This is a genomic window from Echinicola shivajiensis (assembly GCF_018642165.1).
Taxonomy (GTDB): domain Bacteria; phylum Bacteroidota; class Bacteroidia; order Cytophagales; family Cyclobacteriaceae; genus Echinicola; species Echinicola shivajiensis.
Genome location: NZ_JAHHZM010000021.1, coordinates 1 through 57671, shown reverse-complemented (window position 1 = coordinate 57671; position 57671 = coordinate 1). Strand labels below are relative to the sequence as shown.

The 57671-nt window shown below is 39.0% G+C and carries 47 protein-coding genes and 1 riboswitch; of the genes, 21 read left to right on the top strand and 26 right to left on the bottom strand.

Annotation, left to right across the window (positions count from 1 at the left end; genetic code table 11):
* Positions 1 to 82: 82 nt before the first annotated feature.
* On the top strand, positions 83 to 538 hold the full coding sequence (locus tag KMW37_RS21295; RefSeq protein WP_215226667.1) for a lipocalin family protein: 456 nt from the start codon (positions 83 to 85) through the stop codon (positions 536 to 538).
* A 30-nt stretch (positions 539 to 568) separates the two neighbouring features.
* Here the strand turns inward: KMW37_RS21295 and KMW37_RS21290 are convergent, their stop codons facing one another.
* The 4 genes from KMW37_RS21290 to KMW37_RS21275 form a co-directional block, all read right to left on the bottom strand.
* Positions 569 to 916: a hypothetical protein gene (locus tag KMW37_RS21290; protein WP_215226666.1), complete on the bottom strand. Its 348-nt coding sequence runs from the start codon at positions 914 to 916 to the stop codon at positions 569 to 571.
* A gap of 71 nt (positions 917 to 987) precedes the next feature.
* Positions 988 to 1698, bottom strand: coding sequence for a gluconate 2-dehydrogenase subunit 3 family protein (locus KMW37_RS21285; protein ID WP_215226665.1), 711 nt, complete (start codon positions 1696 to 1698; stop codon positions 988 to 990).
* An 11-nt stretch (positions 1699 to 1709) separates the two neighbouring features.
* A complete protein-coding gene (locus KMW37_RS21280; RefSeq protein ID WP_215226664.1) occupies positions 1710 to 3452 on the bottom strand; it encodes a GMC oxidoreductase in 1743 nt (580 codons plus the stop codon).
* Positions 3453 to 3837: 385 nt separating this feature from the next.
* Positions 3838 to 4530, bottom strand: a complete 693-nt coding sequence (locus tag KMW37_RS21275; protein ID WP_215226663.1) for an arylesterase — start codon at positions 4528 to 4530, stop codon at positions 3838 to 3840.
* A 281-nt stretch (positions 4531 to 4811) separates the two neighbouring features.
* Here KMW37_RS21275 and KMW37_RS21270 point away from each other — a divergent pair, with 281 nt between their 5' ends.
* The 4 genes from KMW37_RS21270 (at position 4812) to KMW37_RS21255 (ending at position 9495) form a co-directional block, all read left to right on the top strand.
* Entirely contained in the window at positions 4812 to 5489 is a 678-nt protein-coding gene (locus KMW37_RS21270) for an ABC transporter ATP-binding protein (RefSeq protein ID WP_215226662.1), read from the top strand.
* Positions 5482 to 8001, top strand: a complete 2520-nt coding sequence (locus KMW37_RS21265; RefSeq protein WP_215226661.1) for an ABC transporter permease — start codon at positions 5482 to 5484, stop codon at positions 7999 to 8001. The genes KMW37_RS21270 and KMW37_RS21265 overlap by 8 nt, the downstream gene beginning before the upstream one ends.
* 431 nt (positions 8002 to 8432) lie before the next feature.
* Positions 8433 to 8882 (top strand): MarR family winged helix-turn-helix transcriptional regulator, encoded by a 450-nt coding sequence (locus KMW37_RS21260; RefSeq protein ID WP_215226660.1) that lies wholly within the window; start codon positions 8433 to 8435, stop codon positions 8880 to 8882.
* Positions 8883 to 8967: 85 nt separating this feature from the next.
* The gene (locus tag KMW37_RS21255) at positions 8968 to 9495 is read left to right on the top strand and encodes a YceI family protein (protein WP_215226659.1); all 528 of its coding nucleotides are present in this window, start codon (positions 8968 to 8970) and stop codon (positions 9493 to 9495) included.
* A 53-nt stretch (positions 9496 to 9548) separates the two neighbouring features.
* On the opposite strand, the gene KMW37_RS21250 is transcribed toward KMW37_RS21255, so the two are convergent.
* Positions 9549 to 9743: a hypothetical protein gene (locus KMW37_RS21250; protein ID WP_215226658.1), complete on the bottom strand. Its 195-nt coding sequence runs from the start codon at positions 9741 to 9743 to the stop codon at positions 9549 to 9551.
* 139 nt (positions 9744 to 9882) lie between these two features.
* On the opposite strand from KMW37_RS21250, the gene KMW37_RS21245 reads away from it, so the two are divergent.
* On the top strand, positions 9883 to 11103 hold the full coding sequence (locus KMW37_RS21245; protein ID WP_215226657.1) for an NAD(P)-dependent oxidoreductase: 1221 nt from the start codon (positions 9883 to 9885) through the stop codon (positions 11101 to 11103).
* A complete protein-coding gene (gene deoC, locus KMW37_RS21240; protein ID WP_215226656.1) occupies positions 11096 to 11767 on the top strand; it encodes a deoxyribose-phosphate aldolase in 672 nt (223 codons plus the stop codon). The genes KMW37_RS21245 and deoC overlap by 8 nt, the downstream gene beginning before the upstream one ends.
* Here the strand turns inward: deoC and KMW37_RS21235 are convergent.
* On the bottom strand, positions 11756 to 12946 hold the full coding sequence (locus KMW37_RS21235) for a Na/Pi symporter (protein ID WP_215226655.1): 1191 nt from the start codon (positions 12944 to 12946) through the stop codon (positions 11756 to 11758). The genes deoC and KMW37_RS21235 overlap by 12 nt on opposite strands.
* 328 nt (positions 12947 to 13274) lie before the next feature.
* Here KMW37_RS21235 and KMW37_RS21230 point away from each other — a divergent pair, with 328 nt between their 5' ends.
* The 4 genes from KMW37_RS21230 (at position 13275) to KMW37_RS21215 (ending at position 18598) form a co-directional block, all read left to right on the top strand.
* A complete protein-coding gene (locus tag KMW37_RS21230) occupies positions 13275 to 14405 on the top strand; it encodes a hypothetical protein (RefSeq protein ID WP_215226654.1) in 1131 nt (376 codons plus the stop codon).
* 125 nt (positions 14406 to 14530) lie between these two features.
* Complete coding sequence (locus KMW37_RS21225) at positions 14531 to 14974, top strand: nucleoside deaminase (protein ID WP_215226701.1); 444 nt, start codon at positions 14531 to 14533, stop codon at positions 14972 to 14974.
* 108 nt (positions 14975 to 15082) lie between these two features.
* The gene (locus tag KMW37_RS21220) at positions 15083 to 15688 is read left to right on the top strand and encodes a superoxide dismutase (protein ID WP_215226653.1); all 606 of its coding nucleotides are present in this window, start codon (positions 15083 to 15085) and stop codon (positions 15686 to 15688) included.
* Positions 15689 to 16162: 474 nt separating this feature from the next.
* On the top strand, positions 16163 to 18598 hold the full coding sequence (locus tag KMW37_RS21215) for a TonB-dependent receptor domain-containing protein (RefSeq protein WP_215226652.1): 2436 nt from the start codon (positions 16163 to 16165) through the stop codon (positions 18596 to 18598).
* A 178-nt stretch (positions 18599 to 18776) separates the two neighbouring features.
* Here the strand turns inward: KMW37_RS21215 and KMW37_RS21210 are convergent, their stop codons facing one another.
* Positions 18777 to 19241 (bottom strand): MaoC family dehydratase, encoded by a 465-nt coding sequence (locus tag KMW37_RS21210; RefSeq protein ID WP_215226651.1) that lies wholly within the window; start codon positions 19239 to 19241, stop codon positions 18777 to 18779.
* A 201-nt stretch (positions 19242 to 19442) separates the two neighbouring features.
* On the opposite strand from KMW37_RS21210, the gene KMW37_RS21205 reads away from it, so the two are divergent.
* Together KMW37_RS21205 and KMW37_RS21200 are read left to right on the top strand one after the other, a co-directional pair.
* Positions 19443 to 21293, top strand: coding sequence for a DUF3857 domain-containing transglutaminase family protein (locus tag KMW37_RS21205; RefSeq protein ID WP_215226650.1), 1851 nt, complete (start codon positions 19443 to 19445; stop codon positions 21291 to 21293).
* On the top strand, positions 21290 to 23236 hold the full coding sequence (locus KMW37_RS21200; protein WP_246581595.1) for a DUF3857 domain-containing protein: 1947 nt from the start codon (positions 21290 to 21292) through the stop codon (positions 23234 to 23236). Before KMW37_RS21205 ends, KMW37_RS21200 begins: the two co-directional genes overlap by 4 nt.
* Before the next feature lie 75 nt (positions 23237 to 23311).
* On the opposite strand, the gene KMW37_RS21195 is transcribed toward KMW37_RS21200, so the two are convergent.
* A complete protein-coding gene (locus KMW37_RS21195; protein ID WP_215226649.1) occupies positions 23312 to 24628 on the bottom strand; it encodes a DEAD/DEAH box helicase in 1317 nt (438 codons plus the stop codon).
* Between the two features lie 52 nt (positions 24629 to 24680).
* On the opposite strand from KMW37_RS21195, the gene KMW37_RS21190 reads away from it, so the two are divergent.
* Entirely contained in the window at positions 24681 to 24902 is a 222-nt protein-coding gene (locus KMW37_RS21190; protein WP_215226648.1) for a VF530 family protein, read from the top strand.
* A gap of 34 nt (positions 24903 to 24936) precedes the next feature.
* On the opposite strand, the gene KMW37_RS21185 is transcribed toward KMW37_RS21190, so the two are convergent.
* Positions 24937 to 25548: a MarC family protein gene (locus KMW37_RS21185; RefSeq protein ID WP_215226647.1), complete on the bottom strand. Its 612-nt coding sequence runs from the start codon at positions 25546 to 25548 to the stop codon at positions 24937 to 24939.
* A gap of 237 nt (positions 25549 to 25785) precedes the next feature.
* On the opposite strand from KMW37_RS21185, the gene KMW37_RS21180 reads away from it, so the two are divergent.
* The gene (locus KMW37_RS21180) at positions 25786 to 27111 is read left to right on the top strand and encodes an adenylate/guanylate cyclase domain-containing protein (protein WP_215226646.1); all 1326 of its coding nucleotides are present in this window, start codon (positions 25786 to 25788) and stop codon (positions 27109 to 27111) included.
* Positions 27112 to 27145: 34 nt separating this feature from the next.
* On the opposite strand, the gene KMW37_RS21175 is transcribed toward KMW37_RS21180, so the two are convergent.
* The 9 genes from KMW37_RS21175 to KMW37_RS21135 all read right to left on the bottom strand — a co-directional run bounded on the left by KMW37_RS21175 (position 27146) and on the right by KMW37_RS21135 (position 41055).
* Positions 27146 to 30706: an HlyD family secretion protein gene (locus KMW37_RS21175; RefSeq protein WP_215226645.1), complete on the bottom strand. Its 3561-nt coding sequence runs from the start codon at positions 30704 to 30706 to the stop codon at positions 27146 to 27148.
* Positions 30707 to 30907: 201 nt separating this feature from the next.
* Positions 30908 to 31423 carry a heme-binding domain-containing protein gene (locus KMW37_RS21170; RefSeq protein ID WP_215226644.1) on the bottom strand — a complete coding sequence of 172 codons (516 nt, stop codon included), beginning with the start codon at positions 31421 to 31423 and terminating at the stop codon, positions 30908 to 30910.
* 145 nt (positions 31424 to 31568) lie between these two features.
* Entirely contained in the window at positions 31569 to 32672 is a 1104-nt protein-coding gene (locus KMW37_RS21165) for an acyltransferase family protein (RefSeq protein WP_215226643.1), read from the bottom strand.
* A 219-nt stretch (positions 32673 to 32891) separates the two neighbouring features.
* Positions 32892 to 34610: a tetratricopeptide repeat protein gene (locus tag KMW37_RS21160; RefSeq protein WP_246581594.1), complete on the bottom strand. Its 1719-nt coding sequence runs from the start codon at positions 34608 to 34610 to the stop codon at positions 32892 to 32894.
* Positions 34611 to 34756: 146 nt separating this feature from the next.
* A complete protein-coding gene (locus tag KMW37_RS21155; RefSeq protein WP_215226642.1) occupies positions 34757 to 35926 on the bottom strand; it encodes a serine hydrolase domain-containing protein in 1170 nt (389 codons plus the stop codon).
* Positions 35927 to 36061: 135 nt separating this feature from the next.
* Complete coding sequence (locus tag KMW37_RS21150) at positions 36062 to 36523, bottom strand: PH domain-containing protein (protein WP_215226641.1); 462 nt, start codon at positions 36521 to 36523, stop codon at positions 36062 to 36064.
* 213 nt (positions 36524 to 36736) lie between these two features.
* On the bottom strand, positions 36737 to 37978 hold the full coding sequence (locus KMW37_RS21145) for a hypothetical protein (RefSeq protein ID WP_215226640.1): 1242 nt from the start codon (positions 37976 to 37978) through the stop codon (positions 36737 to 36739).
* Positions 37979 to 38425: 447 nt separating this feature from the next.
* Entirely contained in the window at positions 38426 to 39952 is a 1527-nt protein-coding gene (locus KMW37_RS21140; protein ID WP_215226639.1) for a P-loop NTPase family protein, read from the bottom strand.
* 2 nt (positions 39953 to 39954) lie between these two features.
* Entirely contained in the window at positions 39955 to 41055 is a 1101-nt protein-coding gene (locus KMW37_RS21135) for a vWA domain-containing protein (protein ID WP_215226638.1), read from the bottom strand.
* 181 nt (positions 41056 to 41236) lie between these two features.
* Here KMW37_RS21135 and KMW37_RS21130 point away from each other — a divergent pair, with 181 nt between their 5' ends.
* The gene (locus tag KMW37_RS21130; protein ID WP_215226637.1) at positions 41237 to 41509 is read left to right on the top strand and encodes an acylphosphatase; all 273 of its coding nucleotides are present in this window, start codon (positions 41237 to 41239) and stop codon (positions 41507 to 41509) included.
* Between the two features lie 82 nt (positions 41510 to 41591).
* Here KMW37_RS21130 and KMW37_RS21125 read toward each other — a convergent pair whose 3' ends face one another.
* Positions 41592 to 42095 carry a hypothetical protein gene (locus tag KMW37_RS21125; RefSeq protein WP_215226636.1) on the bottom strand — a complete coding sequence of 168 codons (504 nt, stop codon included), beginning with the start codon at positions 42093 to 42095 and terminating at the stop codon, positions 41592 to 41594.
* A 279-nt stretch (positions 42096 to 42374) separates the two neighbouring features.
* On the bottom strand, positions 42375 to 44939 hold the full coding sequence (locus tag KMW37_RS21120) for a M14 metallopeptidase family protein (RefSeq protein WP_215226635.1): 2565 nt from the start codon (positions 44937 to 44939) through the stop codon (positions 42375 to 42377).
* Positions 44940 to 45074: 135 nt separating this feature from the next.
* Here KMW37_RS21120 and KMW37_RS21115 point away from each other — a divergent pair, with 135 nt between their 5' ends.
* Positions 45075 to 45251 carry a PLDc N-terminal domain-containing protein gene (locus KMW37_RS21115; RefSeq protein ID WP_215226634.1) on the top strand — a complete coding sequence of 59 codons (177 nt, stop codon included), beginning with the start codon at positions 45075 to 45077 and terminating at the stop codon, positions 45249 to 45251.
* A gap of 11 nt (positions 45252 to 45262) precedes the next feature.
* Here KMW37_RS21115 and KMW37_RS21110 read toward each other — a convergent pair whose 3' ends face one another.
* The gene (locus tag KMW37_RS21110) at positions 45263 to 46156 is read right to left on the bottom strand and encodes a TIGR01777 family oxidoreductase (RefSeq protein WP_215226633.1); all 894 of its coding nucleotides are present in this window, start codon (positions 46154 to 46156) and stop codon (positions 45263 to 45265) included.
* A gap of 57 nt (positions 46157 to 46213) precedes the next feature.
* A riboswitch (Fluoride riboswitch) is annotated at positions 46214 to 46283 on the top strand.
* 33 nt (positions 46284 to 46316) lie between these two features.
* Here KMW37_RS21110 and KMW37_RS21105 point away from each other — a divergent pair.
* Positions 46317 to 47618: a voltage-gated chloride channel family protein gene (locus tag KMW37_RS21105; protein WP_215226632.1), complete on the top strand. Its 1302-nt coding sequence runs from the start codon at positions 46317 to 46319 to the stop codon at positions 47616 to 47618.
* Positions 47619 to 47747: 129 nt separating this feature from the next.
* Complete coding sequence (locus KMW37_RS21100; RefSeq protein WP_215226631.1) at positions 47748 to 48878, top strand: 6-bladed beta-propeller; 1131 nt, start codon at positions 47748 to 47750, stop codon at positions 48876 to 48878.
* Between the two features lie 4 nt (positions 48879 to 48882).
* On the opposite strand, the gene KMW37_RS21095 is transcribed toward KMW37_RS21100, so the two are convergent.
* The 5 genes from KMW37_RS21095 to KMW37_RS21075 all read right to left on the bottom strand — a co-directional run bounded on the left by KMW37_RS21095 (position 48883) and on the right by KMW37_RS21075 (position 53881).
* Positions 48883 to 49944: a GntR family transcriptional regulator gene (locus KMW37_RS21095; RefSeq protein ID WP_215226630.1), complete on the bottom strand. Its 1062-nt coding sequence runs from the start codon at positions 49942 to 49944 to the stop codon at positions 48883 to 48885.
* Between the two features lie 144 nt (positions 49945 to 50088).
* Positions 50089 to 50997: an alpha/beta hydrolase gene (locus tag KMW37_RS21090; protein WP_215226629.1), complete on the bottom strand. Its 909-nt coding sequence runs from the start codon at positions 50995 to 50997 to the stop codon at positions 50089 to 50091.
* A gap of 94 nt (positions 50998 to 51091) precedes the next feature.
* The gene (locus tag KMW37_RS21085; RefSeq protein WP_215226628.1) at positions 51092 to 51274 is read right to left on the bottom strand and encodes a hypothetical protein; all 183 of its coding nucleotides are present in this window, start codon (positions 51272 to 51274) and stop codon (positions 51092 to 51094) included.
* A gap of 12 nt (positions 51275 to 51286) precedes the next feature.
* Entirely contained in the window at positions 51287 to 52735 is a 1449-nt protein-coding gene (locus KMW37_RS21080; RefSeq protein ID WP_246581593.1) for a purine-cytosine permease family protein, read from the bottom strand.
* A gap of 96 nt (positions 52736 to 52831) precedes the next feature.
* Positions 52832 to 53881, bottom strand: coding sequence for a GntR family transcriptional regulator (locus KMW37_RS21075; RefSeq protein WP_215226627.1), 1050 nt, complete (start codon positions 53879 to 53881; stop codon positions 52832 to 52834).
* Between the two features lie 610 nt (positions 53882 to 54491).
* Here KMW37_RS21075 and KMW37_RS21070 point away from each other — a divergent pair.
* The gene (locus tag KMW37_RS21070; protein WP_215226626.1) at positions 54492 to 54872 is read left to right on the top strand and encodes a group I truncated hemoglobin; all 381 of its coding nucleotides are present in this window, start codon (positions 54492 to 54494) and stop codon (positions 54870 to 54872) included.
* A gap of 503 nt (positions 54873 to 55375) precedes the next feature.
* Entirely contained in the window at positions 55376 to 57538 is a 2163-nt protein-coding gene (locus tag KMW37_RS21065; protein WP_215226625.1) for an alpha-L-fucosidase, read from the top strand.
* The last annotated feature ends 133 nt before the right edge of the window (positions 57539 to 57671 follow it).

Genomic DNA, 57671 nt, shown 5'->3' with positions numbered 1-57671 from the left:
TTAAGACTGGTAACAGACTGGCTTGTGTTTTGATTTAGTATATTCACAGCTGACAAAAAACAACTCATGACAACTACTGGTTATGCATAGGATTTTCTTGATTACGCTTCTCCTTATTTGCTCACTTGGACTTGGACTTTCACATGCCCAAGAACTTCAATCGGAACTTCTTGTTGGAGAATGGAAATTGGTAAAAAACGAAGCAGTGGATCAGATTAGGGATTCAAAGGCTTACTTATCTGCCAATCCAGAAAAAAGAATGGCCATGGAGGAAAGGATTAAAATCCTAATGTCCAATACTTACTATAAATTCAAAGACGAAAAGCAACTCGACTTCACCGATTTGGAAAGAGGTGATATCGTGCAAAGGCAAGCAGAATATAACTTGGAGGGCAATGTGCTTATAATAAATGAAATCAACCGAGATCGAAGCAAAAAGGCCAAAATCATTCAGCTGGATGGAAAAAGCCTCATCCTGGCCCCTATCATCAATGGTACAGAGCAGGAAGCAAAAATGGTATTCGAGAGATGGAAGTAATTATTTCCGAAGGCTTTTTATAGAATGGGGTTAGCCCGTTTTTTTTATAGACTTTCTAAAAACACCTCTTATATACAGTATCAAGGCCAAGATTAAAACATTTCCCGCCAGCCAAACAATATGCAATGGTACCCATATATGGATATATTCATTGATCAATAAGATCAGACAGGTAACACTAAAGTAGCTTAAGAGAAATTTAAAAAGGGATTCCAATTTCATTTTTGATAAAAACACCCCCGCCAAGATCAACAATAGGGGAGCGGAAAGAATAAGAGTAATGGTTTTTATTTCCTGAATATAATGCCCCAAAAGTATCACAAAAAACAGTGTCAGCGAAAATACTGCTAAGACAATTTTCAAGGAATATTTACCCATTGCATTAAATTTTTTAGAAAAAAAAAGCCATCCGCCATAGCGGAAGGCCTTTTTACATCCAAAACAAACAATTAACCAATTAAATTTCCTTCATCATCCCATTGTGCCAGTGTAGACCTGGTGTCTGGGTTCATATATAAAGGAATATATTTTTCTTCTAATTTGAATCCGTGTTTCGCCATTACCTCATCAGGAACACCATCCCAAACATTCGGACGGTTACCTTTATAATCAAGGTCTTTGAAGCCCTCTTGAGAAGTAAAGAAACCAGTAGATGTCAGGTTTCTTAGGGTGTTGAAAAACTTAACACCACGGCTCATTTCTGGCTTGGCCTTATCAGGATAAGCGATATCGTCAATAATCTCAATTCGCTGATCTTCGCTCGCCTCCATAAATGGCTTGCCAAACCTGTCCTCTGCCTCAGTATCCAGCCACATCAATCCACCTCTCATAGGAGTTTTGTAATATGGCATATCCTTGACGATAAACTCTATAAAATCAGGAACTCCAGCTTCAGTGGCACTTCCAGAGACATCGTCTTTTGGAATGATCACATCTACCAAGTAGTTCAACTTTTTCATTTCATCCTCTCTAAAGAAAACTTCCGCTTCCAATTCAGCATTGCGGATCATTTCTTCAGGAGTCCTGCCCCATTTGGTTCCCTCTCCGATAGTTGGAGCATGGGCAATTTCCTTAGGGGCTTCAGGACCACAACCAGTCATAAATAGACCAGAAGCCAAAGATCCAGTAAATAGCAGTTTTAAATTCTCTCTTCTATTCATCGTCCTGTCCTTTAGATATTTTTCTTTTTCAATTCGCTAACAATATAGTCTGATGTTCTCCAAGCCAATGCCAAGATGGTCCAAGTAGGGTTCTTATCAGCTTGAGAAACAAATGAACCACCATCAACCACAAATAGGTTTTTACACTCATGTGCCTGGCAGTTGCTGTTCAACACAGATGTTTTTGGATCATCCCCCATTCTGGTTGTACCTACTTCGTGGATAATTCTACCTGGGGCATGAAGACCGTATTTGGAATCTGGCCCGGCTTTTTCACCAAATAACACTGCACCCGCATTGGTCAACACCTCTTCAAAGGTGTCCTGCATGTGCTTAGCCTGATTGATTTCCTGGTCTGTCCAGTTATAGTTGAATTTCAATACTGGGATTCCGTATTTATCCACCGTGTTATTGTCGATCTCACAGTAGTTTTCATAACGAGGGATACTTTCCCCTCTTCCTGACATACCTACCATGGTTCCGAAATAACGACGAATATCTTTTTTCAATCCAGCACCATAACCACCAGCAGTTCCTGGATTTCCGAATTCATCCTTGATATGCTTTCTGATGGTATCCATTCCAAAACCAAAACCATAGCTTGGCATGGACATACCGCCCCAGTATTCAATATGATAACCTCTGGCAAAGTCCAACTTACTGTTGTCCAACCACCAAGGAGTATAGACGTGCATACCGCCTACACCATCTTCATTGTATTTTTGTCTGTCGACCAAATCAGGAATGAAGCCCATTCTATCAGAACCTGTAGAGTCATGTAGGTATCTACCGATCATACCACTGCTGTTACTCAAGCCATCAGGGTGAGCCTTGGACTTAGAGTTCAACATGATTCTGGCAGACTCACAAGCTGAAGCACCCAACACCACTACTCTCGACTTAAGCTTGTATTCCTTCATATCTACCTTGCTGATATAAGATACTCCAGTAGCCAAACCTTTATCATCAGTAGTAACCTTACGAACCATGGCATAAGTATAAAGGTCTACCTTGCCTTTTTTCATAGCTGGTTTCACCAAACAAGTACCCGCAGAGAAATCGGCATAGGCTTGACAAGCCCTGTTACACTGGTTACAGAAGAAACATGCTCCCCTTTCGTTGTTGATAGGCTTAGTAAGAATGGAAAGTCGAGAAGGCATTACTGGGATATTGACCTTATCTGCTCCCCTTTTGATGAACAATTCATGCAAACGTGGCTTGGGAGGTGGAAGGAAAAATCCATCTGGCTCATTATAGATTCCTTCTTTGGAGCCAAATACCCCAATCAGTTTATCTACTTTATCATAATATGGCTTTACGTCTTCGTAGCCGATAGGCCAGTTGTCACCTAAACCATCAATGTTTTTTCTTTTAAAATCATTAGGCCCAAAACGCAGGGAAATTCTTCCCCAGTGGTTGGTACGGCCACCCACCATCCTAGACCTGAACCAATCAAATTCAGTCCCGTCGGCTTTGGTATAAGGTTCACCATCAATATCCCATCCACCAATGGCCGCATCAAAATCACCAAAAGGTCTGTTTTGTGTGCTGGCGCCTCTACGTGGAGATTCCCATGGAAATCTAAGTTGGGTTCTGTCTTCCTCTTTGGCAGGGTCAAAATCTCCCCCCGCTTCAACAACGGCTACTGAAAATCCTGCCTCAGACAAGATTTTTGAGGCCATACCCCCTCCAGCACCTGAACCGACGATAATCACATCGTATGCTTCTCCGGGAGATTTTATTTGAAAACTCATACTGATTTATTTTAAAATTGTCTTTTAAGTTAGATTTTATTTGGCTATACCCAAAGAACATTACTGGAATTATGAATCATTTTTGTTCAAAACTAACAGAATATGTTTCTTAATTCTACTGAAATTGAAATATTTGATTAGGTTATTCTTTAGAACGGAAAGATATAAAAAAAATATTAGCTAAAAGGTTTTAGTGTTTTATACAAAAAAGATTGCCCGAGGGCATATTTTAATTTATTTTCAATAAAAAATCATATCCATTAATAACGTTGCTTTAAAAAAATCGATTCATTGCAAATAATGTAAAATTATAGTTTTGCTTGTTATAATTTAAAAATTATAAGCGGTGAAATTTTAGTTTGTATGAACAAGAAAAAAGCCAGTATTACAATACCGGCTCCAAGAATTCCCATACATTTTTGGCGACCACTTGATGCCCCTCAGCGGTAGGGTGGATTCCATCGGGCTGGTTTAGCGCCGCATTCCCGCCAACTCCTTCCAATAAAAATGGAATAAGCACCAAATCATTCTCCTTAGCAATTTCAGGGTACATTTTTCGAAACTCAGTGGTATATTCCTGTCCCATATTTGGGGGAATTTGCATGCCTGCTAGGATGATCTTGGTTTCAGGGTATTTCTGCTCGATCTTGTCTATAATTCCTTGCAGATTTTTCCTTGTTTCATCCAGTTGGATTCCCCTCAATCCATCATTGCCTCCCAGTTCCAAAATAAAAATATCCGGCTTGTCTTCTAAAAACCAATCAATCCTGGATAGCCCACTGGCAGAAGTCTCCCCACTAAGCCCTCCATTGATCACCTTATAATCCAGGGCTAAACTATCAATTGTATTTTGTATCAAAGCAGGAAAAGCTTGGGACTGATCCACCCCGTAGCCCGCTGTCATGCTGTCACCAAAAAAAAGAATGGTCTTTTTCTTTTCTTCAGCTGCTGGGCTAACCGCCGTTTCTGTCTCTTCCTTTTTCTCAGTACTTTGCTTTTGTTCAGAGCTACAGGAACCTAAAAAAACACCTACAATTGAAAGGCTTAATATTGACTTAAGTATACTTGTTTTGGTCATGTTGTGAAACTTATTGCTCCTAAATTACGATTTAATAACTTATTGACGTTAGAATAGCCTGCCCGGTTTTCTTTAACATACTTGTATTATACTTAACAATCCAAGGCCATTATGACCTAAATAATTACAAATTGGCCTAAAGAGCACTATCGGGTATGATAATCACGAAATTGATTAATTTTCCATTTGGGCCAAATTCTTTTACAGTTTCCAGGCCAAAGAACATATAAAACCAAAAGGGAGGCCAAAATTGTTTCCTGTTTCAATTAGAATTTAAATTTATGAGCATACTTTCTGTTAAAAATGTAAGTAAGATTTACCAAAGTGGTTCACGAAAATTGACCGTGTTGGACAATGTAAACATGAGTGTTGCTGCTGGTGACAGTGTGGCCATTGTTGGACCTTCTGGAAGTGGAAAAACCACCCTTTTGGGATTGTGTGCAGGCCTGGATAGCGCCAGTGAAGGAAGTATAAGCTTAAATGGACATCGGCTGGATGGGATGACAGAAGATGAAAGAGCTGCGGTGAGAAGCCAGGAAATAGGATTTATTTTTCAGAATTTCCAATTACTCCCCACCTTGACAGCATTAGAAAACGTGATGGTACCATTGGAATTGAAAAAGAGAAAGGATGCCAAGGACAAGGCTTTGGAATTATTGGAAAAAGTAGGACTTAAGGACAGAGCCACCCATTATCCAAGCCAATTATCAGGTGGAGAACAGCAACGGGTATCCATCGCCCGGGCCTTTGCCAATGAACCAAAAATTTTATTCGCTGATGAGCCAACGGGAAACCTTGACACCGAAACAGGTGAAATGATTGAAAATTTGATTTTTGACTTAAACAAGGCCTCAGGCACCACCTTGATCATGGTCACCCATGATACCGAGCTTGCGGCCAAGACCCATAAGATCATTCATATCAAAGGAGGAAAAATTCAAGAAAGTCAACATGCATAGATTGGAATGGATTCTTAAAATGGCCTTTAGGGATTTCCGACAAAACAAAGGCAAACTCCTACTTTTTATTTCCTCAATAGTGATCGGAATCGCTGCTTTGGTAGCCATCAGTTCATTTGGCGACAACCTTTCGAAGGACATAGACAATCAGGCAAGGGAATTACTTGGTGCCGACCTTGTCTTGGAAAACAATCAACCAATTGGAGATCAGGAATTGGATACCATGGCCATCGATCTGGCCGAGGAAATCAATTTTGCCAGTATGGTGTCCTTCACCAAATCCAATGAAAGCAGGCTGGTTCAGATCAGGGCATTGGAGGGAAATTTCCCATTCTATGGTGCCTTGGAAACCGCGCCTGTCTCTGCAGCTAGGGATTTCAGAGATGGACAACCAAAAGCTTTGGTGGAAAAGATCCTCATGGAACAGTTCAATGCATCCGTAGGTGATAGTATAAAAGTAGGCAATGTCCAATTTGTCATTGCAGGAGCTTTATTGGGTGCACCAGGACAAACAGGAATTACCGCTACCGTTGCTCCCATAGTATATATCCCCATGGAATATGCCGATGAGACTGGTTTGATCCAATATGGTAGCAGGGTAAACTACCAGAGGTATTATAGTTTTGATCAAGGAACAAATGTTGATGAATTGATCAAGCCCTATGATGAGATCTGGGAAGAAGATCATGTGGATGCAGACACTGTAGAAGACAAAAAGAGGTCCACCGGAAGGTCATTTGCCAATCTATCCGACTTCTTGAGCTTTGTAGCCTTTGTAGCCCTGCTTTTAGGATGTGTAGGCGTGGCCAGTGCGGTCAATGTTTTTGTAAAGGAAAAACTCGCTTCAGTGGCTGTCTTGCGTTGCCTGGGGGTTTCCTCCATGGACACCTTTTTGATTTACCTGACCCAAATCAAATTGATGGGCTTGGTAGGTTCCTTACTCGGAGCACTCTTGGGAAGCTTGATTCAGTTTATCTTGCCGCAGGTTTTCAGTGACTTTTTACCAGTAGATGTCACTGTGTCTGTCTCATGGAGAGCTGTTGCATTTGGGATCATAACAGGGCTGTTTATCTCGGTGTTGTTTGCCTTTCTCCCATTACTAAAAATAAGAAAGGTCCCTCCAATGATGACTTTGCGTACCGATGAGGATGCGGTGAAGTTCAGCAAGGACCCATGGAGATGGTTAGTAATGGTGGCCATTGGCGTATTTATATTTTCCTTCAGCCTATACCTTTTGGATGGTTGGGAGGAAGCCTTAGGTTTTACTGGATTTGTGGTCTTGGCCTTTGCCACTTTATGGTTTGTAGGCACTGGGATCATGTGGTTGATCAGAAGGTTTTTACCGCTTTCATTGAGCTACCCTATCCGACAATCCTTGGCCAATCTCTACAGGCCAAACAATCAAACCATTTCCTTGATTGCTACCATAGGTTTGGGCACGGCCATGATTTCCACTCTGTTCTTTGTACAAAACCAATTGCTGGACCAGGTAAAATTTGCCGACAAGGAAGACCAGCCCAATATGCTCTTTTTTGACATTCAAACCTCCCAGGTGGAAAAAGTAAAACAGTCTGTATTGAATGAAGGCTTACCTGTAATGCAGGAAGTACCCATAGTCACCATGAGACTGGAGACGATAAACGGGGTGGACAAAAGTGAAAATGCAGAACTACCAGATGAGGAAAAAAGATCCAGGGGTCTTTATAATAGAGAATTCAGGGTTACTTACAGAGATAGCCTAATAAAATCAGAAAGCTTAGCAGAGGGCAAATTGCATCGGGTGGAATCCCCGAAGGATAGTATTTATATCTCCTTTGACAAAGGATACGCAGGAAGAACTGGCATAAAAATGGGCGATGAAATTGTATTCAATGTACAAGGAAGGCCTATTAAAACCTATGTAGGCAGCTTTAGAGAGGTGAATTTCAGACAGGTTTCCACCAATTTCTTGGTGCTGTTCCCGGAAAATGTACTGGAAAAAGCCCCAAAATTCCACGTTGTCATTACCAAATCCGAAACTGATAAGCAGGCAGCCCAGGTACAGAACAAAATTGTAAAATCCTTCCCGAATATTTCTGTCATCAACCTTGGCTTAATTGTAGACACCTTTGAAGAGATTTTGGGCAAGATCAGCTTTGTCATACAATTCATGGCCCTGTTCAGCATTATCACTGGGATCTTGGTATTGGTAAGCTCCTTGATCATAAGTAAATACCAAAGGATGCGGGAAAGCATTCTGTTAAGGACCTTAGGAGCAAGTTCCCCAGTGGTCAGAACAATCAATACCATGGAATATTTCTTTTTGGGAAGTCTTGCTTCCCTAAGCGGCATTTTACTTTCTTTTCTGGCCACAGCCATGCTGAATATTTGGGTATTTGAATTTCCAGTACAATGGGCCTGGAAGGAAGCGGGAATCATATATGTGATGATTACGGCCATCACTGTACTCCTAGGCTGGTTAAATGGCAAGAACATTATCAATAAACCTCCCATGGAGATTTTGAGAAGTTGATTGTAAAGACATAAGATATATTATAAGGACAAGGCCTATTGTATCAAGCTCTATCATTTTGAGATTAGCAACTGTCCTATGTATTCAAGAAGAAATTGAAGTTTGTTTAAGTCAATTTATTAAGAATACGCAATGCACGAAGAGGGAATCTTGGTACTTCGACAAGCTCCGTAGCCAAGACTCCCTCTAACTTTTTAATATGCGTTATCTGTAATTATACTAAAGTACATTTTTTGAAGCATCGGATGACTGGAAGGAATGCTTCGTCAGATCAAAATGAAATAAGGAAAAGACTTTTGAGGTATGCTTATTTTATCCCTTCAAATGGTATAAAGGCTATTTTTCAATTATTTATAAAAAAATATTTCCCGAATTGAAACCTTTTACCTTAATTAGATGTATATACATTAAATACAATAACAAAAAATAATATGAAGCTTGAAGATGCAATACAGCAAAAGACTTTTAAAAGTCCCATGAATAAAGCGGTGGTAAACTTGCTTTATACCCAAAGCTATATTGTGACGCAACAGGTGAAATTATTCAAGCCATATGGTATATCTCCCGAGCAATATAATGTCTTGAGAATTTTAAGGGGACACCATCCGGAACCAATGACAGTATCTTCCATTCAGGATAGGATGCTAAACAAAATGTCCAATGCCTCCCGTTTGGTGGAAAAGCTAAAGCAAAAGGGTTTTGTAAACAGAAAAGAGTGCCCGAATGACAGAAGGCAAGTAGATATTAATATTACCAAAGAAGGATTGACATTACTTGAAAAATTGGATGAAGAGATCCAAAGGCTAAATAAAGAAGTCATTAACCTAAGCGAGGAAGAGGCCAACACCCTCAATGACCTTTTGGACAAACTAAGGGGGTAAAAAAATTTAAAACATTAGATGTATACACATACAATGTACATACTCAGAAAATAAATATCATAAAACAATAAAAACAAATCTAGTTATGAGTACTACAAAATGGACTATCGACCCTACACATTCAGAAATCAACTTCAAAGCAAAGCATTTGGTGATTTCAACAGTGACTGGGAAATTTAAAAAATTTGAAGGTGAAGCAGAAGCTGCAGCTCAGGATTTTGATGGAGCAAATGTTGGGTTTACTGCAGATATCGACAGTATTGACACCAACCAATCTGACAGAGATGCCCACTTGAAATCAGGTGATTTCTTTGATGCAGAGAAATACCCAAAACTAAAATTTGCAAATGGAGTATTAGTTAAAAATGGAGGTGATTACCTACTTAAAGGAGATCTAACCATAAAAGACACTACTAAACCTATAGAACTATCTGTAGACTTTGGAGGAGTGGCCGAAGATCCCTATGGAAATACCAAAGCAGGCTTTGAGCTTGAAGGTAAGATTAGTAGAAAAGATTATGGCCTTACGTGGAATGCTGTTACTGAAGCAGGCAGTGTAGTAGTAGGTGATCAGATCAAGATCTTGGCCAGCATACAGTTGGTGAAAAACTAATTAAAATTAAATCCCGCATATTTAAAATGACCATGGTATTAACCATGGTCATTTTATTTTTTGGCCTTGTACTTTTTATATTTCCCCCAGAAATAAATAGGAAAAATTAGCGCTTTCAATTTCCATTGATTTTTTTCATTAAAGCTTAATTCCTCGTCCTTGTGTACGGTGATATACATCATAGAGGCCATTATGGCATGTCCGAATAACAAAAGGAATAGTATTGCGTATAGGATAAGTTCTTTCATTTTTTGGGATGGATTAATACCAAGCTATTCCCATGAAAATTGGTAAATTCTTTATATATTATGATAAGGAGGCCAGGCCTCACTTTTAATTATTTTAAACTGGAAAATAGCACTGCGAATATCCATAAATAAACTCGTAATGAAAATAGCTTTGATCAAAGAAGGTAAAATTCCCAGTGACAGGCGTGTGCCCTTTAGTCCCCAACAAGTAAGCGCATTGAACCAGAAATATGAGGGGAAAGCTTCTTTTGTAGTTCAATCCAGTGACATTAGGGCCTTTACAGATGAAGAGTATGAAGCGGAAGGCGTTGAATTGGTTGAAGATGTATCTGACTGCGATGTTTTGATGGGAGTGAAAGAGGTCCCTATTCATGATCTGATTGCAGAAAAAACCTATTTTTTCTTTTCACATACCATCAAGGCCCAACCCTATAACAGGGGTTTGCTTCAGGCCATTTTAAGAAAAAACATTCAGCTGATAGATTACGAAATCCTACGTCATGGAGGAGAGAGGGTCGTAGCCTTTGGGAGATGGGCCGGCATAGTTGGTGGCTATAATGGCTTATGGACATATGGTAAAAAGACCGGATTGTTTGACCTAAAAAGGGCAAAGGACTGCTTCGATATGGAAGAGCTCCATGCAGAATTGAAAAACATTCAATTGCCACCTATTAAAATGGTCATAACAGGCAATGGCCGTGTAGGCAATGGAGTAAAGGAAATTCTACTCGTGGCTGGTATCAGGGAAGTCAGTCCAAAAGAACTGATCAATAATTATTATGAAGAGCCTGTATTTGCCCAATTGGCCATGGAGGATTATAATCGAAGAAAAACCGATGGTGGCTATGAAAAACAGGAATTTTATTCCCAAGCTGAGAAATATGAAAGTCACTTTTTCAAGTACGCAGAGGTAAGCGAGATCCTATTCGCTGCCGCCTATTGGGATCCTAAAGCCCCTAAATTATTTGAACAAAACGATTTACAAAAGGAGGAATTTAACCTCTCTGTCATTGCCGATATCACCTGCGACATCAATGGTTCGGTCCCTACCACCATTAGACCAAGCACCATTGCTGACCCGGTGTATGACGTGGGCAGATTGAATCTAGAGGAATTGCCAGCCTTTGGCTCTCAGCACAGCATATCGGTCATGGCCATTGACAATTTGCCCTGTGAGCTGCCAAGAGATGCTTCTGAGGATTTTGGTGCACAGCTAATGGAAAATGTCATCCCTGCATTACTTGCTGATGAGGAACAAGACATCATTGCAAATGCATCCATAACAAGAGATGGGGCATTGACAGAAAGGTTCAGCTATCTAAAAGACTTTGTAAAAGAGATTCCTTCAGATCATGCTTGATATCAAAAGGTATATAGAACACACCCTATTAAGTCCCACGCTTACCGATCGCCATATCAACCAATTGATTCTTCAAGCTCGCGAATATCACTTTCACGGAGTTTGCGTCCCACCTTTTTGGGTCAAAAAGGTGAAGCGGGAATTAGAGGACCTAAATATGCAAGTTGTCACCGTGGTTGGATTTCCGTTGGGCTACCAAATGACCGAGACCAAAGTCTTTGAAACGGAAAGGGCTATTAAAGATGGCGCTGATGAGATAGATGTGGTTTGGTCACTATCTGCCTTCAAGTCAGGCATGAACTGGCCAAAAATTGAGCTGGCCAAACTCTCAACCTTATGCCATGATCATGGCAAGGTATTGAAAGTAATTATAGAAACCGGTTATTTAAGCCAACAAGAAATTATTGAAGCCTGTAAAATCGGCAGCGATGCGGGGGTAGACTTTATAAAGACTTCTTCAGGCTATGCTGAATCAGGAGCCAGAAAGGAAGACATTCAATTAATGAGAAGGATTTTGCCCAGCAATGTAGGGATCAAAGCCAGCGGAGGAATAAAAACTTATGAACAGGCCAAAACCATGATAGAAGCTGGCGCAGACCGCATTGGAACAAGCTCAGGGATGGAAATACTTAAAGAATGGGAAATAGCAAAATCAATTAAATGAGGTATCAGGATCTTTTTCTACCTGAATAACAGTTCCCTGATTATCATAATCCAGCTTTCTTACATCCCCATCTCTATTGAAATAAATCAGCAAAAACGGAATGATAAAGAAAGCCATCAAAATATAGACAATACCGATGATTTTCCTTTGGGCTGCCTGTCGGCCAAAATAAATGGCCATTTTAACGGGTATATTTCTCAGTGCAGGAAAAGGCAGAAATATCAAAGTCCCAAAAAAATTGATGAGAAAGTGGACCAAGGCAATAGCAATTGCAGCCTCATTTTTAAACATTGCAGCAATTGCCGCAGTAATGGTTGTTCCTATATTAGCGCCAAGAATAAAAGGGAATACTTTATTTAAAGATACTTTTTTTGTTGCTACCGCTGGGACCAATAAGGAAGTGGTCACCGTACTGGACTGTACCGCAGCTGTAAAGAACATCCCATAAAGGAAACCCCTATATGGATTTTTGAAAATATGCTTGCTGACCTGCTTGAAATCCTTGGAAAGAAAGGTCTTGTAAACCGAGGATGACAATAGCTTAATGGACAAAAATATCAGCAGTACACTGATGATCAATGAGACTACAGGAATGTTAACCAATTCCACCAGAAAATTTGTCAAAGGCCGTGTAAAAATCACATTATAGGAGAATCGATCATGCAATATATGCCCTTCACTGAAGACACTGATCGATACCATGCTGGCGATTTTGCTTAAAAAGCCAAAATAATATTCAAGTGGTAGGAGAATGATTACCGTGATAATATTGAAGATATCGTGTAATACCCCAGCTGAAATGGCTTTTCTAAACTCTCCTTTCTTCATGATAAAGGTAAAGGAGACCAAAGTGGAAGTGATGGTTGTACCGATATTTGCCCCCATAACCAGAGGTACTGCCTGCATGATACTGAGATTTCCCGCAGCCACCACTGCCACTACCATGGCGGTAACAGTGCTGCTGGATTGAATAAGGGCAGTCATTAGAAGCCCTATAAAAAGCCCAACGAATGGATTATTGGTGGCCATAAATATTTTATTGGCCACTTCATTATTTAGGTGAAGCAAAGAAACGGTAAGAAGATCAATAGAGACCATGAAAAGGACCAATGCAATTAATATTTGCATTCCCATAAACAACCGCTTTGAAGATGTTTTTTGTTCTAAGGTCTCTGCCATTTAATTTAGTGTCTCCTCCAATAAGGCCCAATTAATCCAATTCACAAAATTAAGCCTAAGCTAAACAGATAATATGAGATAATATATGAAGCTTATGTTAACAATATCCCAAAAAAAGGTGAATTCCTGATAATTAGCTCAATATTTTATTCGTGGTAAATCGCTTTTTTATGTTAATCGTTTTGTAAAAATAATATTAAAAAGCATATTGTAAAACGTAACGATAGTTTTATGGGGGTAATAGACGAAGTTAACAATTTGTTAATATTATCTCGATTAAACTTAATTAACTTTGTGGCCTATTTAAAAAACCGCCAAAAACAAATCTATGGCTAAGCTTAAAGATCAAAACATCAATCAGGACGCACTATCCAAAGCGGCCTATTCACTTTTTGATTTTACAAAAAAAGAAAAATCTTTCCTCCTTGTACTATGTATCCTGGTATCCATTGCTGGTTTTATCACCCAATATACCTATGCAGCAATGTGGTTCGGCTTTACCTTGGCAGCATATTCTGCCATCGGTAATGACAGTATTCAGACCATTGGAACTTTTATTGCATCCAATCAAAGAAAAAAATGGTATTGGCTATGGCTCTTTATGGGCGGTATATTCGTTGCCACTGCCGTTTACAGTTGGATCAATTATGGAGGAGATGTGAGTTACCAGCGCCTTTATGTAAAAGGACTTGATAAGGCTCCTGAAAAGTTTGTATTCCTTCAGTTGGCCGCCCCAATTGTCCTTATGGTAATGACCAGGATGAGAATGCCCGTATCTACGACTTTCTTGCTTCTCAATGTATTTACCTATAAGGCCGGAACTATTGCTGGAGTAGTGCAAAAAAGTTTAATAGGCTATTTATTGGCCTTTGTTATTGCCATAGTATTCTGGTTCGTGTTGGAGAAATTTGTCACTAATTACCTGAAAGGCAAAGCCAAAAACTATTGGTATATCCTTCAGTGGATTACTTCAGGTACTCTTTGGTCGCTATGGTTGATGCAGGATGCAGCGAATATCGCCGTATTCTTGCCTAGAGCACTAAATATCTATGAGTTTTTGGCTTATACAGGATTTATCTTCTTTGGATTAGGCTTTTTGTTCTACTTCAAAGGTGATAGGATTCAGGGTATCGTAAACGAAAAATCGAAAGTAACCGATGTAAGGGCAGCAACTATTGTGGATTTTATCTACTGTATTCTTTTGTTCTACTTCAAAATGTACAGCAAGATGCCAATGAGTACCACTTGGGTATTTATCGGTTTGCTGGGAGGTAGAGAAATAGCGATAGCACTTTCCAAGTCCAAAAAGCTCAAGAAAAGAAAAGCGAGGTTGTACAGGGCATATAAAATGGCCAGCAATGACGTGTTGAAAGCAACAATAGGATTAGTAGTATCCTTGATATTGGCACTGATCATTAATGAAGGGATCAGAAAAGAAATATTTGATTTGATTTTCTAAAAAAATATAAAGCGGCTTAGGCCGCTTTTTTTTTGCCTCATAATTAACCTTTTGTTCCTACACTACCTTTCGGGGTTTTGTCACTAAACAAAATTACCTTAACTTCATTGACTAAATTATCAATGATGGAATTATATTCCCCTGAATATTTCATGAACGAGGCTCTCAAACAAGCCAAGCTAGCCTTTGAAGATGATGAAATACCAGTAGGTGCGGTAATAGTTTGTAGGAATAGAATTATTGCCCGTGCCTATAATCAAACAGAAAAGCTCACGGATGTAACCGCCCATGCAGAAGTTCTTGCTATTACAGCTGCTTCTGATGCACTAGGGGCAAAGTACCTGACCGAGTGTGAGCTCTATGTTACTTTAGAGCCTTGCATTATGTGTGCAGGGGCAAGCTTCTGGGCCCAACTTGGAGGCATCCACTTTGCGGCCTCTGATCCTAAAAGGGGATATGGAAGATTGTCAGAGCAAGTCCTTCACCCTAAAACCAAGGTTTCAAGTGGTTTAATGGGAGAAGAAGCCAAGTCACTATTGGATGCTTTTTTCAAAAAGTTGAGAAAATAGCAGTTTAAAATGATTTGGAGAACCATTTTTGATTGATCTTGGTTTGTTGAGTAAGCAATTAAAAGAAGAATTATTATTTAATGTTAAACTATAAAATTTTATAAAACAATGGCTTTTGAGTTACCACAATTACCTTATGATTTCAATGCATTGGAACCAAGTATCGATGCTAGAACAATGGAAATTCACCACGGAAAGCACCATAATGCTTATGTAACTAAATTGAATGATGCCATTGCCGGTACTGACCTTGAAGGCAAAAGCCTTGAAGAGTTGATGAAAGTAGCTGGCTCAAATACAGCAGTAAGAAATAATGGTGGTGGTCACTATAACCACTCACTTTTCTGGACTATTCTTTCTCCAAACGGCGGAGGAGCTCCAACAGGTGAATTGGCTTCAGCTATCGATGCTAAATTCGGTTCATTTGATGCTTTTAAGGAAAAATTCAACACTGCCGCGGCCACTAGATTTGGTTCTGGATGGGCTTGGTTATGTGTTGATACCAAAAAAGAACTTTGTGTATGCTCTTCTCCTAATCAGGACAACCCTGTCATGGACGTAGCTGAGTGCCCAGGTACTCCTATCCTTGGATTGGATGTTTGGGAACATGCTTATTATTTGAACTACCAAAACAGAAGACCTGATTATATCTCTGCTTTCTGGGATGTAATCAATTGGGAAGAAGTAAGCAAAAGATACGCAGCTGCTAAATAATCAGTAAGCAAAGATTTAAATTAACTGATATAGTCCTCGGTCCCTGTTTTGGGCCTGGGACTTTTTTTGTTCGTATTCCTCCATATTAGCTTTTTCAGCCATTTTGTTAATCGGGATTTGTAATCCCGATTAACAATAAAAGAGGATTTTAAATCCTCCACTATTTCAAGTTCAGGATTGCAAATCCTGAACAGCCCGATTACAAATCCATAACAGCCTGAGCTCCTTACAAATCCTGAACAGCCTAAATAACCCTACCCTGTCTTTTTAAAGACACCCCACTTCCTCCTCTAGGTATTGCTATCCCGGCTTCTTTGTCCATTCCATAAACGTACGCTAAAAGTGTACGGTATTGATACAGTCACTTTCCATAAAGATACAGTAAAATGCATCCTACGAGAAGTTTAAAGGGGTTTGCTCCTTTTGGCATCAGATTTTCATATGGATGATTGAAATTTAATGAACCAGCATATTATGAAAATCTTTTACCAAATATCCTTAATACTATTTGCCTATCTGTTGAGCTCTGGAGTGGCATTTTCGCAAAACTCAGGAATGCTGAGCGGACAGGTTGTGGACAACCAAGGAGAAGTGATGCCTTTTGCCAATATTTCCTTGTTGGAAGAGGAAACTGGAGAGCTTATTTCCGGGGTCGTATCTGACGACAATGGTAAGTTTTCAATGGAAGTAAATTCAAATGAAGGCATGGCCGTATTGAATGTTTCCACCATAGGATTTAAAACCTATCATTCCGATCCTTTTAAGTTAAGAAAGGGAATGAATAAAAATTTCGGAGTGATCCAATTGGAGGAGGAAGCCACTTCTCTGGATGAAGTAGAAGTAAGAAGTAGCCGTCCAGAAGTGATCATAGAAGCAGACCGAACTGTCGTAAATATTGAAGGTACTGTTATGGCAGAAGGCAGCAATGCCCTTGAGGTATTGGGGAGATCTCCGGGAGTTTATGTAGATGGTGACGGCAACATTAACCTTAATGGCCGTTCAGGTGTTATCGTACTTCTAGATGACAGACAAACTTATATGAGTGCCACTGAGTTGGCTGATTTTTTAAGGGCAATGCCAGCTGATAATATTAAAAGTATAGAAGTGATCAATAACCCTCCTGCCAAATATGATGCAGAGGGATCTGCAGGCGTACTAAATATCAAGCTAAAAAAGAATGATTACAATGGCACCAATGGAAGTATCCAAGCAGGCAACTATTATAATGGCCGAAACGCTCCTTTTGCCGGAGCAACTCTCAATATAAAGCGAGGAAAATGGACTACAAACAGTAGCTTAAATTACAGCTCCTGGGTACGTGATATTGACCTGGACATTGTACGTAGGTTTCAATTGGATGAAGGTGAATCAGTATTCGACCAAGATGCCCTTTTAGGACTTGGAGGCAAGAGCATCTATTTCACAGGAGGAGCAGATTATCAGATCAGCACACAACATTCAGTGGGAATAAACCTTCAGGCCTCTGATTATAACGGATACAATGATGGCAATTCGTTGACCGATATTTCCAACCCTGACAATAGTGACACAAATCACCTAAGCGCACTAAATGATGCTGAAAATGATAATAGGAGGTTTTTCGGAAACTTCCATTATATAGGCAATCTGGACACTTTAGGAACCAAGCTAAGTGCTGATATTGACTACACTGCCGTAGACGGAGGCTCCATCAGTTTATTGACCAATGATTATTGGGTCAATGATGACTTTGATGATGGTACTATGGATAGAATCCTGACCGATAATATGATGAATTATAACATCTTCACTGCCAAAATAGACTTCACCAAACCTTTGAGCGAAAAAACCAAGCTGGAAGCGGGATTAAAGGGAAGTTGGGTAGAATCGGATAATGTCCTAGAGATCTCCAGAAGTCAAGAAGAAGGCCCTTTCGAACCAGATCCTAATAGCAACCATTTTATTTATAATGAGAATGTATTGGCTGCCTATACCTCTCTGAAAGCCCCTTTAAGTGAAAAATTAGACTTTCAGGCAGGTTTGAGACTTGAGTATTCAGATATCACAGGTAATTCTGTCACCCTAAACGAAGTGAATAAACAGGAATATGTAAATCTATTCCCAAGTGCATACCTACAACATAAAATCTCAGATAATTATCAAATCACCTATAATATTAATCGAAGAATTACCAGGCCAAATTATAGATTGTTAAACCCATTTGTATTTTATGTAGACCCCTTAACTACTGAACAGGGAAATCCAAACCTAAAACCCCAATACGCCAATAATTTTGAGATGAGCCATGTCATTAAGGGAGCTTATCAATTTACATTGGCCTATTCTAGAACTACCAATGCTTTTGGTCAGGTCCTTTCTCAGGATGAAGAGACCAGAAAAACCTTTATACAGGTTCAGAATTTTGACAAATCGGAGGATTTGGGATTGAGGATGATGATTCCAGTCGAAATAGCTGAATGGTACAGCACCAGTAATATGATACAGCTTTATTATAAAACATATCAATCTCAACTAGGGGATGATTTCCTGGATGTTTCTCAGTTCTCATATACTGCCAGAACACAACATAATATCACCTTGCCTAAAGGGTTTAAAGTCGAATTGGTAGGTATGTACATTAGCCCATTTCTTGAAGGACAGTTGGATGCCCAAGGTTTTGGCTGGGTAGATGCGGGTATTACCAAAACATTCAAGGATGATAAGTTTGCAGTCACCGTAAACGGCAATGATCTCTTTAGAACGGCTGGCTTCAGGGGAAAAGTAAACTTTGGAGATATCAACACTGACATTAGACAGTACAATAGCCAGCAATCCATTCGATTGACCTTAAGGTGGAAATTCTCTAAAGGCGAAAACTTTAAAGTTTCCAACAGAAGCGGTAGTACAGAAGAAAGAAACCGACTTGATTAAAGTAGTTTCCTGCAATCTCAGACATAAACGGATCAATACGTCATCGATAAAAAAGACTTTATTTTGGTTTAACAGCAAAAAAGTAACCTCTCCTGGAGGTTATTTTTTTTTGTAAAAAATAAAAATGGCACAGCATAAAAACACTGTGCCAACTATTGATTTGCTTATCGATTTTCATTTATTTGAAATGGTAAAGGAACACCAATTTCCCGGTAAACGCAGGTTTCTTTTGGTCCTTGATCTCCAACTTTATTTCCATTTCTGTCTTCACCGTTCCTCTCAAATTGGTGATATTGGCCAATTTGGCATGTAACCTTACTTCACTGTCCACCACAACAGGCTGAGCGAAACGCAAAGATTCAATCCCATAGTTTACCAACATTTTTAGGTTATTCACTTGAACAATTTGTTCCCATAAAAATGGCACCAATGAAAGTGTCAAATATCCATGAGCAATGGTATTTCCAAATGCTCCTTCAGCCTTAGCCTTCTCAGGATCAGTATGGATCCACTGGTGGTCTAGCGTGGCATCAGCGAATTTATTGATTTGATCCTGTGTGATTTTATGATAATCAGAAATGCCTAATGGTTGACCGATATGTTTTTCGAATTCTTCGAAACTGTTAATTACAAGTTGACTCATTGGGTATGAATATATAAAGTTTTAAAAGGCGAATATACATAAAAGCCTAGATAAAGGAAATTATCTGCTTGTGCGCTTTTTACCCCCGATTTTCTAAGTTTTATCTGCGTTTTTTTGGTGATTCCTATTGATTTAATGAAAAAAAATACTTGTTTTAAAGCTTTAATTAGTTTTTAATTTCAATAATCCCATACATTTAAAATGATAAACCTTTTTAAATGGGCGATTTTAGCTTGCTTATTTTCTTTTTTAATTTTTGAAAATACAGTTTTTGCCCAATCGGAAAAAGAAATAAACCTGTTTAACTCCATCGTTGAAAAAGAACTGAACCTTGAGCTGAATAGTGACTATGAGGTTCTCCAGCGAGTAAAGAAAAAGGTGACAATTCTCAATAAAGACGGTTTAAATGATGGCTTGATAACCATCTATTACAACGACCTCATATCCATTGAGGATTTTAATGGAATTGTCCGGGATAAATCTTCAGGCAAAACCATTGACAAATTAAGATTAAAGGACCTCAATGACATTTCTTTAATCTCTGATTATTCCGTTTTTGAGGATAGCAGATTGAAATATTATGAATTGAATGCAGGGAAATTTCCAGTCGAAATAGAATTTGAATATACTACGAAAAAGAAAGGGAATGTGAACTTCCCAACTTGGGTACCTAGTGGACCAGCTAAGCAGTTTGTCAGAAAAGCAACACTTAATTTGTCCTATCCAGAAAGCTTGGGAATTCGATATATGGTTCAAAACATAGACCAAGAAGCCAAAGTCCAGAAATCAGAGGGAAATGTTGCCCTTCACTGGGAGCTTGAGAATCTGCTTACACTTTCAGAAGAGAAGCCAGATGAAGACAGCTTGGCCATGGTTAAAATTGCCCCTAAAGCATTTTCCATGGAGGGATATGCCTCCAATCTTGAAACATGGAATGGTCTAGGGGAGTGGATTTATCAGCTCAACCAAGAAAAAGACATACTATCACCAGAAGCCAAATCAAAGGTTAATGAACTGACAGCAGGTGTGGAAACTGATTTAGAAAAAATCAAAGTGCTCTACCGTTATATGCAGGAAAATTACCGCTATGTAAGTATACAACTGGGCTTGGGAGGACTTATGCCGATGTCTGCTTCCGCAGTATTCGAAGCGAAATATGGAGATTGTAAAGCGCTAAGCATGTTTATGAATGCCATGCTTAAAGCATCAGGAATCAAGGCCAATTATACACTGGTAAAAGCAGGCAGCGATGAAAAGGATATAGATGTAGATTTCCCCTCTAATCAGTTCAATCACGTTATTTTACAGGTTCCTATGGAACAGGATACTGTTTGGCTGGAATGTACATCCAACACTTTACCAGCTGGCTTTTTAGGAGACTTTACCATGAACAGACATGTATTGGTGATCAACGAACAAGGAGGGAACATTGTAAAAACCCCCGATTACCAATCCCCTGCCTTTAATCGAATCAAAAATTTCTCCCAAATAGAATTACTGAATCAGGGAAGTGCCAAGATCAAACAAACCAAAGAAATGACGGGCTTGGCTGCCCAAACTTATATGCATGCAAAACAAATTCTCAATGAAAAGGAATTGCAAAAGCATCTTTATAAGGACCTTGATTTTAGCGGAGCCCATATTGAAAATTATGACTTAAATATCAATACTGATCAACTGGTACCTCAAGCGGTTTTAAGTCATGAAACGTATCTACAGCAATTTTACAAAAGCACCAGTAAGCGAATGATTATCCAGCCCAAGTACCAATCTATAAATTCTGGAGATATTCTAAACCGGAATTTGCATTGGGAAGAAAACATCGAGATATCTAGCCCTGAGGAATTGACGCTGGAACAGGGAGAAACCGACATCAACTTGACCGAAGACTATTTTGATTATAAAAAGCTACAAGTTTTTGAAGATAATCTTTTGAAAATCTCAAGGGTGGTAGAACTCCATTTTCCAAAAGAGGTCACTGACGAGACCATCAGCAATACCCTTAAGCAAATAGAGAAACTAGATGATCAACCTATATTTTTAAAGAGATGATGCACCATAAACACCAACTTAAAACCGCCATTATGTCAATGGCCATTTTGTTTTTGTCACCAATTATTTCAATCGCTCAAGACCAATCGATAAAGTTAGGCAAGTATAGTCAGCAAGAATTGGAAATGACAACATGTGATTTTGAACCGGAAGCAACTGCCATTGTTTTGGGAGAACAGGGAGTGAGCTTTTTTGCAGGTAATCGGTTAATCACTGAAATAAAGAGAAGAATCAAAGTTTTTGATAGCAAAGCCAGTGATTATGGAGATGTATCCATTACTTATTATGCCGGAGAAAATAATGTCGAAAATATTACTGGAATCAAGGCACAAGTGATGAACCTTATTAATGGTAAAGAAGAAATCTCCAAACTGTCCAAGAAGGATTTTTTCGAAACCGAATTGGGAAATGGGGTAAAAGAAATCCGATTTACCTTTCCCAATGTCAAAGAAGGATCTATCATAGAATATGAATACAATCATACTTACGAAAACATCACTTACCTGGATGGTTGGCGGTTCCAAAATGAAATCCCAACAGTTTTTTCAAAATATAAAATCCAAATTCCTGAATATTTGGACTACCGATTTTTAGGTCAAGGGGAACATTTTATTGTAGCCAATCAAAAAAGAGCCAGCATCAATGGAGACACGGAATGGACATTGACCAATCTTAAATCTACCCAACCTGAGCCCTATATGAACAATTATATGGACTATCTGGACAAAATTGAATTTCAGCTGGCTGGATACAAGGACGGGAGTAATCATGGGATATATAAATCTGTTCTTAGCGATTGGCAAAAGCTTGCTGATGAAATATATTACATTGATAATTTCAAGTCCTATTTCAAGAATAATGGGACTTTCAAAGATCTAGCTGAAAAAGAAATCGAAGGCGAAACCCCAAAAGAGAAAGCTGAATTCATCTATGAACTGATCAAAAAAGAATACACACTTAATGATGAATCGGGATTTATTCCAGATCAAAGCATTAAGAAATTGGTAGACGGGAAGGTTGGAAGCAAAACAGAGTTAAACTTACTTTTAATCGCCATGCTTAGAGCAAATGGCATTGACGCCGATCCTATATTGATCAGTAGTAAAGGGAATGGACGATCTTATTTGGTACAATTCCCCTTTGTAAGACAGTTTAACAGACTTATAGTAAAAGCCAATATTGATGAGAAAGAAATCTTTCTGGATACTTCAAATGAACATGTACCATTCGGTTATTTGCCTTTAGCATACCATGTAGATGAAGGTTTTTTGCTTAAAGAAGAAGATAGTCATTTGGTTAAAATCAACCTGGATCACAAGTCCGGAATAAAACAAATGATTAATATTTCACTAATTGAAGATTCGATTCAGTTTACTCATACAGTGCGATACATGGATTATGATGCCATACAGTTTATGGAGCAACATAACGATATAGATGAAGAAACGCTTGCAAGCATGTTGGAGAATGAGGATGCCAGTGTCCTTGATCTCCACATAAATGACCTTGATAGGAACAACAATCAAATTGAAAGCACTTTTTTGGTAAACATGCCATTTGAACAGTCCTCAGACTTGCTGTTGATCAATCCAATAATGATTTCAAGACATGATAAAAATCCCTTTAAGATAGATGAAAGAGTATTTCCAGTTGATTTTAACTATATTTTCAAAGACAACTATATAGCAAATATTCACATACCTGAAGGTTATGAACTGGATGATTATCCAGAGTCAATATCCATGGCTATGCCTGGTGGTTTAGCCAAATTCATGTATATTCCTCAGGAGGATACAAATAGAAACATGCTCACAATAAATATTCGTTTCGACTTAAAAAGTGAAATGGTCCAACCTTCAATTTATCCGGAATTAAAGGCATTTATGGAGTTCATGGTCAATAAAATTCAAGAACCCGTGGTACTCAAAAAGATCTCTTCATGACCTACTAAGAAAAAAGCAGCTTTGTTAAAATAAAGCTGCTTTTTTCTTAAATAATGAAATTCTTGAATCCTAGAATTATTTAGCAAGCGTCACCTTGATGGCTTTGCGCTTAATTTTTTGGTTTTTGGAAGCCTCTATCGCCTGTTTATATTTATCCCTGCTTACCGCCACATAGGAAAAGAAATCCTTTACCTCAATGAGCCCAAGGTCTTCCTTGCTCAAAAAGTCAAACTGTAGGAAAAATCCTACCAAGTCTATTTTATTGACCTTATGTTTCTTCCCTTTATTGATATGCAAAGTGGCAAATGCTGGCCGGGCCTTTTCATTTGGTCCCTCCAAAATCAATTCCTCTGGCTTAAATCCAAGGTATTTGGGTAAATAATCGCTTTCAGCCATTAGCAAGACACTGGTTCCAGTTGATTTCATCCTTGCGGTCCTACCATTGCGGTGAACAAAGGTGGTTTCCTGAGGGGGAATCTGAAAATGAACCACATAATCCAAATCTGGAATATCAATGCCTCTGGATGCAATATCTGTCGCAATCAAGACCTGTGCACTGCCATTTCTAAACTTTGTTAGTTGGGATTCTCTTTCGTCTTGCTCAAGACCACCCCTGAAAAGGGAATAGATGACTTGATGTTGATCCAAAAACTCCCCGATTCGATCACAGGCATCTCTGTGATTGGCAAAAATGATCACATTTTGCCCCACCTTAAGGCTTTGTATCAGTTTTAACAGTCCCTCCAGTTTTTCTCCTTTGGGCGCGACAAGCTGCTTAACTGTTATATCAGGCTTTTTATCTCCCTCAGATGCTACCGTAAAATGCTCATCAAAATCCAAATAATAGGGCAGTTCAATCGCATTGGTAGCTGAAACCAGGATTTTATTTTTCACTTGGTACAATTGCCCAGTGATATACCGCATTTGTCCCGTAAAGCCCAATTCCAGGGATTTGTCAAATTCATCAAAAACCAGTTCAGAGACATTTTCAGGATTAAACGTTCCACGCTCCAAATGGTCCTTGATACGCCCTGGAGTCCCAACCAAAATTGTTGGGGGCACAGAGAAATTCTTCCTTTCTATACTAAAAAGATGCCCTCCATAACAAGCATTTACTTTGACAGGTAGTTTCATCTGTTTCAGGACACTTTCAATTTGTAGCACCAGCTCTCTGGTAGGTGCCAAAATCAGGGCCTGAACACCCTCCCTTTTCTGAAGCTTCGGAAGAATACTCAAAAGATAGGCCAAGGTCTTTCCACTTCCTGTTGGAGCCAACAACATTATATTTTGATGCTTTTTAGCCGCTTCAAGAGTTGCTTCCTGCATCTCATTCAATGATGAGATACCAAGATTTTCCAGAATTGCTTTTTGATTTGTGCTTGAAAGTGTCATGGGGCAAAGGTAATTCAAGTATCTTTATAAATTAGTAAAATATGTCTATTCAATGGAAGAACAACCAAATAATCCTATGCATGGGGTTAAACTTGAGCAAATTGTCACTGTTTTGGTAAAATATTACGGCTGGGAAAACCTGGGCGAAAAAGTGCGAATAAATTGTTTTATCAATGACCCTAGCATTAAAAGCAGCCTGAAATTTTTAAGAAGGACGCCTTGGGCCAGGGAAAAAGTAGAAGCATTATACCTTGAGCTCCTGAAAAAGAGATAGCAGCATCCTACAGTTAGGATATCTCATAAGAGTATTAAAAAGCAAGTTTTATCCCATTGATAACCATGCCCGTGCCAATAATAGCCAGGATCAGCCCCATTAATTTCCCGATTACTTCGATAAAGTTTTTGCCCACTTTTTTAACAATTTTCTCAGCGGCTGAAAAGGTTAAATAGGTGATAAAAACCATCAGACCAAATATCAGGATAACGATCAGAATTTTAACATAATCCGCATTGGTCACATAGTTCATGGCAGTGACAATGGTTCCTGGCCCAGCCAAAATCGGAATGGCCAAGGGTGATATGGCTACACTATCATCAAAATCCTGCTCCTTTGGTCCATGAATTTTTGATTTCCGAGATTGTAACATTTCAAAACCCACAAAAAATATTAATATCCCTCCTGTGATTTTGAAGGCAGGGATGGTCAACCCAAAGAGTTCAAAAATAAATTTACCTAAAATTACAAAAGCAAGCACAATGATAAAAGCAGTCAAAGTAGCTGTTTTCGCAATTTTACGTTTGTCATCCTCACTTTCCCCATCCACCATTCCCAGAAATATGGGCGTGTTTGCAATGGGATTCATGATTGCAAAAAAGCCTGTGAATACCGATAAAGCAAAAGTGAATAAGTTTTCTGACATGTGTATCAGGCTTAAAAATGAATGATATAAGAGCAAACGACTGGCCGATCAATTTAAACATTTCAAACATTTTTTGCTTCGAACCCTAGTGATTTTTTGTTTTTTTAATTCCATGGATAAATAAAATGAACAACAGCTATTAACCGCTATCATTTTTCACCACATAAAACCATAGTAATCAATATATTGTGTCCGGTATTTAGTATATTAATTAGGTATTAACCTCTTTTCTTCATCATGCCCAAATCAGCGCCTAAACTAAAATATGTTGGAATCAACAGGGAGATAGAGCTTCAGGAAGACTTTGAAAATATACTTGAAGTTTCTATTGCCAATAAAATTCCTCATTTACATGAATGTGGTGGAAACGGAAGGTGTACCACTTGTAGAATTAGGGTGATCGATGGGATGCAACATCTATCCCCTCCTGACCATTGGGAGCAAAAAGTTTCAAGAATCCGGAACTGGGACCCTTCCATCAGGTTGGCCTGCCAAGCCAAGGTCCATGGAGATGCAACTATTCAGCGCTTGGTTTGGACCAGTGCAGAAATCAGCAAACTGCAGTTAGAAACTTTGCCTGAAGATGTTGGGGAGGAGCGGTCTTTGGCGATTTTATTTTGCGATATGCGGGACTTTACGTCCATTGCTTCCCAACATACCAATTTTGACCTTGCCCATATGTTAAACCGCTTTTTCACCATTCTGGGAGATCCCATTTTGATGAATGACGGGATTATCTACCAATATGCAGGTGATGAAATTATCGGTCTTTTTGGCACAGGAGGTGGTGATACGGATAAAATATGTTTGGATGCATTAAGGGCGGGATTGGGTATGCTCTATGCAGTGGAACGGTTAAACAAAATGGAACTGAAGGATTTTTCTACTGTTTTTCAGGTGGGAATAGGAATCCATTTTGGACATGCGTTTGTAGGGAATTTAGGTCATCCCAAACATAAGCAGTTTACCGTTTTGGGAGACCCAGTAAATGTCGCCAGCAGGATCCAAAACCAAAATAAGGAACTGGGCACTAAGCTGTTGGTATCAAAGGTGTTTATGGAAAATCTGCCTAAAAACACGGTCAAAATCGGCAAGACCACCAAGGTAAGTTTAAAAGGCAAACAAGAGGAATTTGAGCTTTTTGAGATGAGGGGCTTTGCCCATTTTGACACCAACCTGGAAGTACAGGCTTCATTGGACCTATTGCTAAAAAATGAAGACGGTTTTGCCCAACGTTTTTATGATAAACTGTTTATCAAAGCCCCAAGTGTTCAACAGCTGTTCAAAAAAAACATGCTTGAGCAGGGCCGGATGCTTACCCATATGCTGAGTGGAATAATTTATTCACTGAGCCGCCCTGAACATTTGAAAATGGGCCTCCACAAATTGGGAAAACAACATATTCGTTATGGAGTAAAAAAGGAATATTATCCAATTCTCCGGGAAGTGATGCTGGAGGCCATTAAAGAAGAACTTGGTGAATCGCATAATGAGAACATTCAAAAGGCCTGGGAAAATGCCATTGATATGGTAACAGCCTTAATGAAAGAAAGCTATGATTAAGCGGCATTCCTCAAAACCATAGCTTTCCAAATGATTAGCTGACAATCTTTTTAAGCTCACTGAAGGCATTAGTGAACAATTGGTCAATAAAGTCTCCTACTTTTTTAACATTGAAATCCATATCAAAATCATAAGGCTTCCCTAATAAATTTAATTTCAAATCAGCCTTAAATAGGTCTCCTTTTTCTATAGCTTTAAGACTTCCGCTAAAAGTAAATGATTTAACATCGATCAAATCGCCTGAATGTTGAGCGATATAGGCACTCAGCTTAAGCACTCCTTCACTACCTAATTTAGCTGCCTCAAGGGCTGCTTTTGCCTCATTGAAAGCAACAGCTTCAGATCCCGTCTCAACGATTTTTAATGCAGCCTTTGCTGCCTCCAAAGCTATATAAGCTTCAGTGGACCCTATATTATTCAAAGCTTTGCTGGCAGCACTTATAGCAATATTCGCTGCTGTTTTCGCCGCACTTAGGGACTTCAATGCTGCTTGCCAAGCTGTATAATCCCCTCCATTCTTCACGGCGGAAAGTGTAGCTTTTGCGCTTTCAAAAGCGGTATAGTTCACCCCAGTTTTGGCCACATTCAAGGCTGTCTTGGCAGCTTGGAAGGCCGTATAATTAGCCCCAGTCTTTGCTATGTTCAAGGCCTGCTTAGCTGCTTCAAAAGCCGTATAGTCCGCTCCATACTGAATACCCTCCAGAACTTTTTCTGCTGCTTCCAAGGCCAACTTGGCCGCATAATATGCGGGCTTTGAATACCAATGATCAAGAGATTTAACCTTCTTCTTGGCACTTTCTACAGCCCTTTTGGCTGAACCTATACTGTTGTTATATTTTTTTTCGGCAGTATTGACCGATTTTTGCGCCTGCGAGATACCATTATTATAGGTTCTTTGGGCAGCATCCAAAGACTTTTGAGCAGCATTTACACCATTATCATATTTCTTTTCAGCAGCATTGACAGCATTTTGGGCATCGGTAAATGCCTTATCATAACTGGCTTTGGCAGCATTTACTTTCTGCTGGGCAGCATTTATGGAAGTACTACCATCTGATTTTGCCTGTTTGAGCGCACCGGTTAATTTCTTCAATTCAGCATCTGCGGCCGCCTGGGCTTTGGTCAATTTGTCTTCAGCATTATTATAAACAGCCTTATAAGCCTTTTCTGCATTATCAACCTTTTTTTCAGCGGCATCAATACTGGATTCCGTTTGACTCAGTGCCTGATTGATCTTTGCCTCCACTGTGGTTTTCAAATAATCTGTGATATGATTATTCATAGCTCCAGACAGGGCAAAATCCAATGATTCAGGATCAGTCAATTCTCCAGAACTATTTCCTTGGATTTCAAACTGCAGGGCTTTTGTGAAATCCTGCTCGAATTTAAATGAAATGCCTTGATCAGAAATACTGGCAAAAAGCCCCTCTTCAATGCCCAAAAAGGAAAAGCAACCATCAATTGAAGCAGCTTGCTTCTCGGGGCTGATTTCCAAAGTGAAGCTGGCGTCTTTTCCCTTCTCTCCACTGATCTTCAAAGGCCCGAAGCTAAGTTTATCGATATGTCCTGCCCCTTCAATTCCCGAATCTGAAATCCTGGTATATATGGAGATTTCTTCGCCAGCAATCACTATATCTCCTGAGAAGCTGAATCCCGGCTGATAAGTAATGGTACCGATAGTCCCTCCAGCAGGTGCACAATAGAGTTTTAAGGTTTTGATATCAAAGAAATCAGGAATGTGCTGCACCTTGATATTGAATAGTTGAGCGGCAAAGCTTAATAATTGGGCTGGATCCAGATTATCCAGCTCTCCGGACAAAATTTCTTCCGTGGGATTTTCAGAAATGGCCACCGCCATATTTACCGTGGTATCGGCAATTTCCAAACCACCTGCAATTCCAAATTCTGAAGGTATTCCTGTACTAACAAATTGCTCATAAATTATCCCCAATTGCACGGCTAGTGCTGGACCGATTTTAACACCTTGAATACCAAATGGATCTTTCCAATAATTCTTCATGGTCACAGCCCCCTTCGCTTCCAATTCATCCAATGAAATGGACATATCAAAATGTAAAGGCGTATCTTGGTTAGGAATGCTGATATCCATACCAAAAACAGCTACCAAAGCAGGTTCAGGAAGCAAATTGATTTGAAGCTTCATAGGGTCACAGGTAACTGAATGTCCCAGATTCAAACGTGTGTCAGGCATATCAATAATGATATCCGTAACACTTCCAAAATGTGCTGCCAGTTCCAATCCGATATGCTTCGTCCCAGTTAAGTCCGATAGCCCAGGAATTTCTTCCAAGATACCCATGAGTTGCAATCCAGCTTGCACATCAAAATCAAAACCTTCATTTTTGGTTTGGCATGCAGCAGAGGCATAGATAAACCCAAGCTTAGAAAAGCTGAGTTTGTTGATAAATGTCCCTTGGGCGCTCGGGAATATTTTGGAGAAAGTAAAACTCTGGGCATCAACGATTGCATAGAGCACAGTGGTGAAAGTAGTATTCTTTTCAAAATAAACACCGCAGTCCAAGGTCAGTCCTTCGATGGTTGCTTCCCCTTTTATTTCAAACTTGGCGGGCTTTTGCAAAGTCTTTTTATACAGCTGAAAATCCAAATCGGTTTTTTTCAGGCCCACTGGACCAAACTTCAGCTCTCCTAACTCTCCGTCAAAAACAATCCCATTGGTAGAGATATTCGCTGTAGTCTGGAAACTATATCCATGCACCTTGACCTGGCTTGATAATGCAAGCCCCAGAGGAATGGATTTTCCCTCAATAGTACAATCAGCATTTGCCATAGAAAGGTGGCTATTATTGAAAGCCACATCAAAATCGGGTGTACCAAGGCCTGCAGGTGAAATTTCATTGAAGAGACCAGTCAATACTTCCAAGGAGAATGTATTGGCATCAGCCACCAATCCTACAGCAGCTTCCGAAATTAATCCAGCAAAATCAAATGTTGTGCTTCCTACTAAAAGTGAGGCATTAAGGTCAAAGGCTACATTGGTACCTAAGATCCCATGTACATTTACTTTTTCCAAGCTCAGATTTTCAATGCCAAAAACACCTTTCAACTGTTGTGCTGAGGCATTTAAAATTAATGTTTTATTGGATAGTTGAACATGAAGTTCTAAGGCCCCAGTAGATTTGTCAGTAAGGCTATCTACATCAAAATCTCCGGTAAGTTGAGGACTGATATTCCAACTGTCACCTGATTTGTTAAGGTCAAGTTCAAAAAAAGCTTTGCTTAGTGTTACTCCCTGGCAAACTGCTTTGAAGAAAGGGACTGTACAAGTAAAAACAGCATTTGTAGCTTGGATAGGCTCCTGAAGATTGGTACTCGAAGTGCTTATTTGGGCACTTAGTAAAATGCTCTCATCTGTACCAAGGTACTCCTTGAAAACTGATAAAGCACCATCCATTCGAAGTTTCCCTGAGAAGGATACCTTATTATCACTAAGAGAAAGCTGAACATCATCAAAAATAAAATTGTCAATATCAGGGCAATTTAAATCTGCAAAAAGATCAGAAAGTTTAAAATTGTTGCTGATAGACATCGGTGAGGATACGGCAAGTGTTTCCATAGGTGTGGTTGTTTGGTGAGAAAAGAATTAACTTGGTGAATGCGGTAAAAACTGATAGATAGAAAAAATCTATTTTTAAAAAGATGTAGTTTTCAATTACAAAGTAGCTAAAAGTGAAGGGCTTTACTAGTAAAAGCTGAAGTTTATAGAATGTCATAAAACGAAAAAAGCAGCCAAGATTACTTGGCTGCTTAGAATAAATCAATGATTTTCTGCTTGAGGCCTTGGTCTCCTCTTCATTACTAAGCTGTCTGCAGGATACTTATCCTTAAGCATGGCCATTTGTGATTTGGCCCAGTTCATCAAAGTGCTTTTTTCATCGGGACTTAAGTTAGCTTCACTATGCAGTCCAAGTGCCGTATAGGATTTTAGAGGCATCTCACCCTCTTCAACTACCTCAATGACCTCTTCCAATTTGTGGTTTTGTCTGGCCAATGGCAAGTTGGTAAAGTCGTCAAAATTCAAATGTCTTTTGCCATCTTTAATATGGCCATCCAACCACCAAGCTACCGGTTGGATATTTGAATACCAAGGGTATTCTGTGGCATTCGAATGGCAATCATTACAGGCCTTATTTAGTATGCCTTGTACATTTTCCGGGATGGCATAATCTTCACTCATAGGTGCAGGCTGGGCATTGGAAATGTTTTTTTCCGGCTTGATAAACTGAATAATAACGAGGCCTGCTAAAAGCCCTAAAAGAATTTTCTTGATCATTTTATTAAAGATTTGTGATTACTCGGATTTATAAACCCATAAATATAGATAAACGAAAAGTCAATTGGTAAACTATAGGTGCATTTATTTAGATCAATTTTAAGAACGGCTAAATCTTTCTTTGGGAGTGAATAAATGCCAGTTATCATATCTTTACAAAGGTCTTGTTTTTATACATATACCATAAAAGCCAATACAAAATCCCAAATCCCCCAATGGATGTGAGCACTCCATAATAATCACCTACAAACTTTTCCAGACCGAATAGGACGAAGCCAGCGATTTTAGGAAAACTGATTATATGTGAGAGGACATAAGCCGTAATGGCATTCATCCCAATTACTTTCAAAGGAAATGCCCATTTGCTGATTCCCCTAACATCTATGATCCAATAGAACAAAGACAACAAAAGATAACATACTCCAGAGGAGGCCAGCACAAACGAGCTTGTCCAAAGTTTTTTTACTATAGGATGCCAAATTCCCCATATAAGCCCTATCGTCAAGAAAACTATACCTGCTATGGCTAATATCTGGCTAACTTTTATTCTTGGCATATTGGACTTTATCAATTCTCCAGCAAATAAGCCCGATAAGGTGGTCGCCACAAAACCAAAGCCACTGAGTAGCCAGGTATATTGGGTTCCATCATCAAATCTTCCTAATATCAAATGATCAAAATATAGGGCATAACTCCGATCCGGAAGTAAAGAACTTCGGCCAATTTCAGGAACCGTAGGTAGGCTTAGTATCAAAGCATAGATTACTAGACAGCCAATGAAGAGAGAGTACCTAACCTTCTTTTTAAGATGTATATAAGCTAGACTAGAGAAAATATAACCAACTGCAATTGCCTGTAAGGTATTACTGAAAACATGGAACCTGTTCAGGTCCAGTTCCAAAAGATTTCCTTGAACTATCCAACCCAGAATAAAAAGGATCACAAATCTTTTGATGAGTTTCTTATAAATAGAGGATCTACTGTTATTTTCCTGAAACCTCTCCGAAAGCGAAAAAGGAATAACAGCTCCAACCACAAAAAGGAATAGCGGCATAACTATATCGTAAAAGGTGGACCCAAACCATTCAGGATGTTCGAATTGCCTGGCCAGGAATTCAGTAAACGGACTGCCTACTCCTCTGTGAAGAGAATAAAAAAATCGGTCCGCAAAAATAATAATCAACATATCAAAGCCCCTTAAGGCATCAATGGACTGTATCCGATTCGAAGTCTCTATCTTTCCATTCAAAACAACTTTCTTTTGTAGTGATTACACAGTAAATATTCTTGATCTTTCTGAAAATAAGAATTAAAATTCTGTCAATATACAGAATAGGAAAGTGTTTTTCAAAATGTACTTTTGTGTAAGGAATAGAACTGAGACAATATCCTTCATGACTGATCCACTTTACTCTAAATAGAAATGAATCAACGAGTAAAACAAAAGAAGTCACTTATCGATAACCCGCTATTTGATAATTGAAGCACTTAGTTCAATATCGGCTGTTGACCAAGCCTTTTCAAAAGCCTTTTCGCTTATATCTAAGTTATTTTCATCGCCAAGCTTAGCATAAGCTATACTAAGCCCCTTTAATGCCCAGCCATTTTTAGGAAAAAGTAAGAGGTCCTCATTATAGGTAATGACCGCATCTTGGTAATTCCCAGCTTCCAACTGTACAGCGCCTAAATGGTGCCTAACGGAAAAAAACCAATCCGGTGGTTCGTTATAACTTAAGCTATCCTCAATTTTTACAGCCTCTTCCAGCAAAGCAATACTCTCTTCAAAATTACTTTCACTTGCGAGAATTTCCGCTTTTAACACTCTTTCGGCGATTTGCAATAGTTCATGTACAGTGTTGATATCCCAGATGGTAATCTCTTTGAGTGATTCATCAGCCGCAATTTTTGAAAGCAAATCCAATTCATTTTTGGCCTGATCAATATTTCCTTTTCTCAAAAAAGCCATTCCTCTGGCGTAATGTAAAACTGCCTGAGGATAATCCAATTCAGACACTTTGTTTTCCATTTTTAGGATTTCATCCCATTTGCCAAACTTCACATATACATAAAAGGGGATAGAATAATAATGCTGAATAGTGCCCCAACCTGGTTCCTTCATCAATTGCAAATTGGCATTCTTAGCTACCTCATCAGCAGCATAAATTGCCCATTTACTGTTTCCTTCCAAGGTCGCCGTTCCTGCTAGAAAATGTTGGTTATGCGGAAAATAAGCCAATGGATAAGCTCCTTGTGCATTACAGGCAGCTACATAGGAGCTGTCCACCCTTATGGAATTAATATTGGCCACTGATCCCTTATGGTAGTCTCCTGTCCGGATATAAATATGGGCAGGCATATGCACCAAATGACCAGCATTAGGAACCAATCCTTCATCAAACAACTGAGCACTTCTATAACCTCTTTCAGGATTATTGGAAGACTCCACCACATGGATGTAAAAGTGGTTTGCACCAGGATGATCCGAATCTATTTCTATTACCTTTTCCAAAGTATTCAGGATGGGAGGGGTCCAGGGTTTCGCATTCCCTGATTTATCAAATAAATCCCATTTATGAAGGTTCATGAGAGATTCCGCATATAGTGCCCCGATATTGGCATCTTGAGGGTACTTTTTGAATAATGCTTCCATGGCTTGTGAATAGGCCACGTCCAAAGGATAACGATCCTCAGGAGGCTGCTCCACATACCTTTTCGCCATAGCAGCTATTAACTCCCTTTCTTTTTGGTCCCCCCCTTTTTCAGCTAAAGAAATGGCTTTTTGAATTGCTTCATAAGCCCTTTCATAATTATCGCTTTCCATGCCTGCATTATAATTTGGCCCCAATACATAGGCAAAGCCCCATTGTGCCATGGCACAGTTTGGATCAAGCTTGGAGGCATAGTAAAAAGAACGAGCTGCCTCTGCATGGTTAAATCCGTAGGACAATATTAAGCCTTGATCAAAATACTTTTGTGCCAAATCGCTATCGGTAGAAATAGGATAATGAAGATCACCAAGTCCTTCAAATAATGGGGCAACATTATCATCATTATACCAGTCTTTATCATTGGTGATAGGTGCACAAAGTACCGGGGAAGTGCTACTCACTTCAGTCTGCTTAACCTCCTTACTTTGGCAAGCAGCAGCAAGGAAGGCTAAAAATAATAATCCTCTTATACCTCTCATTTTTTTGTTGTGTGGGTTTGAAAATATGGCTAAAGGAGGTTTGTTTCTTTGGTGTTGATTATAAATACTAATTTAATATTTTTCGGGGAAACATACCCCCTACACACTGATTGTCAGATAATTGAGACAAGACAAAGATAAATAGCTTAAAAATAAGGGAGTGTCTCCCACTGATATACCCTGGCAACCAAATCGATGATCTCCTTCCTACTTTTATCACTTACCAACCAAAGGAGATTGTCATCTCGGCTACTATTAGTCAATAGTACAATACCATAACCTTTTTCCTTATGAGCAATAATGGTACTGATAAAGCCTACGTTTGCTCCTCCATGTCCAAAAAAATCTTCATTTAACATAAATCCGAGTCCATAGTTGGGAGATTCGGGAAATAGGAGCTGTTTCGTCTTGTCTTGGTTTAAAATTTTATTGGAACTGCTCTTAAGAGATAGCATGATTTCAAGAATAAATTTGCCAAGATCCTCTGCTGTGGACTTTAAACCACCTGCTGCTCCAGCTCCAAAACGCATTCTTTTAATCTTTATTAATTTCCCTTTATAGTGTGCACTGGCAATAGATGGATAATAGCTTTCCAAAGAGTCCTGTTGAAAAGTACTATTGCACATTTCTAATGGGCTAAAAACTATGTTTTTGACTAGCTGATCAAAAGGAACTTGACTAATATCTTCCAGTAGTTGTTGGATAATATAATATCCTCCCCCTGAATAAATGAAGGATTTTCCTGGTACCTGAATGACTTTTATTTTTTCGCTTTTTGAAGGTGGAATACCATTCAGTTCTTCAATTAGAGTGGGTAGAGTATCTTCTTTTGTATACCCCATATATCCATGTAGATTAATTCCACCTCTGTGACTTAACAGCTGTCGTATGCTTACTTGTGCAGAATCGGTAAATTGATTATCTGGAATTTTCCAACTTCTCAAAACTTTATTGGCAGGCGTGTCAATGGAGATGTTTTTTTTGTCTAGGATCTTTAAGGCAGTAAATGCTGTCAAAGGCTTACTAATGGAGGCTACATCAAAAAGTGTTTCTGCAGTAACTGCCCTTGGTTCTTCAGCATCTGTTATTCCAAAGCCCTTAGCCCATTTTAGTTCATAATTATCGATTACCGCAATACTTGCTCCTTTTACATTATACCTATTGAGGATGTAATTTATCCCTTCATCTATTTGCTCCGGCTTGCTTAATGAATTCAGATATCGGTGATGATCCTTATTTTGTATATAAAAGTATAAGACAGCAACTCCAGCAAAAATTAGAACCATCAATAGGAATAATAATATTTTGCGGACCATAAAGAAGAATTAATCTGTTTAGTTATACCATTACTTTATAATTTAACAATATTTGAATCCGAATCTTAATCGACCTTCAGCTAAAATATCATAATAGTTCATCAGAGCGTTCTGAACCAAAACGGTCTATTGCTATTAAGATTTAACCAAATTGCTTTTGATGTAAGGATTGATTTTTATCAATTCTCTAGAAAACCCCATCTTATCTTTAGGCGATATCACTAAATAACCATTTTTCCCATAAGCAATTTCAATCCTGTCCAATGAGGGTGCAGGTGAAGAAATCAAATTGTTCGTTTTAGAAATAGACCTGATCTTGTCAATATCATACCATTTATTAATAATGAACCCACACTTGACCTTCAGTATTCCACTTTCCGTAATGACATAGGAAGTGGAGCAATTGAGGTAAATGCAAAAAACAAAAATGACAGTAATGATTCCGCTTAATAATATGATAGCCTCAGTGGGAGCTTCTTTATATACTAAATACCCAGTTATCAACGCAAAAGGAAGCGTCAATAGAACAATCATCTCATATCCGAATTTTGACTTAAAGGTCTTCATTTCTTGATATTGTGGTTTACTACCTAGCATACAGCTTGTTCAGGGGTTTTGGGCTATTATAAACAATAAGATGGTTTTAATATGCAAAAAAATGATGAATATACAATATTTGTGTTTCGTTTTATTTTTAAATACACTCATTGACAAATATAAGTAGTTCATCAACTATCGCTGTGTTATTTTTTCCAATGGCAATCCCTCTTAAAGTCAGGAGTAAGGTCTTTAGGAATACAATTACAAGTATTATAAATAGAAAATAAAGCCAAAGCTGATGCGCATAGCATCCCTGGACTTTTTATTTTTTAGAAACTGTTGATTGATGGTTCCTTCTCCATCCAGCATTTTGACGCCATAGTCCAGTTCAATGCCTACCGTCATGCGTTCGTATGGATCGTACATCATATTGAGTATTCCATAGTAATGTTCGTGCTTGAGTCGGCCATTAAGATAGACATCGGAAATTTCAAGGTTAGGTAGAAGGATATACCTAGAAGCTTCTTTTATGTTAAAATTGGTGTAGCCTATTACAGCATTTGCATGAACTTTAGGGGTGATGAAATATTCATAACTGGACCAGCCACCAAAAACAGGAGTAGCAGAGAAATCCCCTTCCATATTAGGATAGCCATCATAGCCTTGCCCGGCAATACTGGTCATAAACGCAGTAATACCCTTACCTGCAACTAACTGGAATTGCAGATTGTCTCTGGATTCCAAAGGGCTATAAAGCCCAGAAAAGCTAAATCCATATCCCATAAAACTATCCTCTTCACCCTGTAAAGAATAGCGGATATGTCTTAAAACCGAGGAAAGCCTAAGATGTCCCCAAGGTTCTATATAGCGCATGGCAGCAGTTAAGTCAGGTGTAAATTGGTCGGTTTCCTTCACAAAAGGCTCAAGGTCTTTAAAGGGATTGTAGTCATTGAGAGGGGCTTCTAAGCTGATTTCATAAATATACCTTTTGTCATTAAGGGTATTTTTATATTTGATATGGGGTATCCTCAGCCAAACTCCAGAGGGAGGCCCTTCCCATTCCATAATATTGGGCCAAATCTTTTCATCGCCGAAGTTGTGCCAGTTCTGACCAATTTGCCAATGATCCGTTTCCACATAGGCTTTTCTCAACCTGATCACTCCATTCCCACCCCAAAAGTCGGACTCCACTACAGCCTTGATCTGTTTTCCATTGGACGTGATCAGATCGGTTTCGAATATCAACTGTGTCTGATACATATCTATATGGAGGCTTGCCTTATCATCAGTTCCAAAGACATTGATCAATCCCACATTGAAAGTCTCATTATCCTGTAAACCTCCAAAAAGATCGAGATAACCGTTTAGCTTGATATTAGCCCCGAAGCTGGATGTGAAGCGTGGTTTCCCCTGTAGACTGTCTTTGGCTTGTATAACAAAAAAACGATCTTGAGCTCGCGAATATTGATAGAAAAGCCCCAAGAAAAGAGTTACCAAAATGATTTTTTTCATGGTTAATGCGATGAAATGAAAATCAATAAGCGCAGCATACAAGATCAAGCCTGAGAATATTGTTGGCAAGAAACCCTTAGCTTTCCAATCAAAAGATAGTCATTGCATAAATCACTTTATATGTAGCATTTGCAATGTCTGCAAAATATCAAATCTGCTGTGGCATAAAGCAAGATTCCTTTACACAAAACTGGACAGAATCAATATAACCAACTGAATTACAGTTGTTAAAATAAGAAAAAAATCACAGAAGAATGGACTTATATAGATCTAAAACCGAAAGGATAATCTTAACAAAAGAAAAATCTGGCCAGTAAGAAGAAAACCATCCCCGGATATTTATCGAGGATGGTTTTCATTATCAATGCGAAGCTTTTCTAAAAACAGTAAAAGATCCCAAAGTCCTCTATCTGCAAAATGTCCTTCTACTTGTTATAGGGCAAACCATCAATTTAAATCAGGATCATCAAAATCATCCTCATCTGGGGCTCCCATATCAAACATGCTGCTAAATAAGTCTTTGAATTGCATGCCAGTATCCAAAAGCTTTTTACTTAGCTGACTATATTCTGCCAGTCCATGAAGAGCAAACTCCATATAAAACTCCTTTTCTTTTTCTGGTAGCGATTGTACAAAATCTGTCGTGATCTTTTCTAGTCCCGGAACTTGATGCAAAGCTTTCTTATATTCTTTATCATTTTGAGAGGCCAAAATATCCAGATGATTTCCTTCTCCAAACCAAGACAAAGGCAAAACATAAGGGTTTCCTTCTTTATCTTTCTTCTTTTGTTCTGGAGTAGGAAATTTAGATGCAAACAGGGTCCGAATGGCTTTGCCAATGAGATTATAAGCCACCAGTCCTGCTCCTTCCTGCTCGCCTTCATATACCAATTCTACCTTACCGGTGATAGCAGGAATAATACCGATCAAGTCTGCCACTCGGGTTACTGTATTACTTTCTCCATTAAGGTATAACCTTCTTTCAGCCGCGGAAATAAGGTTTTCATAAGCAGTAATGGTCAGCCTAGCGGAAACCCCGCTTTTTTCATCCACATATTCACTGTGCCTGGCCTCCACAGCTACCTGTTCTATTAGATCTCTCATTAGCTCTGGCACATGAATATGTTCAAGAGGCTTACCTTGAAGCTTAGCCTCTTGGCTCGTAATCTGCTTTCCAATCTCTATATTTTTTGGATAATGGGTAATGATCTGTGATTCTATACGGTCCTTTAACGGTGTGACTATACTACCCCTGTTGGTGTAATCCTCCGGATTGGCGGTAAAGACAAACTGAATATCCAAAGGAAGCCTAAGCTTAAATCCCCTGATCTGTATATCCCCTTCCTGCAGAATATTAAATAGGGCCACCTGTATCCTTGCCTGCAAATCAGGTAATTCATTGATCACAAATATTGAGCGGTGGGAACGTGGAACCAACCCGTAATGGATAACTCTTTCGTCGCTATAGGAAAGTTTCATGGTGGCTGCTTTAATAGGATCTACATCACCTATCAAATCAGCAACAGATACATCAGGAGTAGCCAGTTTCTCTGTATACCTTTCCTCACGATGCCACCAAGTTATGGGGGTATCATCTCCATTTTCTTTGATCAAGTCTTTGGCAAAGCTTGTCAAAGGCTGTAAAGGGTCATCATTAAGTTCCGAACCTGTGACCACAGGCACATATTCGTCCAGTAAAAGGGTCATCTGGCGGGCAATCTTGGTTTTTGCCTGTCCTCTCAAACCCAGAAAATTGATATTATGTCTGGACAATATTGCCCTTTCAATATCAGGGATAACCGTATCTTCATAGCCCCAAATCCCCTCAAACACATTCTCACTGGCTTTAATCTTACTGATCAGGTTTTGGCGGAGTTCTTCTTTTATTGACTGGGCCTGATAGCCCGCTGCCTTTAGTTCGCCCAGTGTTTTTATTTTCAATAAATCATTACTTGTCAATTGCTGATATGTCATGCTCAAAAGCGTTTTGTTCGGTTGCGTCTATAATCCTCAAAAATCAAGTGTCCCAATCCCTTAAGGCTACTATAGTAGGCATTGCCATTATTTACCTTGGTGAACTCCTGAACAAACTCCTTAAGATAAGGGTCCGAGGCAATCATGAAAGTAGTTACGGGGACTTTTAGTTTGCGGCATTGGGCAGCAAGCTTAAGGGTTTCATTTAAAATTTTGCTGTCAATACCAAAGCTATTTTTATAATATTTAATTCCTATTTTCAAGCAGGTGGGCTTCCCATCCGTGATCATAAAGATTTGCTTGTTGGGATTTTTTCTCCTTCTCAAAAGATCCATGGCCAGTTGTAATCCTGCCACGGTGTTAGTGTGGTAAGGACCTACTTGCAAATAGGGTAAGTCTTTGATGTCAATTTGCCAGGCATCATTCCCAAAAACAATGATGTCTAATGTATCCTTGGGATACCGTGTCTTGATCAGTTCGGCCAATGCCATAGCTACCTTTTTGGCAGGGGTTATTCTGTCCTCACCGTATAAGATCATAGAATGGGAAATATCGATCATCAATACTGTACTGGTTTGAGTTCGGTATTCATTTTCGGTTACCTCCAGATCATCTTCTGTAAGCAAAAAATCTCCTCCAAAGCCATGGTTGGCCTGTGCGTTTCTCAAAGAGTCTGTGAGAGCAATTTGTTCCAAATTATCTCCAAACTGAAAAGGCCTTCTGTCTGTACCTCGCTCTTCTCCCAAACCAGAATGAGTGGTGCGATGCTGCCCCCTGTTACCTCTTTTGAGTTTTCCGAAAATCTCTTCCAGTGCACTTTTTCTGATTTCCTGTTCTGACTTGCCCGTAATTTTAAATTCCCCCTTTTGGTTTTCCTCAGTCATATAGCCCTTGTCCTTGAGATCATCAATAAAATCTCCAATACCATAGGCAGGATTGGTGAGCCCATACCTGTTGTCCAGGTTGGTGAGCCAACTAAGTGCCTCTGCCACATCTCCTCCTGTCATAGTGACCAACTGAAGGAAAATTTCCAGGAGATTTTCAAAGGTACTTTTATTGGGGTCCTTGTTAGGGGTGTATTTCGTAAATCTAAATCCTTTCATACAGAACAGATAACAAGATAGCTGGGTAGCAAGTTTAGAAAATAAGTGTTTTTTAAAATACTGCTTATAAATCAAGGCTTTTGCCTTTGATTAAGTTACAAATAATCACCTGAGAAAGAAATTGTTGTTTTAAAGAAATTGATCTTTCTTAAATTTGTGAAAAAGGAAATTTTTAAAATCTATGTATAAAAAAATCAAAGTTCTCGGAAAGGTTCAAGGAGTGTTTTTTAGAAAATCTACCCAAGACAAGGCCAAAGAATTGGGCTTAAAAGGTTGGGTGAGAAATGAATCTGATGGATCTGTCATGACCATTATCCAAGGTGAAGAGGACCAGTTAAAATTGATGGAGGACTGGTTGAAGGTAGGGCCATCGAAATCACAAGTTTCAGAACTTATGGTCTTGGAAGAAGGCTACAATCTGAAATTCGATTCCTTTGAGATCAAACATGAATAAGAGAGAAAACTAGTGGATCTTTTTTTAAAATCAAGCGTCCTCAAATACCACCTGAAATCGAAGCTTATACTAAGCAAACAATTTAGGCGATTTTTAGCTTTAGCTCTCCTTTTCTTTTGATAATCTTAAGATCAAAAAACTCATTGATAAAGCTTTTGCAACGGTTTTCTGCAAATTCAGCTCTGTTTTCAGTATCAAAAAGCAAGGTCATTCTCAACATGCACTTGACATAAGATTCATGGGCACCTAGTTTTCTCAGCCAAAGCACAAAATGCTCCTGCCAATCTTCCTGGTATTTCTCCAAATGACTGCGCCCATCAAATAAAAACTCCAGTTGGTTGGAGCCATATTTGAATCTATATATACCTGACAACTGCTGATATATTACCCTAATTCTGTCTGTTGGAAAAGTCTTTGTTTCCAGAATTTGCTGGTAAGTACTTTCCACTAAGCCAAGAGGGTTGTAAAGGGATTTGTAAGATGCTTTAAGTTCGCTCACCATTATTTCCAATAGCTGTTCCTCCATGCCCGATTGAGCCTGTCTAAGGATATAGTTTTTATCTAAAGGAAATAGTTTTTGAATCATTACTCAGGTTAGCGAAAATTATGGCGCAAATTAAGTTTTTATGGGCAAAATCAAAAGAGAAAAATTGCACTTTTTTTGGATTGGGAATATTTGGTACAAATAGAAAAAGTAAAAAAATTGATAAATTCTATACGGTTATAATTCACCAAATAAAATACTAATTAAGTAAAAGGAATTCCTCGACCATGCTAATATTGACGTTCAAAACTTCGATTGTCAACTAGCATGGTCGAGGACAAATGGCTTCATTAATCAGGAAACTACACTCAGGGTTTCGATTTATCTGGCAGAACTATTCGAAATAGTGCTTCCAAAGAAAATACTATTCAAGAACAGTTTATTGGTGCCAAACCAAAAGGCACGGAAATTAGGATTGTCCACAAATCCAATCACCTTTCCTTTTCCATTGGCAGAAATCCGGATCATAGCCGTATTTTTCATCTGCTCCAGGTTAAATGGATAAACATAACCACTGGCCAAAGGATTATCTGTATAAATCAGAGGATTGGCGAAAGGATTATCAGAAGGTTCCATAAACTGGTTGCTATTCCTGAATGTGAACAGGTTCTCATCTTGATAACCATAGCCCAATGGATGAGTGAGGTCAAGATTCACTTTGAATATAGCTCCTCCAGTAACCTTGGAACCATGATCATTGGCCAGATCTGCATACCTTTTTTGCAGTGTGCTGTCTTCTTCCGTTTCATTTTTGAAGGTAAACTCTCCTATCTTGTTTTGATTGATCCAGTTCAGCGCTGAGCCTCTAGCGATCAATATACCACCATTTTTCACCCAGCTTTTTAGGGATTCTACTCCTGATTGATTGATAGCAGAGTAATTGCCATTCGGCATTACAATCACATTATATCGATGTAGGTCAGCAGCTGAAAAGAGGTTAGTTGGCAATAAGGTGATGGGCATTTCCATTCTTTGGTCCAACAGGTGCCAAATTTCACCAGCCTCACTGCTAGATACTCCATTATCCACCAAAACAGCTACTACAGGTTTTTGCAGTACAGAAATACTAGGAGAGCCTAAATTAACTCCACTTGTATATCCAGTATTAATAGCCGAAATGGTAATCCCCGTTTGCTGAGCAACTGCCTGCAAATCCTCAAAAAAGTCCTGGTCAGAGATATTGGATCTTCCCTTGTCAATGAGAATCGTTCCACGCCCAAACTTCTTGTCAGCCCCATCATCAAAGGCTTTGTGGCTGACCCTAAGGTTATATCCCTTTTCCATTAACTGGTACAAAGCTTTTGGGGCATAATATTCTCCCCATTCAAATGCATAGGCATAAGCTCCTGCGGCTCCTTTTAATTCTCCCATTGGATGCTGAGGGACTCTTCTTACCTCCTCTACATTTGCCAAGTTTAGAATCCTACTGCTGACAGCCATAAAACGCATATCAAAAGCCATCGGCAATGTCCAAGCTGAAACATCATAAAACAGGCTATCCTGGAAATCAGTCCTGGTTTCAAACATCCCTTTGATCAACCTATATTGAGGCTGGTTAAGTGGAACAATATAGGATTGATTGGCCTTAAAATCTATCCCATTGATATTGATATCCTCTTTGAGTCCATATACTTTAACATCATGCTGAAGGATCATATCAGCCAAATGGTTGGTTCTACCTTTGTCCTTTGGAGTACCAAATATATAAGCTTTATTAGTATCATTATCCGCTTCCTTTTTGGCATCCAGATAAAAATCCCTCATATAGCTGTTCAGTTCCTTTCTCATGGCTAAAGCTGCTTCAAAGGAAGATAAGGTCGCTGTAAATTGGTTTCTGATTGTAAAGGGAAAACTTAAAGGCCCATTGACACTTTCCTGTAAGTGTCCTCGAGAAGAAGCCTGCTCAAACAAAATACCTATCTGCCCCTGAACATCAGGATATGTGGAACCTTTACCGTAATAGAAATCATCATAACTTTCTTGGGTAAAATAAAGAGAGCCTATTTCATCCAAATATTTTGCATGATACTGGGCCACTTTTTCTGTCAATTCAAAATTCTTCCTTGGAGTAAGTGGATGAGTTCGGCTTGGAATCCCTGGTTGAAAGAAAAAGGTGCTATTGGTACCCATTTCATGAAAGTCCAATACCAGATTAGGTTTCCATTCCTGAATTTTTGCTATCCTACTTCTCGATTCAGGATGTTGAACAGGTAACCAGTCACGATTAAGGTCAAACCAATAATGATTGGTTCTTCCCCTTGGCCAGGCTTCATTCAGTTCCCTGTTCATCGGGTCACCGTTCATATGAATGCTCCTATTGGAGTTTACCCAAGAGGCAAAACGATTGATCCCATCAGGATTGATTCCTGGCTCAATTAAAATCACAATATTCTGTAGCTGTTCATCCAGTTCATTGGCTGCAGCAAAATGGTAAGCGGCCAGTAAAGAGGCATTTACCCCACTTGGCTCATTGCCATGAACGGAGTACCCCATATAGGCTACCACAGGTATATTTTCGATATCGACATCTCCTGATTGTGAAGGGTCTCTTAACTGAGAGCGCTGAAATTTAATGGCATTTAACCTATTTAAGTTGTCAGGATGGCTGATTGTCAGCATCATCAAAGGCCTGTTTTCATAGGTTCTGCCAGTAATTTCCAAATTTACCCGGTCAGATGCTGCCGCCAATTTTTCCATGTACATATAAATCTGATCATGGCTGACATGCCATTCCCCTATTTCAAAGCCAAGTACGGAAGCGGGCGTGGGGATGTCCGGATTATAACTGTATCCTGGTTTGAGATAATAGGATAAATCTATATCTTCTTGCGCTGTGGCTGAAAGAGCCATAAGCCCAAAAACCAGGGTAAATATTCTTTTGATCATAGGATTAAATTTTTGGGGGTTGAGATCCATGGGCTCAAAGCTCCTTAAAATTCTCATAAAAATTAGGTAAATTCATTTTCAAGGTAAAATAAACTATTTAAAAGTTAATATTCTTATTTAGACAGATACTCACCTATGTTAGGATTAGGTTCCATTGGAGTTATTATTTATGTTTTTACAATCTTTGATGTCATCAACAGTCGCTTTCACAAAGATAAGGATAAAGTTACCTGGTTGATAATCGTAGCCATCTTGCCTGGCCTAGGAACCTTATTGTGGTTTTTGATAGGGAAAGGACGAGCTTATTTATGATTTGCAAGATATTAGGAATAGAGGTCCTTGAGTGCATGGTCTATTTCAGTGAATTTAAACTTATAACCCGAGCTGATGATTTTATCGGCAGAAACTTTATTTCCACCTAATATCATTCCAGCCATTTCCCCAAGTACTATCTTCAACAAAAAACCTGGTACCTGCAGACTTACAAATGGCTTCCTGCTGTATTTTGCTGCTTTTTGGGTCAATTCCTTATTGCTTACAGGAATGGGAGAAACGGCATTGTAGGAACCCTTTAAGTTTTTATGTTCTAATGCGTGAATAAACATATCCACCAAATCCTGAATATGGATCCAACTCATAAATTGATTGCCGCTGCCTAGTGGAGCTGCCACAGGTGGCTGAAGCATTTTAGCTAAGGCCCCACCTCCTTTTGCCAATACCACCCCGGTTCTCAGCGCAACAGTTCTGATACCAAGACTATTGAATTGGTTCACTGACCTTTCCCATTTTATGACTACCTCTGATAAAAAATCATTTCCAGGAGGATCCTCCTCGGTAAGCCACCGATCACCATTGTCCAAGCCATAATAATTGGCTCCGCTGGCAGAGACCATCACTTCCGGCCTGTTTTCCACAGTCCTCAATTGGTCAAAAATCAACTGGGCAGAAAGTGTCCGACTTTCCAAAATCAGCCTTTTTCTGGTCGGTGACCATCTTTTTTCTGCCACATCCGCCCCTGCCAAATGGATGATGGCATCCGCCCATTCCAAGGAGTTAAGGTCGATTTCTTGCTTTCGAATATCCCATCCAAAGGATTTTTGCGTTTGTTTTTCAGGGGTACGGCTTAGCCAGGCCACATGGTAGCCCTTTTCTTCCAATGCCTTGGTGAGCCTTTGTCCTACTAATCCAGATCCTCCGGTGATCAAAATATTTTTCATAACAGCTTTTTGTTCAATAACTATACCGATCAATTTAAGTTAAGAAAAAAGTCTATATTTGCCTCAGGTGATGGGGTACCACCTTTAACCGCTCTGATTTTTCAGCGCTGATGACTCCTACTTCAACTCATCCGAAATTCTAATTTACACTGATATTCCTATGTTGGAGAGGGCACGAGAATTGATACATTTTAAGCGTTTTATCCAAACCGAATTTTATCCAAGTTTAGTCTATACCATAAAATGGTTGGTTTTGGCCATTTTTATTGGATTGCTGGTGGGCTCTGCCTCTGCATTTTTCCTTTTTGCCCTGCAGTGGACTACAGAATACAGAGAAGCAAATTTATACATTATTGCTTTATTGCCCTTGGGAGGCTTACTCATTGGCTGGGTATATTATCGGTTTGGAGAATCGGTAGTAAAAGGTAACAACCAGTTGTTGGAAGAATTTTATAATCCATTAAAACCCATCCCACTCCGAATGGCTCCCTTGGTGTTGTTTGGAACGATTGCTACCCATCTATTTGGCGGTTCGGCAGGCCGAGAGGGAACAGCTGTCCAAATGGGCGGAGCCATTGCTGATCAATTTACCAAATGGTTCAAATTAAAACCCATTGACCGTAAAACTGTCATTACCCTAGGAGTGGCAGCAGGGTTTGCTTCAGTATTTGGAACACCACTGGCAGGGGCAATTTTTGCTTTGGAGTGGCTGATGATTGGCAGGGTAAGGTATGAATCCATTTTACCGGCCTTTTTGGGGGCTTATGTAGCTGATTATGCCTGTACGGACTTTTGGGCTGCCCACCATACTCATTATGAAATCCCTTTTATCCCAGACTTAAATTTGGCCAATGTACTCTGGATTATACCGGCAGGAATCTGTTTTGGTTTGGCAGGCAGGTTATTTGCCAAGGCGACCACTTTCTGGGCTGAGATTTTCAAAAAACTCATTCATTATCCACCTTTGAGGCCTGTGGTGGGCGGTGCTATGGTGGCCATATTGGTGTTTTTGATTGGCACTACCAAATATATAGGACTGGGAGTCCCCACTATTGTAGAGGCCTTCAATGCGGAATTACCTTGGTATGATTTCCTTGCCAAAATAGGCTTTACTTCATTGACCTTGGGCGCTGGCTTTAAAGGGGGAGAAGTAACCCCATTATTCTATACCGGTGCGACCTTGGGAAATATATTGTCTGGAGTTATTCCACTACCCATGGCCTTATTGGCAGGAATGGGATTTGTGGCAGTATTTTCAGGAGCGACAAATACGCCTTTGTCTTGCACCCTGATGGGAATAGAACTTTTCGGAGCAGAAAGCGGGGTTTATGTGGGCTTGGCATGCGTAGTGGCCTATTTGTTTAGCGGCCATTCAGGAATCTACGGTTCCCAGGTAATTGGATCTCCAAAGCACAGTTCTTTGGAGCATAGCAAAGGCAAAAGCCTGGGAAAACTGGAATAATGCGAAATGCAAATTCCTAGAAACTTATATCATCAATAAGTCAAAGAAATACGGTTATTCTAAAATACATTTGGAACAAAAATAGTTTTGAATTATATTTAACTATATTCATAGTTAAATTTTTACAATATGTTTTCATATCGCTTTTTAACAAGCATAGGTGTTTTTTGTGTAGCTACTTATATCATGTCTTGCAGTTCGAAATCAATAGACAAAGAACTTGTGATAATTTCTCCGAATAAAATAGAAAAGGATAGCTTGCCTTTCCTAGTTGATGACATAATTCCCCTCAAAACCATTTCCGAAAATCTATTAAGTACCCAGCTACAAATTAGGAGGTACAAAGGAGGATATCTAATAAAAGATAAACGGCAAAGTGGAAAGGGCGCATCTCAATTCAGTATTCATCATTTTGATAGAAAGGGAAACTATAAAGGAAAAATCGTTTCAGTCGGGGAAGGGCCAAATGAACTACCCAATATTAAAGATTTTATTGTTGACAATGATCAGGTGGAAATATTGGTATCAAAAGGTCAAGAAACTTTTATTGAAATTTGTTCACTTTCAGGAAGCAAAATAGCGACCAAGAAGTTTAATTTTTTGGCCGATACCTTTACTAAAAAACCGAATGGAAATTACCTTTTTTATGGTGGTTACAATGCACCACTGGTACAGGACAGGCTTATTGAAACTGATCAAAATGGTAATATTTTAGCTTCTTATTTACCCAATGACTATACAGGAAAATTGATTCCTGTTCAGGAGAAAAACTTTACCAATTATGATGAAAAGATTTATTTCAAAGAAGCGTTTAACCCTCAAGTTTATACTGTTTCCGACACCTTGAAACCCTCCTTTGCATTTAATTCCAGCTCTTTTTCACCCCCATCAGAATTTTGGGATTTAGATTTTATGGAAGGTTTCCAATTGATCAATGAAAAAGGCTTTGCATTTGTTGAAGATTATTTGGAGAATAAAGATTGGGTCCTATTTCATATTTCAATCCAGAAGCAAGGGGAGATGAAACATGAACTAATCTTATACAACAAACATACGGGAGCATTGAGAAGAAATGAGCTCACGGAAACATCCCTTTGGTACAAGCCTATAGGTTTTGACGAAAACAGTGGGAAATTTATGTTTTTGGTCCATCCACAAGTTTTAATGGAAGCAGCAACATTAAGGGCCCACTCCCGTGTCTTATCAGACATTGAAGTGGATGATAACCCTGTTATAGTGTTTGCTTCAATCGAGGACTAAATGACTACAACGAACCCCGATCTATAAATCTAAATATATTTGGAACTAGCTCCTGCTTATGTTTTTTGATCATATAGGCTGCTGACTCTGCCATCAGTTCAAAGTCTGTGGATATCACTGTAATTTCAAATAGTTCCTTTAGCGGGGTGTCATTATAGGAAACCACGCCAATATCCTTACCAATTTCAAATTGCCTATCACGTGTTTGCTTCACCAAGCTGACCAGGTCATTTTCATCAATAATGATATAGGCATCTTTTTCCTGTAATTCCATGTCTGGATAAATCTTGTCAAGGACCTCTGCATCAAAATCATGGGTATTACAAAAATTCAAAAAACCTTGCATGATTTCTTTTGGATAGGGATAGATCAGATTATCAGGGAATGCCAGAATAAGCTTATTATATTTCTTTAGTTTTTGTAAAGCTTCTTCCATGGCTTGATATATATCCTGCTTGAAATCCTGATAGATACAGGCAATATCCTCTCCCAATTCCGGTAAGTAGTTATCCATGATCACCAATTTGTCCGTTGGAATTTTCTTCAGACATTCCAGAACTTGCTCATTGCAATGAATATGAGCATGATTCACAGCGTCCTTTTTAAAATGAGGCATCAGTACAAAATGGTCATAAGCTCCTATATTCTCTTCCAAAATATTTACCAATAGTTGGGAATCACAGTGATAAATACGCAGGTCAATCTGGTTGTCTGAGCCCATGCTGTTGACAAAAGTATTGAAGATCTCCAGTTTATAGTTACTGAGTTTATTAAGTATAAACAGTGTTTTATGGTTAGAACTGTTTACTGCTTTGTTTACATAAAAACCTTTGCTGACCACTGAAGTAATAATCTTCTTTTCACGAAGAAGATTATAGGCCCTCACTACTGTATCGCGGCTAAGATAATATTCCTCACTGATATCGTTGATGGAAGGAAGTTTATCACCTACCATCAGAGCCCCACTTTCTATATTCTTAATAATGGAATCTACAATTTGCTGGTATTTTGGGATTCTGGATTTACCATCAATTTTAAGTAAGAGGTTTTTTTCAACTAAAATCATAATTTTGGGAGTTTGTTAACAATAAAACATAATTCTACATGCACGATATCGAAGTATCGCAAGGTTTAGAATTAAAATAAGCTTAGGGTTAACTACTCTTTGGCAAGCACAAATGCTTGCCATAAATGATTATATTCTGTTCTTTTATTCAGAAAACAGATCTGAAATCCACTGGTCACTCAATTCCAACCAACGGGAGGCATTTCCATGACTTTCAACATTTCCTCTACCGTATCCATGCCCTCCCTTTTCAAATAGGTGAAGTTCGCTTTTGATGCCCTCCTGATTAAGTGCTTTGGCATACCTGATGGAATTTTCTGCAGGTACAGCAGTATCATCCCAGCTATGGACTAAAAAAGCGGGAGGTGTAGTATTCTTTATTTGTGTTTCATTGGAGAAGTAATTTTCAAGATCTGAGTTGAGCTTTTCACCCAACAAATTATGTCTTGATCCCTGATGGGTAATGCTCGTATCCATACTGATAACTGGATAGACCAAAACACTAAAATCAGGCCTTGAACTAGGTTGTTTGTCCTGGGTAGGATGGTTATGAACAGAAACGGATGAGGCAAGGTGGCCTCCTGCTGAGAAACCTAAAACACCAATCTTATCGCTGTCATAATCCCATTTTTTTGCCTTTCTTCTCAAAAAACGAATACCTTCTTCTGCATCCATCAAAGGCACATTCCAAGACTCATTAAGGAGAGCTTCTTCAGGTAGCCTATATTTAAGTACCGCTGCAGTATATCCTCTCTCGCTGTACCATCTGGCTATCTGATGCCCTTCATGCTGAATAGCAATGATTCCATATCCCCCTCCTGGGCATATCAAAATGGCCTTTCTATTGCTCGCTGTTTTTTGCGGCCTATAAACTGTTATCTGGGGAGTGGCTACCCTTTCTATTCTTCCACCATTACCAATTACATCCTTGTCCAAAAGTGCCTTTGTATTAGGGGCATCTCCTGAATAAAGAGGGAATGTCTCTTGCTGCGCACTACAAATAATGGGGATTGCCAACAAGATAATGGCTATTATGTACTGAATTTTAGGCATTGGGTTATATTGATTTACTTTGGAAGTCCAAAATATAGGAATTTTAGCTTTGTCAAGGAAGACTTATTTTCTACAAAGTATTGAAAAAGCTGCTTTAAATCTGGGCTTCCTGTTTTTTATTCATCCATTTTGGCGCGGTAAGAAACCATACCACTGTACCAACAAACATGAGTATTTTGCAAAGATCTGCTGTGATCGAGCCTGAAAACACCAAAAATGATGGCACTATGTTCAGTCCTAATGCGATAAAGGAGATGATCTTATATATATTGTTCATAATCAGGTTATTTCAGTTGATAGGAACTGTTTTTCTTGTTTTTGTAACTACTGATGGACTTGCCACCTCTTTATAGTTTCTTTGTACCAGCTTACTACTGACCAAATAAACGATTACTGCCACAAACCAGCCAGGCAGTCCTAAGAAGAAGATCTCAATTTCTCCAAAGAAATTGAGACCTACACAGAATATCAAAGTGACTAGCCATGTAATACCTACTGCTGGATTAAAAGAGCTTTTATTGAATTCTGCAAAATTTGATTTCAGTCCTATTTTTGGTAAAAGGAAAATATCAATAAAGACAACAGCACCTAATGGCATCAATACTAAACCATAAAGGGCCACAAAGTCCAATAGCTGCATCATTAATGCCGGGAAACAAGCTGCAATCGTCGTGATCAAGCCTACAAACAAAGTCACTTTCCATGTTTTCCACTTGGGATTGATGGATTGTATGGCTAAACCAGCCCGATACAAAGTAGGGTTTGCAGTCGTCCAGCCAGCGATGATCACACAGATGGCCCCAGCAATCCCCACGGCTTCATAGGCAATTGGTCCAGGCGCAAACACCAAACTATTGTCTGACTCCAACAGGAACAAAGAATATAGGATACCTGAAGCGATCCAAGCAACATAATGTCCTAAAAACACGCCTGTAGAGGTTGCAAAACCAGCCGTCCATTTTTTTGCATATCTTAAGATGGACATATCTGCCATCCCTATGTGCATGGCCATATTGCAGAACCATGCGAAAAACATGATATGCCAAAAGGTGAACTTCGTATTTCCCTCCAAAGGCTGACCTGACCAGATAGTCTCTTTGGCTACAGGCCAAAAGTCACTGATGGAGTTGATCCCCAATCGCGGCAAAACTGTCACAGCAGCTGCAACAAAAATCATGATCATCCAAGGGGCTGCAATATTGGCAAATTTCACCACTTGGTTAAAGCCAAACATGGCGATGACTGTGGTAATGGTCCCAACTGCAAAAACAGTGATGACAAAACCCACACTCGTAGGAAGGTTATCATTGAGGGCTGGCATGGCCATGTCAAAAGGAATGCCCACAGCCGTTGCTGCCACTGTAATCATGGCTCCGGCCAAAAAACAAAATGCCACTGCATTGACCAAATTATAAATCATGGTAAATCGACTACCTGCAATCTTTTCAAGTTGAAAATATAGCGTGAGCCGGGTTTTAGTAGCCGCCTTCCCCGTTAAAAAAGCCCAGCTTAATACAGCTAAAATATTCCCAATCAAAAGTCCTGTCACCAAATCAATGGCACTCGCCCCATGGGCGACAAATAGGGGGCCTAAAACAAACTCGGTTCCTGCTGTGTGTTCACCTGCATAAGTTCCAATAAAGCTTTTCCAGCTTTTTAGCTCATGCTTTGGGATAGGCTCTCTTTCATGTTCATTAACAGCTTCTAGCTTCTTTACTAGGTTACTTTTTTGGGACATATTTCTATTTTTACGTATTCTGGGTAATTGTGAAAATAAAAAAGTTCAAAGAAACAGCTGTCCTGTACTGTTATGGACGATAGTCAAATCCTAACATTAAATGGAGCCCCGGTCAATAAAGTTAAAGACATTTTTCACCACTTCCTTTTTATGCTTCTTAATCATATAGGCCGCAGTTTCTCCCATAACCTTAAAATCCGTAGACATGACTGTAATCCCCAGTAGTTCCTTCAATGGCGTATCATTATAGGAAATCACCCCTATATCTTCTCCAAGTTCAAAGTCTTTTTCCCTGATCTGCTTGATCAAATTAATCAGGTCATTTTCCTCAATAATTATATAAGCATCATGTTGGTCCAGTTCCATATCGGCATATATGGTATCAATGATCTCAAAGTTGATATCAAATTCCACACAAAACTTTTTAAAGCCTTGTTTAATTTCGCTTGGATAAGGATATATGACTTTATCTGGATATACTAAAATTAGCTTGCCATATTTTTTAATCCTGGCAAGGCCCTCTTTCAGCGCCTGGTAAATGTCCATTTTAAAATCCTGATAAATCGCTGCCGTCTCCAAACCGGCATCTGGGAGGTAATTGTCCATGATGATCACCTTTTCAGAAGGAATATCAGTTATACTTTTGATTACTTCCTGATCATAATTCAGATGGTTTAATTCCTTATCCTTAAAATGGGGCATAATGACATAATAATCATAGGCACCCTTATTCTCCTTTAAGAGGTTAATTAGATTCTTTGGATCGCAGTGATAAACATTTAAATCCACTTGGGAATCAGGCCCCAAGCTATTAACGAATGAATTATAAATCCGCAGTTTATAATTAGATAGCTTATTGAGTAAAAAAAGTACTTTGGTTTGGGACTGCGAGACGTTTCTGGCTACATAATAGCCTTTTCCTTTTACCGAAATAATGATTTTCTTTTTCTTAAGCAGGCTATAGGCTTTTTCTACAGTGTCCCTGGACAGGTAATGTCCTTCACTGATTTCGTTGATAGAGGGGATTTTTTCTCCAACTGAAAGTGCTCCCTTTTCAATGTCCTCGATGATGGAATTGATGATTTGCTGGTATTTAGGAATCCTTGATTCAGAATCGATTCTTATGGAAGATGAACTTGCGATCATTTCGGAATTTAGGTTAATAATGGCAATAAATTCTAAGATATAGATAAAGGACCAAACTTTACAACGACTGAAAAATAATTTTATAAGTGGCTTGGCAAGACTTTTTTTCTAGCTCTAATCTAATTTGGTAGTTCTTGATCAAAAAAACAGATAGTAGAAACCCGGTGGAATCAAAGTGGATAATGGAATTACAGCAGTAAGGAATTAGTCCTAAGCAAATGATCTATAATGACTATTTAGGGATTAAACTTTTTTATATTTTAGCCTAATAGCTTAGTGAGGACATTTAAGATTTTCTTTCGTAACTATTTTTAATTCAACCTATTAGATGACTGGCGTAATGCTTATATTGTATAATACTAAACCCAGTTTTCTTTTTGGGGTGAAATTTTGAGCATTGCTGCTATCATTTAGTAATTATCGGGTTTGTTGTAAATCTTTTTGCTAAGGTTAAATGGACTTCAAATATGTTACTATTGATCTAGAATAGGTTTTGATGAATCCTAAAGTCTAAAAATTCTCGAAATTAAGGTTTTCCTCCATTTTCAAAATACTTGCTTGGAGTCAATACAGAAGCGAAATTGATCAATTTAAACTAAATAATTAAATTATGGAACCCGAAAAAACACTTTATGAGCGACTTGGGAGAATAGAAGGTATCACTAAGTTGGTGGATGATATTGTAGAGGGTCATATGACCAATCCCTCTGTAAAAGCTCGGTTTTTACCCTTAAAGGATGATCCCAAGCATTTTGCTGAAGTAAGGCAGCATCTTATAAATTTCCTTGCATCCGGAAGCGGAGGGCCTGAAGAGTATACTGGTAAGGATATGGTCAAAGCCCACACGGGAATGAATATATCAAAGGGAGAATATATGGATGTGATGGATGATATTATGGCGGCCTTAGCAAAAAATAATATTGATGAGCAATCCCAAAAAGATGTGCTAGCTATAGCATATTCTTTGAAAGGTCAGATGATTGGTTTATAGTTGGTCACCAAGAAATGCAACATGGCCCCCTGAATTCATCTGAAAATTAGGTCTGTTGTTATTCAATAGATATTAGGGCTCGAATTCACTTTTTAGTGTACAGCTCACAAGAAAGTGAATCCACCAAAAGAGAAACAGTTACTCGGTCAAAGCTCAATAGCAATGGAGTTATCCTCCTTAAAACTGGAAGTTTCTTCTAAAAACCGACTTTGTTATCGGATTTTATGAAGTGCAGAGCAATCCAAAAAGTGTAGTATTTCTATGATTGATGTCTTTGAGTCATTTGGCTGCTCAGATCTATTGCAAATGACAGAAATTTTCCAAAGGAAGATCAGGTGAGGACGCCGGCTACAATATCAAACATTATCCTGTAGTGGCTCAATTGGCAACTTCTAAGCTGATCAATAGGGTTATTTTTTATTTAAAGGTATATTCGCAGTCTCAAAGCCCTAATCCCGTTAAATGATCTAAGTTGTACATTGATCATCATTACTAAATAGAAAATGAAAAAGATTACCGCATCGGTACTGGCATTAATGTGTCTGTTTGGGTGCAATGAAAGTCCTGAGAAACAAAATGCTTCATTAAATTTTGATCCTACCGAAATAGAGACCGATCCTTTGGTGGTAGAGAACCTGGAAAAGTTCCAAGATAAAAAATTTGGGTTCTTCGTTCATTGGGGAGTTTATAGTCAATGGGGTGCTGTAGCCTCTTGGCCGCTGATCAAAAATTTTGAAGACACCAGGGAAGTTGGTCCTGCTTTTGCTGAGCGAGACCATGATTTTGACCGTTATTTTGAGGATTACTATAATCTCAATAAGACCTTTAATCCCCAAAAGTTCGATCCTGAACAATGGGCGAATGCCGCAAAATCTGCTGGAATGAAATACTTTATCATGGTCACCAAACACCATGATGGCTTTTGCCTCTTTGACACCAAGCAAACTGATTTTAGCACTACCGGGGAAGACTGTCCATTTCATACTAATAAAGAGGCCAATATCACCAAAGTGCTTTTTGACGCATTCCGGGACAAGGGAATCAGTGTGGGCACTTATTTTTCCAAACCTGATTGGAGCAATAAAGATTATTGGGCGCCAGAGTTTCCCATAACCGACCACAGTGTCAATTATGACCCAAGGGAATACCCTGAGAAGTGGAATAACTTCAAAGAGTTTACCTATAAGCAAATTCAAGAGTTGATGACCGAGTATGGACCTATTGATATTTTGTGGCTGGATGGTGCACAGGTATTGCCTGTGGCCAATCAGGATATTGATATGGACCGTATTGCCAAGATGGCAAGAAAAAATCAGCCTGGTTTGATCGTTGTTGATCGACTTGCAGGAGGTCGGCATGAAAATTATATGTCTCCTGAGGGTTTACATCACCTACCTGAAAAACCGTTACCAAAACCTTGGGAACTTTGCATGTCATTGGGAGAGGGATGGTCGCACCGGATCAACGATAAATTCAAATCCTCCAATGAAATTATCGATATTTTAATTGAAGTAGTGGCCAAAGGAGGAAATCTTCTACTCGATGTGGGACCTCCCGCAAGTGGAGAAATCCCTGAAGCGGCCTTGCAAAGTATGGAAAAAATAGGTGGCTGGCTAAAGGTCAATGGGGAAGGGATTTATGAGACCAGAAGCTTTGACTACTTTAAGGAAAACGAGCAGATTTACTATACCAGAAGCAAAGATGGAAATACGATTTATGCCCTTTGTTTAGACTGGCCTGGCAATAGTTTAGAACTAACCAAAGTAATCCCCAATACAGGTTCCACTATTCAGCTTTTGGGTTCCGATCAGGATTTGGAATGGACTTATGAAAATGAGTTGTTAACCATTGAAACACCAGATAAACTTAGAAATAGCTTGAATCAGGACCTTCAACAGGCCTATGTATTCCAAATTGAAGGAAGCCCAGCAAAAACACTGGAGGCGATAAAAGTAAAAAGCGTTAATATGCCTCAAGAAGATACTTACCTGTTTGATGATAAATATATCTTTTCACTGGAAAGCAGCACCCCAGCGGCTAAAATCTATTATACCCTTGATGGCACTGAACCTTCCGAGAAATCGAAGGTCTATACTGAGCCAATAACCATAGATGAGAGCACGACTATTAAGGCTTTTGCCCAACAACAAGGTTATGCAGATAGCCCAAAGCTGAGCAAGGATGTCATCAAGGTCAAAAAGCCAGTGCAGGTATCTTTAGAATATAAATGGAATAATGTTGGGGGAAATTTGTCAACTGATGTTTTGGTTGACTTCAACAGAGGATCCATCGATTATAGTTCGGGAGATTGGCTGGGATTTGAAGGGAATGATTTTAATACTACTTTAGATTTAGGCACGGAGACTTCTATCCATAAAATTTCCGTGGGCTTTTTAAAAAATGTCTTTGAATCTGTTTTTGTTCCGGATTCGGTTAATTTCCATATTTCCAATGATGGAAAACATTATGAATTAGCAGGCACCGTAAAACATCAAATATCTCCATTTGCTATGGAGGTATATGTGAAAGATTATGTATTGGACAGCATCAATCATACTGCAAGGTATCTCAAGATCGAAGGTATTAACATAAAGACTTGTCCCCATCCACATTTTAACTCAGGAGGTAAGGCTTGGCTATATGTCGATGAAATTATTATAGAATAAAAAAAGAAGAGGCTGTCTCAAAACAAGAGTTAAAAAAGCGAGATAGTCGATTTTAGCCAATAGAGGCCGATTAATGAAAATCGGCCTCTATTTTTTTTGACTTACAGTCAATTCAGCTCTGGATTCTTTGTTT

Bases quoted from the DNA above. Each gene is read 5' to 3' on its own strand.
- KMW37_RS21295 (WP_215226667.1), top strand. From the start codon at position 83: ATGCATAGGATTTTCTTGATTACGCTTCTCCTTATTTGCTCACTTGGA.
- KMW37_RS21290 (WP_215226666.1), bottom strand. From the start codon at position 916: ATGGGTAAATATTCCTTGAAAATTGTCTTAGCAGTATTTTCGCTGACA.
- KMW37_RS21285 (WP_215226665.1), bottom strand. From the start codon at position 1,698: ATGAATAGAAGAGAGAATTTAAAACTGCTATTTACTGGATCTTTGGCT.
- KMW37_RS21280 (WP_215226664.1), bottom strand. From the start codon at position 3,452: ATGAGTTTTCAAATAAAATCTCCCGGAGAAGCATACGATGTGATTATC.
- KMW37_RS21275 (WP_215226663.1), bottom strand. From the start codon at position 4,530: ATGACCAAAACAAGTATACTTAAGTCAATATTAAGCCTTTCAATTGTA.
- KMW37_RS21270 (WP_215226662.1), top strand. From the start codon at position 4,812: ATGAGCATACTTTCTGTTAAAAATGTAAGTAAGATTTACCAAAGTGGT.
- KMW37_RS21265 (WP_215226661.1), top strand. From the start codon at position 5,482: ATGCATAGATTGGAATGGATTCTTAAAATGGCCTTTAGGGATTTCCGA.
- KMW37_RS21260 (WP_215226660.1), top strand. From the start codon at position 8,433: ATGAAGCTTGAAGATGCAATACAGCAAAAGACTTTTAAAAGTCCCATG.
- KMW37_RS21255 (WP_215226659.1), top strand. From the start codon at position 8,968: ATGAGTACTACAAAATGGACTATCGACCCTACACATTCAGAAATCAAC.
- KMW37_RS21250 (WP_215226658.1), bottom strand. From the start codon at position 9,743: ATGAAAGAACTTATCCTATACGCAATACTATTCCTTTTGTTATTCGGA.
- KMW37_RS21245 (WP_215226657.1), top strand. From the start codon at position 9,883: ATGAAAATAGCTTTGATCAAAGAAGGTAAAATTCCCAGTGACAGGCGT.
- deoC (WP_215226656.1), top strand. From the start codon at position 11,096: ATGCTTGATATCAAAAGGTATATAGAACACACCCTATTAAGTCCCACG.
- KMW37_RS21235 (WP_215226655.1), bottom strand. From the start codon at position 12,946: ATGGCAGAGACCTTAGAACAAAAAACATCTTCAAAGCGGTTGTTTATG.
- KMW37_RS21230 (WP_215226654.1), top strand. From the start codon at position 13,275: ATGGCTAAGCTTAAAGATCAAAACATCAATCAGGACGCACTATCCAAA.
- KMW37_RS21225 (WP_215226701.1), top strand. From the start codon at position 14,531: ATGGAATTATATTCCCCTGAATATTTCATGAACGAGGCTCTCAAACAA.
- KMW37_RS21220 (WP_215226653.1), top strand. From the start codon at position 15,083: ATGGCTTTTGAGTTACCACAATTACCTTATGATTTCAATGCATTGGAA.
- KMW37_RS21215 (WP_215226652.1), top strand. From the start codon at position 16,163: ATGAAAATCTTTTACCAAATATCCTTAATACTATTTGCCTATCTGTTG.
- KMW37_RS21210 (WP_215226651.1), bottom strand. From the start codon at position 19,241: ATGAGTCAACTTGTAATTAACAGTTTCGAAGAATTCGAAAAACATATC.
- KMW37_RS21205 (WP_215226650.1), top strand. From the start codon at position 19,443: ATGATAAACCTTTTTAAATGGGCGATTTTAGCTTGCTTATTTTCTTTT.
- KMW37_RS21200 (WP_246581595.1), top strand. From the start codon at position 21,290: ATGATGCACCATAAACACCAACTTAAAACCGCCATTATGTCAATGGCC.
- KMW37_RS21195 (WP_215226649.1), bottom strand. From the start codon at position 24,628: ATGACACTTTCAAGCACAAATCAAAAAGCAATTCTGGAAAATCTTGGT.
- KMW37_RS21190 (WP_215226648.1), top strand. From the start codon at position 24,681: ATGGAAGAACAACCAAATAATCCTATGCATGGGGTTAAACTTGAGCAA.
- KMW37_RS21185 (WP_215226647.1), bottom strand. From the start codon at position 25,548: ATGTCAGAAAACTTATTCACTTTTGCTTTATCGGTATTCACAGGCTTT.
- KMW37_RS21180 (WP_215226646.1), top strand. From the start codon at position 25,786: ATGCCCAAATCAGCGCCTAAACTAAAATATGTTGGAATCAACAGGGAG.
- KMW37_RS21175 (WP_215226645.1), bottom strand. From the start codon at position 30,706: ATGGAAACACTTGCCGTATCCTCACCGATGTCTATCAGCAACAATTTT.
- KMW37_RS21170 (WP_215226644.1), bottom strand. From the start codon at position 31,423: ATGATCAAGAAAATTCTTTTAGGGCTTTTAGCAGGCCTCGTTATTATT.
- KMW37_RS21160 (WP_246581594.1), bottom strand. From the start codon at position 34,610: ATGAGAGGTATAAGAGGATTATTATTTTTAGCCTTCCTTGCTGCTGCT.
- KMW37_RS21155 (WP_215226642.1), bottom strand. From the start codon at position 35,926: ATGGTCCGCAAAATATTATTATTCCTATTGATGGTTCTAATTTTTGCT.
- KMW37_RS21150 (WP_215226641.1), bottom strand. From the start codon at position 36,523: ATGCTAGGTAGTAAACCACAATATCAAGAAATGAAGACCTTTAAGTCA.
- KMW37_RS21145 (WP_215226640.1), bottom strand. From the start codon at position 37,978: ATGAAAAAAATCATTTTGGTAACTCTTTTCTTGGGGCTTTTCTATCAA.
- KMW37_RS21140 (WP_215226639.1), bottom strand. From the start codon at position 39,952: ATGACATATCAGCAATTGACAAGTAATGATTTATTGAAAATAAAAACA.
- KMW37_RS21135 (WP_215226638.1), bottom strand. From the start codon at position 41,055: ATGAAAGGATTTAGATTTACGAAATACACCCCTAACAAGGACCCCAAT.
- KMW37_RS21130 (WP_215226637.1), top strand. From the start codon at position 41,237: ATGTATAAAAAAATCAAAGTTCTCGGAAAGGTTCAAGGAGTGTTTTTT.
- KMW37_RS21125 (WP_215226636.1), bottom strand. From the start codon at position 42,095: ATGATTCAAAAACTATTTCCTTTAGATAAAAACTATATCCTTAGACAG.
- KMW37_RS21120 (WP_215226635.1), bottom strand. From the start codon at position 44,939: ATGATCAAAAGAATATTTACCCTGGTTTTTGGGCTTATGGCTCTTTCA.
- KMW37_RS21115 (WP_215226634.1), top strand. From the start codon at position 45,075: ATGTTAGGATTAGGTTCCATTGGAGTTATTATTTATGTTTTTACAATC.
- KMW37_RS21110 (WP_215226633.1), bottom strand. From the start codon at position 46,156: ATGAAAAATATTTTGATCACCGGAGGATCTGGATTAGTAGGACAAAGG.
- KMW37_RS21105 (WP_215226632.1), top strand. From the start codon at position 46,317: ATGTTGGAGAGGGCACGAGAATTGATACATTTTAAGCGTTTTATCCAA.
- KMW37_RS21100 (WP_215226631.1), top strand. From the start codon at position 47,748: ATGTTTTCATATCGCTTTTTAACAAGCATAGGTGTTTTTTGTGTAGCT.
- KMW37_RS21095 (WP_215226630.1), bottom strand. From the start codon at position 49,944: ATGATTTTAGTTGAAAAAAACCTCTTACTTAAAATTGATGGTAAATCC.
- KMW37_RS21090 (WP_215226629.1), bottom strand. From the start codon at position 50,997: ATGCCTAAAATTCAGTACATAATAGCCATTATCTTGTTGGCAATCCCC.
- KMW37_RS21085 (WP_215226628.1), bottom strand. From the start codon at position 51,274: ATGAACAATATATATAAGATCATCTCCTTTATCGCATTAGGACTGAAC.
- KMW37_RS21080 (WP_246581593.1), bottom strand. From the start codon at position 52,735: ATGTCCCAAAAAAGTAACCTAGTAAAGAAGCTAGAAGCTGTTAATGAA.
- KMW37_RS21075 (WP_215226627.1), bottom strand. From the start codon at position 53,881: ATGATCGCAAGTTCATCTTCCATAAGAATCGATTCTGAATCAAGGATT.
- KMW37_RS21070 (WP_215226626.1), top strand. From the start codon at position 54,492: ATGGAACCCGAAAAAACACTTTATGAGCGACTTGGGAGAATAGAAGGT.
- KMW37_RS21065 (WP_215226625.1), top strand. From the start codon at position 55,376: ATGAAAAAGATTACCGCATCGGTACTGGCATTAATGTGTCTGTTTGGG.